Origin of the sequence: Actinoplanes sp. CA-252034 (genome assembly GCF_050956125.1) — a bacterium.
Lineage (GTDB): Bacteria > Actinomycetota > Actinomycetes > Mycobacteriales > Micromonosporaceae > Actinoplanes.
Window position 1 is genome coordinate 1 of record NZ_CP191846.1, and the last position, 57,671, is coordinate 57,671.

Sequence of the window (57,671 nt, forward strand, 5' to 3'; positions counted from 1 at the left end):
GTGGCCGATCAGGTCGACCTGGGCACGTTGTGGCGTGACACGTTGGACGAGTTGTCCGACGAGATCGCGTCACGGCAGCAGCGCGCCTATCTTCAGTTCACCCGTCTGCGCGCCATCGTCGAGGACACCGCTCTGTTGTCGGTTCCGGACACGTACACCCGCGACATCATCGAGTCGCGCCTGCGCCCGGCGATCACCGAGGCTCTGACGAAACGACTGAACCGGCCCATACAGGTGGCGGTCACGGTCCGCCCTCCGGAGGACGGCTCGGGCATGCCCGGGACGGTCTACGGCAAGCCCTCCGAGCAGGCGCCGCCGATCGTGGAGCCGCAGCCACGGCACTATGCCGATCCGGGCGGCCCCTACCAGCCGGAACTGCCCGGATACTCGGGTCCGCAGCGGATGCCCGACCCGCCGTACCAGCAGGCCGCCTTCGGCCCGGCCGAGCACGCGCCCGAGCCGTATCCGACCGGGTCCGCGCAGCACTCGTCGCCGCAGGCGCCGTTCTCTCGGGGTGTGCCGACCGCCCGGGACGGCCAGGAGGCGCTTTTCGCCGACCCGATGCCGCAGCAGATCCCGCAGTCGCCGGTGAACAGGTCACCGGCGACACGCCCGGCTGAGCAGGAAACCCCGAACGACGCGGTCGCACATCGGATGGCAGCCGACGCGTCCCAGTTGCGGGACAACCGCCGGCACCCGGACGATCGCCCGATGCCCGGTCCGGACCGGCGCGACGACATGCCCGTGCGGGCCGGCGACAACGGTCCCGGGCGCCCGCCGGTCGACCTGCGCGGTCCCGGCACGTCGCCCCGGCCCGGTGGCCAGGACGGCAACCGGCTCAACCCGAAGTACATGTTCGAGACGTTCGTCATCGGCTCGTCCAACCGCTTCGCGCACGCGGCGTCGGTGGCGGTCGCCGAGTCCCCGGCGAAGGCGTACAACCCGCTGTTCATCTACGGCAGCTCCGGGCTGGGCAAGACCCACCTCCTGCACGCGATCGGGCACTACGCCACCACCCTCGGGCACGCGCGCTCGGTGCGCTACGTGTCGACCGAGGAGTTCACCAACGATTTCATCAACAGCCTGCGCGACGACAAGACGCAGGCGTTCCAGCGGCGCTACCGCGACGTCGACATCCTGCTGATCGACGACATCCAGTTCCTGGAAAATCGCGAGCGCACGCAGGAGGAGTTCTTCCACACGTTCAACACGCTCCACAACGCCAACAAGCAGATCGTGATCAGCTCGGACCGCTCCCCGCGGCAGCTGGCCACACTCGAAGACCGGATGCGCACCCGCTTCGAGTGGGGGCTGCTGGCCGACATCCAGCCGCCCGACCTCGAGACGCGTATCGCGATCCTCCAGAAGAAGGCCGCACAGGAGCGGATGTACGCCCCCGACGACGTGCTCGAGTTCATCGCGTCCCGGGTGTCGAACTCGATCCGCGAGCTCGAGGGCGCCCTGATCCGGGTCACCGCGTTCGCCAGCCTCACCCGCTCGCCGGTGCAGCTCTCGCTGGCCGAGGAGGTGCTGCGCGACTTCATGCCCGACGGCGCCGGCCCGGAGATCACCGCCGACCAGATCATGGTCTCCACTGCCGACTACTTCGGCGTCAGCCTCGAGGATCTGCGCGGCCATTCCCGCAGCCGGGTGCTGGTCAACGCCCGCCAGGTCGCCATGTACCTCTGCCGTGAGCTCACCGACCTCTCGCTCCCGCGCATCGGACAGGCCTTCGGCGGCCGCGACCACACGACGGTCATGCACGCCGACCGCAAGATCAGGCAACACATGGCCGAGCGGCGGTCCCTCTACAACCAGATCGCCGAGCTCACCAACAGGATCAAACAGAACACCTGAGGGGGTACGGGTGAAGCGCCCCTCAACCGCACCACGGCGCTCTCACCTCGCGTTTTGAACGTGGCTGCGTGGTCCCGGCCGACCGCAGCCGCCGGGCTGTTGCCCACTCACCTGCGATCCCGCCCACAACCGCAGCCCGACGAGACCCACCCCGGTCACGGCGGAAACGACGGCCGCACCCAATACCGGCTCTGAGCACTCCAGCAACCCCGGACCAGGCGGCAACCAAACCCGGATCCCCCACCGGGCACACCAGCCGCCCCCAGCCCTCGCAAAGAGCGCCGAGCCAACCCGAACCCGAATCACCGACCAGTCATGGCGGAAACGACGGCCGCACCCATTGCCAGGTCTGGGCACTCCTGCCAGGCGGTAGTCGAACCCCGTGCCGCCACCGGGCCTACCCGACGCCCCAGCCCTGGCCAAGAGCCCCATGCCCACTCGAACCACCGGCAGGTCACGGCGGCCACACCCCGAACGGGGTCTGGGCACTCTTGTCGCCCCTCTACCAGCGGTAGTCGAAGCCGGTCCCGCCACCGGGCAACCCGGCCGCCCGGCTCCGACACCACCCGCGTCGCCCGGGCCGGCCAAGGAACGCCACGCCAACCCGACACACCGATCGAATGCCCGCCCCGACCGGACGTCGGCACTCGCCACCCTGACCACCCTGTGCCGGCAACCCTTGGCCGCGAAGAACATCCAGCTGCACACCTTTATCGGCACAGCTCTATCGGCACAGCTCGGCGCCGCCAGAGCGAGCCCCCACGATTTGCGAGCCGTTCGCAGGTGGAGAAGGCACAGCAGGTAAAAGGCAGAGAAGGCACGTTCGCGACACGCCGATTCGGCCCAGGACGCCCGCTGACTGATTGTCAGACGGAAACGGCCGCTCGGCGCCACCGCCGCACCCCGGCTCGCGCGGCGCCATGACCACACCTCGGCACCACCGCCGCGCCCTGACCGCTCCTGGCCACCACCGCATCACCACCGCACCCGGCCGCTTCGCGTCACCACACATCAGCACCGCACCCGGCCGCCTCGCGTCACCACACATCAGCACCGCACCCGGGTCGCTTCGCGTCACCGGCAACCCGTTACGACCGCCGCTCCCGAGCGCGATCGGCGCTATCGCCACGGCGAACGGTGACCAACGGCCTCAGCCCGGCGGCCGCGTCGCGGTCGGGAGCGGGCAAGTCGTCGCGCTGACAGCCACGTGAGGTGTGGAAAGGCTCAGCGGGAGCACGCCCGTACCCGATGAGGGGTTGATGTTGCAGAAGCCGGACGGCTGTGGAGACGTGGGCCGGCGGCCTCGATCGCGGTTTTTCCACAATCCACAACGCCCCGGGCACGCGGGGACGGAAATCAGCGGCTGAGCCGACTGTTTCGCGTTTTCCACAGGCCGTCCACGATCGGGTGAAAGCCCCCTGGCCTGCAGAAACTAGCAATTGCGCGAGTTTTCCACCGGTTCTACACGGGGTTTTCCACAAGTTATACCCAGATCATCTTCCCGTGGGCCAAATATCGGAGTCACTCGATGCCTGACTTCAAGGGACCTCAATGGCGATTTGTCAACGCCGCGACGTGACAGTTTCGTGCCAACGTTGTCCACAGCTATCCACAGGCATCCACAGGCTGTATCCCCAGACGGTGGAAATCTCCCGACAGCTTCGTCCACAGATGTGGACCAACCCTGGGGAAATCGATGTGGACAGACACGGAGGGTGACAAAAGATCACACAGCCTGTGGACGCCTGTGGATTACCTGTTGAAGGATCTGGGGACGACGAGCCTGTAGCGTTCCTGCGTCATCCACAGCGCAGGGGATAGAACCGGTGGATTACCGGTGGATAGCCTGTGGACGACGGTGGACAACGCTCGCCGCGTCGGGAACTGTGGACACAGAGGCCTAGTTTTACCCTGGTTACCCACATGTGAATCACCGGTGGATAACCCTCTGACCAGCGGAAACGCGAGTTCTCCACAGTATGCACAGGCCCTACTATGACGACTAGTTATCTCTTCTAAGAAAACAAAAACCAATCATCAGCGTTGTGGAAGGTGTGGATCCGCGCCTCGCGGCTCGCAGTGGGCTGGCCTTCAGGAAGCACCGAGAAGCAGGGTTGGGGTTCTGAGGTCCTGTCGGTGTATGAAGGCGGACCGGGGTCGGGCACGCAGCGGCAGCGCCGGAGCCATAGAGTTCAGGGGGGTCCATGCCCCCTGTATGAGGACGCATCGCGGAGGACAGCATGAAGTTCCGGGTGGAGCGAGACGCGCTCGCCGACGCCGTGGCGTGGACAGCCAAGAGCCTGCCCAGCCGGCCCTCGGTGCCGGTGCTCGCCGGTGTCCTGCTGCGGGTCACCGACGGCCGCCTGCAGGTGTCCGGCTTCGACTACGAGGTCTCCAGCCAGGTCACCGTCGAGGTGCAGGCCGACGCGGACGGCGCGGCTCTGGTCTCCGGCCGCCTGCTCGCCGAGATCACCAAGGCACTGCCGGGCAAGCCGGTGGACATCGCCGCCGTCGGCGCTCATCTCGAGCTGGTGTGCGGCAGCGCCCGTTTCACCCTGCCCACGATGCCGGTGGAGGACTATCCGACCCTGCCGGACATGCCGTCCAGCGCGGGCACGATCGACGCCGCTACGTTCGCCTCAGCGGTTTCCCAGGTCGCGATTGCCGCAGGTCGGGACGAGACGCTGCCGATGATGACGGGTGTGCGCCTCGAGCTGAACGGATCCAACATCGCGCTGCTGGCCACCGACCGGTACCGGTTGGCGATGCGCGAGATCGAGTGGACCCCGGAGGACCCGGAGATCAGCCTGAACGCTCTGGTCCCGGCGAAGACGCTGAACGACACGGCCAAGGCGCTGGGCCCGATCGGCGGGGCTGTGACGCTGGCGCTCGCTCAGGGCAGCGCCGGCGAGGGCATGATCGGTTTCGCGGGTGGCGCCCGCCGGACGACGAGCCGCCTGCTGGACGGCGCGAACTATCCGCCGGTGCGCTCGCTCTTCCCGGCTTCGCACAACGCGGAGGCGCGGGTGGCGGTGTCGGCGCTGGTCGAGGTGGTCCGACGGGTCGCCCTGGTCGCCGAGCGCACGACTCCGGTGTTGTTGAGCTTCAGCGAGGACGGTCTCGTGGTCGAGGCGGGCGGCACCGAGGAGGCGCGCGCCAGCGAGGCGATGGAGGCCGAGTTCACCGGGGAGCCGTTGACGATCGGCTTCAATCCGCAGTATTTGATCGATGGCCTCCAGAACCTGGGCGCTCCGACGGCGATGCTCTCGTTCGTCGACGCGTTCAAGCCCGCTGTGATCTCGCCCGCTGGCGAAAGCGGAGAAATCATCCCGGGTTACCGCTATCTGATCATGCCGATCCGGGTAACTCGCTGATACTGAGCTTGAACCAATCGCTCATCTAGGGAGATCACCATGCAACTCGGCCTGATCGGTCTCGGCCGCATGGGTGGCAACATGCGGGAACGACTGCGTGCAGCGGGGCACGAAGTCGTCGGATACGACCAGAACCTGGAAGTAAGCGACGCTGCCAGCCTGGCCGAGCTGGCCGAGAAACTGGCCGCGCCGCGGGTCGTCTGGACCATGGTGCCGTCCGGCCAGATCACCGAGGACACGATCAATCAGCTCGCCGAGGTCCTCGAGGCCGGCGACATCATCATCGACGGCGGTAACTCGAAGTTCACCGACGACGCCCCCCGGGCCGAGCGCCTGGCCGTCAAGGGCATCCACTACCTCGACGTCGGTGTCTCCGGCGGCGTGTGGGGCATCAAGAACGGCTACGCGTTGATGGTCGGCGGCGAGGCCGCGCAGGTCGAGCACTGCAAGCCGATCTTCGAGGCGCTCAAGCCGGCCGGTGAGTTCGGATTCGCGCACGCCGGCACGCACGGTGCCGGTCACTACGCGAAGATGGTGCACAACGGCATCGAGTACGGGTTGATGCACGCGTATGCCGAGGGCTACGAGATCCTCAAGGCGTCGGAGTACATCCACGACGTGCCCGCCGTGATCAAGAGCTGGCGTGAGGGCAGCGTCGTCAAGTCGTGGCTGCTGGACCTGCTGGACCGGGCTCTCGACGAGGACCCGGAGCTGGAGGCCCTGAAGGGTTACGCCGACGACACCGGTGAGGGCCGCTGGACCGTCGACGAGGCCGTGCGTCTCGCCGTGCCGGCGCATGTCATCGCCGCGTCGCTGTTCGCGCGTTTCCAGTCCCGCCAGGACGACTCGCCCGCCATGAAGGCCGTCGCCGCGCTGCGTCAGCAGTTCGGTGGCCACGCCGTCAAGCGCTGATCCATGCACGTGCGCCGGGTCGAGCTCACCGACTTCCGCTCGTATGAGCGGGTGACGGTCGATCTCGATCCCGGCGTGTCCGTGCTGGTCGGGCAGAACGGCATGGGCAAGACCAACCTGATCGAGGCGCTCGGTTACGTGGCCACTCTGGACAGTCACCGGGTGGCCACCGACGCGCCTCTGGTCAGGTCCGGCGCCGCCTCGGCGGTGATCCGGTGCGCGATCGTCCACGAGGGACGTGAGCTGCTGGTGGAGCTGGAGATCGTGCCCGGCCGGGCGAACCGGGCGAGGCTCAACCGGTCTCCGGTCCGTCGGCCGCGTGAGGTGCTCGGCGCGCTGCGGATGGTGCTGTTCGCCCCGGAGGACCTGGAACTGGTCCGCGGCGACCCGTCGGAGCGCCGGCGCTATCTCGACGATCTGCTGGTCGCCCGGCAGCCGCGGTTCGCCGGGGTGCGCGCCGACTACGACCGGGTCGTGAAGCAGCGCAACGCCCTGCTGCGCAACGCCTACCTGAACCGCAAGGTGGGCGGCACTCGCGGGCAGGACCTGTCGACGCTCGAAGTCTGGGACCACCATCTCGCCCACCACGGCGCCGAGTTGCTGGCCGGGCGCCTGGAGCTGTCGGCCGCGCTGGCCCCGCACCTGACGAAGGCGTATGACGCGGTCGCTCCGGGCCGGGGCACCGCGTCGATCGCGTACGCGTCGCGGCTGGGCGAGGAGCTGCAGACGGACCGGCCGGCGTTGGAGGCGGCGATCCTCGAGCGGCTGCAGGAGCGCCGGTTCGCGGAGATCGAGCGGGGCACGACCCTTGTCGGACCGCATCGTGACGATCTCGCGCTCGGTCTGGGCGACCTGCCGGTGAAGGGGTATGCGAGTCACGGCGAGTGCTGGTCGTTCGCGCTGGCGCTGCGGCTGGCCGCCTACGACCTGCTGCGCTCGGACGGCATCGAGCCGGTGCTGGTCCTCGACGACGTCTTCGCCGAGCTGGACGCGTCGCGCCGGGAACGACTGGCGGCGCTGGTCTCGGACGCGGCACAGTTGCTCGTGACGTGCGCGGTTCCGGAGGATGTGCCGGCGAGCCTGCGGGGTGCGCGCTTCGACGTCGTGACGGGAGCGGTGGACCGTGTTGCCTGACGCTGATCGGGATCGGTCGGCCGGCGGCGAGCCACGTCGGCCGGAGCAGCCACCTGAGCGGCTCGCTGACGCCCTCGGGGATCTGCGGGCGGGGGTGGATGAGGATCGAGAGCTTCGGGGCGCTTCCGGAGGCGCTGAGCGCGTTTCGCGTCCCCCGGGTGGGCCGGGCGCCGACCGTACCCCGCCTCCGGCTTCTCCACAGCCTGTGGAAAACGCGGACCTGGCCGGGCCGGAGCTCGCCCGCGCCGTGCTCGATGCCGCGCTCGCGCGGCGCCGTGAGGCGGCCTCCCGGACGCCGAAACGCCGGACCGGAAGTGGTCAGGGCAGTGGCCGGCGGCTGCGTGGCTATTCCGGGCCCGGGCCCGACCCGCGTGATCCCCAGCTGTTCGGGGCGATGCTGGAGCGCCTGGTCAGGGCGCGTGGCTGGGAGAAGCCGAAGGCCGAGGCCACGGTCTTCGGCGCGTGGGAGAAGGTGGTCGGCCCGGACATCGCGTCGCACAGTCGTCCGGTGCGCCTGGAGGCCGGGGTGCTGACCGTGGAGGCCGAGTCGACGGCATGGGCCACCCAGTTGCGGATGCTCGCGGCCACGCTGATCCGCAAGATCGCCGGTGAGGTCGGAAACAACGTGGTGACCAGGCTCAACATTCACGGTCCGGCGGCGCCGTCGTGGAGTCGGGGGCCGCGGCGGGTGCAGGGGCGCGGGCCTCGGGACACCTACGGCTGAAACCTTCTCGGCCCGGTGCACGTCTGACCGCGCATGACTCTGCTGCTGCGCCGTCTTCTGGTTCTGCTTCTGCTCGTGCTGGCGCCGCTTCCGGTGGCCGCCCGACCAGCCTGGGCGTGTTCGTGCGGCGACAATCCGGATCCGCTGGGGCGGTCCGAGACGGCCTTCGTCGGCGTTGCGGAGGACGTCGACGGCTCGTGGTTCGGCAATGAGGTCGAGGTGCGGTTCGCCGTCGAGTCGGTGCTCAAGGGCGAGACGGGCGGCGCAGTGACACTGGTCACCATGAAGGACTCGGCATCCTGTGGATACGAGTTCGTCGAGGGCGGCCGGTACCGGGTGTTCGAGAGCGCCGGCGAGACGAATCTGTGTGACGGCAACGAGTTGCTGTCCACCGGGCATGCCACGGGTGGCGAGGACCGTACCCGGATCTTCTGGGGTGGCACGGTCCTGGTCCTGCTCCTCGTCGCCGGCGGGGTGACCTGGCTGGTCCGGAAGACCTGAGGCCGGGCCTCAGTAGTCGGCGAAGATCGCGAACCCGCGCTCGGCGCAGCGGCGGTAGAAGCCGGCCAGCACGGCCAGCTCGGTGCGGGCGAAGCTCCAGTGCGGCGAGTTCCCGGCGTCGTCGCGTAGTGCCGCGAGCCGCTGGTCCAGCCAGCGCAGTTGCTGCTCGGCGAGCCGGCCCCCGAGATCGCCGTCCGCAGCACCTCGGTCACGGTGTCGAAGGTGACCAGGTCGCCGAACTTGTCGTGGCCCTCGACGAAGCGCTCCAGGCCGCCGGCGATCCACGCGCAGCCGTCCGGGTCGATGACGGGATCCTCGTCCTCGGCGGCGGCTTCGGTGGCGTAGAGCACACCCTCGAGGCCGAGAAGAAGATCGATCAGCTCGGTGTACGCCGTAGCGCGCACCGTGCCGGTCTTGGCGATGTGCAGCGCGAGCGCACCGGTCGGCGCCGCGATCTCCGGCCGGTCGGCGATCGTTCCGAAGTCGACGAACTCGGCGGGAGCCACCGGGTCGTAATACTGGTTGGTCCGCGGCCAGTGCACCGCGACGTTGTCCAGGCCCTTGTCGTGCGCCATTGGGGCCACCCCTCCTCGACCTGCCCTGCGACCACCCGGCCATCTCCGGCCCGCGCGGGCGAGGTTACGACACAGCCGCGGGACGCTGTCGAGCAGTGTCGCAGTGAGTATGGGCGGGGCACCGCAGGCGCGCCCGACCGCCGCAACTGCCGCAGCGTTTGCCATTGCACGGGGCGGCTGTGCCGTGTAGGGGATTACCTGGGTAGCGCCTCGAATCGCGCTACGGCACTCTCAGGCACCCGGAAGAGGTGCCGGACCCTCGCCGATTCGTTCCGGCGGAGTAGAATCGACAGCGACCGGGAAAACTGTGCTTGACGGCGAAGTTGGCTACTGCGCCGACCCACATCGTCACGCTATGCGGTTTTTCCAGCCGATCACGATCCGCGGGCCATCCGCGGCGACCGGCACGCACGGTTCCACCGGTGGTCCGCTCTTCCCGCGGTGTCATCTCTGGTCTCCCATGCGCGCGCGTGAAGCCGCCGATGGACCCGCCAACCCCGTTGCGGGGCCTCACGGCCCGGCGCGAGAAAGTGGCCGAGGGTGTCAGAAGATCAGCAGGAGTACGGTGCCGGCTCCATCACCGTGCTCGAAGGCCTGGAAGCGGTCCGCAAACGTCCCGGTATGTACATCGGCTCCACCGGTGAGCGCGGTCTGCATCACCTGGTCTGGGAGGTTGTGGACAACGCGGTCGACGAGGCACTGGCCGGTTACTGCGACACCATCGACGTGGTCCTGCTCGCCGACGGCGGCGTCTCGGTCACCGACAACGGCCGTGGTTTCCCGGTCGACCTGCACCCGACGCTGAAGAAGCCGGGTGTCGAGGTCGCGCTGACCGTGCTGCACGCGGGCGGCAAGTTCGACGGCCAGGCCTACAAGGTCTCCGGCGGTCTGCACGGCGTGGGCGTGTCCGTGGTGAACGCGCTCTCGACCAGGATGGCCGTCGAGATCCAGAAGGACGGCTTCTGGTGGCGGCAGAAGTACGACTACTCCATTCCCGGTGAGCTGGTGAAGGGCGAGCCGACCGACAGCCTCGGCTCGACCGTGCAGTTCTGGCCGGACCCGAACATCTTCGAGACCGTCGACTTCGACTACCAGACGATCTACCGGCGTCTCCAGGAGATGGCGTTCCTCAACAAAGCCCTCACCATCAACTACACCGACCAGCGGCCGGATCAGGTCGACGAGAACGGTGAGCCTCGCCGCGTCAGCTTCATGTACGAGGACGGCATCGCCGACTTCGTGCGACACCTCAATGCCACCAAGAGCGCCATCCACAAGACCGTGATCCAGTTCGAGGCCGACGCCCCCGAGGAGGGCATGGCCGTCGAGATCGCGATGCAGTGGAACGAGTCGTACGGCGAGTCGGTCTACACCTTCGCCAACCGCATCAACACGCACGAGGGTGGCACTCACGAGGAGGGCTTCCGCTCCGCGCTGACGACCATCGTCAACAAGTACGGCGTCGAGAAGAAGTTCCTCAAGGCCGACCAGAAGCTGTCCGGTGAGGACATTCGCGAGGGCCTGGCCGCGATCATCTCGGTGACTCTGGCGAACCCGCAGTTCGAGGGTCAGACGAAGACGAAGCTCGGCAACACCGACATGAAGAGCTTCGTTCAGAAAGTCTGCAACGAGCAGCTCGCCGACTGGTTCGACCGTAACCCGGCGGACGCCAAGCTGATCATCACGAAGGCGGACCAGGCGGCCCGCGCCCGGATCGCCGCGCAGCAGGCCCGCAAGCTGGCCCGGCGCAAGTCGCTGCTCGAGTCCGGCTCGATGCCCGGCAAGCTGGCCGACTGCCAGTCCACCGACCCGCGCGAGACCGAGCTGTTCATCGTCGAGGGCGACTCGGCCGGCGGCTCGGCCAAGTCCGGCCGGGAGAGCCGCATCCAGGCGATCCTCCCGATCCGCGGCAAGATCCTCAACGTGGAGAAGGCCCGCATCGACCGGGTGCTGAAGAACAACGAGGTCCAGGCGCTGATCACGGCCATGGGCACCGGCATCCACGACGAGTTCGACATCTCGAAGCTGCGATACCACAAGATCATCTTGATGGCCGACGCCGACGTCGACGGCCAGCACATCCAGACGCTGCTGCTCACCCTGCTGTTCCGCTTCGTGCGGCCGCTGGTCGAGCACGGGCACGTCTACCTGGCGTCGCCGCCGCTCTACAAGCTCAAGTGGAACAAGCGGGGCGACGACGCGCAGTACGCCTACTCCGACCGGGAGCGTGACGGTCTGATCGCCCTGCGCCAGCAGAAGAAGGCCAATGCCAAGCCGGACGACATCCAGCGGTTCAAGGGTCTCGGCGAGATGAACTACGACGAGCTCTGGGACACCACGATGAACCCGGACACCCGCACCCTGCGCCAGGTGACCCTGGACGACGCGGCCGTCGCCGACGAGCTGTTCAGCGTGCTGATGGGTGAGGACGTGGAGGCGCGCCGGTCCTTCATCCAGCGCAACGCCAAGGACGTCAGGTTCCTCGACATTTAAGTCCGGGAAGCCGTATCCACAGCGTGCGGCCACTTTCCACAGTGTTATCCACAGCCTTATGCCAGTTTCGGCAGCATTTGCCCGGCATCACCTTGAGTAAGGGTTAAAAGTGACTGACACTCCCGAGCCCCCCGGCGACGACGAGACCCCCGCCGATACCGGCGGCAGCGTGACGCAGCGCATCGAGCCGGTCGGCCTCGAGGTCGAGATGCAGCGGTCGTACCTCGACTACGCGATGAGCGTCATCGTCGGCCGTGCGCTCCCCGACGTGCGGGACGGCCTCAAGCCGGTGCACCGCAAGATCCTCTACGCGATGTACGACGCCGGCTTCCGTCCCGACCGCGGTTACGTCAAGTGCGCCCGCATCGTCGGCGACGTGATGGGCAACTACCACCCGCACGGCGACTCGTCGATCTACGACGCCCTGGTGCGCATGGGGCAGCGTTGGTCGTTGCGTTACCCGCTGATCGACAGCAACGGCAACTTCGGCTCGCCGGGTAACGACCCGCCCGCGGCCATGCGCTACACCGAGGCGAAGCTGTCCCCGCTGGCGATGGAGATGCTGCGGGACATCGACGAAGACACCGTCGACATGCAGGACAACTACGACGGGCGCACCAAGGAGCCGACGATCCTGCCGGCCCGGTTCCCGAACCTGCTGGTCAACGGCTCCGAGGGCATCGCAGTCGGCATGGCCACCAAGATCCCGCCGCACAACCTGGGCGAGATCGCCAGCGCCGTCCAGTGGCAGCTCGACCACCCCGAGTCGGACGAGGCGACCGCGCTCGAAGCGATGCTCGAGCTCGTCAAGGGCCCGGACTTCCCGACCAAGGGCCTGATCGTCGGCCAGTCGGCGATCAACGACGCGTATCGGACCGGTCGTGGGTCGATCCGGATGCGCGCGGTGGTCGAGGTCGAGGAGGACACCCGGGGCCGGCCGTGCCTCGTGGTGACCGAGCTGCCGTACCAGGTGAACCCGGACAACCTCGCCGAGCGCATCGCCGAGCTGGTCAAGGAAGGCAAGCTCACCGGCATCGCCGACATCCGGGACGAGTCGTCCGGCCGTACCGGCATGCGGCTGATCCTGGTCCTGAAGCGCGACGCAGTCGCCAAGGTGGTGCTGAACAACCTCTACAAGCACACCCAGCTGCAGGAGACGTTCGGCGCCAACATGCTGGCGATCGTCGACGGGGTGCCGCGCACGCTCAACCTGGCGCAGTTCATCCGCTACTACGTCGAGCACCAGATCGAGGTCATCCAACGCCGGACCGCGTACCGGCTGCGCAAGGCCGAGGAGCGTGCCCACATCCTGCGCGGTCTGGCCAAGGCGCTGGACATGCTCGACGAGGTCATCGCCCTGATCCGGCGCTCGACCACGGTCGAGGACTCGCGTCAGGGCCTGATGCAGCTGCTCGACGTCGACGAGATCCAGGCGACCGCGATCCTCGACATGCAGCTGCGCCGCCTCGCGGCTCTGGAGCGGCAGCGGATCGTCGACGAGCTGGCGAAGATCGAGATCGAGATCGCCGACTTCAAGGACATCCTCGCCAAGCCGGAGCGACAGCGGACGATCATCTCCGAGGAGCTGGCCGAGATCGTCGCGAAGTTCGGCGACGAGCGGCGCACCCAGATCATCCCGTTCGACGGCGAGGTCTCCATGGAGGATCTCATCGCCCGGGAAGACGTTGTGGTGACCATCACACGAACGGGATATGCCAAGCGCACCAAGACCGATCTGTACCGGTCACAGAAGCGCGGCGGCAAGGGCGTCAGCGGTGCCACCCTGCGGCAGGACGACATCGTGTCGCACTTCTTCGTCATTTCCACACATGACTGGATGCTGTTCTTCACAAACAAGGGCCGGGTCTACCGGGCGAAGGCGTACGAACTGCCCGAAGCCAGCCGCGTGGCGAAGGGACAGCACGTCGCGAACCTGCTCGCCTTCCAGCCCGACGAGCACATCGCGCAGATCATCCAGATCCCGAATTACCAGGTCGCGCCCTACCTTGTGCTCGCCACTAAGGATGGGCTCGTGAAGAAGACCCGCCTGGAGGAATTTGACTCCAACCGCAGCGGTGGCATTATCGCCATCAACCTGCGGGAGGAAGACGAATTGGTGGGCGCGGCGCTGGCGGCTCCGGAGGACGATCTCCTTCTGGTGTCCAAGAAAGCCCAGGCCATCCGCTTCAATGCCACCGACGAGGCGCTACGGCCCATGGGCCGCGCGACGTCCGGTGTCATCGGCATGCGCTTCGGTGACAACGACGAGCTCCTGGCCATGGAAGTGGTCCGGCCGGACATGGATGTGTTGGTCGCCACCGATGGTGGGTATGCGAAGCGCACGCCCATCGAGGAGTATCCGGTGCAGGGGCGTGGCGGCAAGGGGGTACTGACCGCCAAGATCACTGAGCGTCGTGGTGGACTTGTCGGCGCTCTGGTGATCAGCCCGGAGGATGAACTGTTTGCCATCACCAGCAATGGTGGTGTCATCCGGACTCCCGTGAAGCCTGTACGGCGCACACGGGATCGGAACACAATGGGGGTCAAGCTGATGGACCTCCCAGAAGGTGTAACCATCGTGGCGCTTGCTCGCAATGCCGACGAGCCTGACGAACAGGACTAGTTGATGCCGGAGACACAGGCGAAGTCGGGGGGCCCCGGGACCTCAGCGACTCCGGACGATGCGGCGAAGAAAGACGCTGCCGCACCGGCCGGTCGCGAGACCACAGGGCGTGCCTCTGTCCCCGCCGATGCCCCGTCCCCGCCGAAGTTCACCAGGGCGCCGGGCATGACCCCGCCGCCCGGTGAGCCGGCCGCCGGCAACACCGACGGCGCCGACAAGCGTCCGGGCGTGCAGCCACCGGTGAAGGGCTCGGCATCGGTGCCGGTCGTCACCAAGGGCAAGGGCGCGGCGCCGGGGACGACCTCTGGGCGTCCCCCGGTCGCTGCTCCCTCGACGCCCCCGGGGACGCCGCAGCGGCCCACCACTCCGCCGGCGCCACAAGCGACCGCGCCCGGAGCTGCGAAGCAGCGCACCGGGTCCACGCCGCCGGCCGGCGGCGCGGCAGCGGTGGGTGCGGCGCGTGTCTCCGAGGCCGTGCGATCGGCTCGTTCCACGGTGTCGTCGGCCGCAGCGCGCGGGCCCCGTCGCGCTCGGCTGAACCTCAAGCGCATCGACCCCTGGTCGGTGATGAAGTTCTCGTTCGCCGTGTCGATCGTGCTCTTCATCGTGGTGGTCGTCGCGACGTCGGTGCTCTACCTCGCCCTCGACACGATGGGCGTCTGGAGCTCGGTCAACGGCAACCTGCAGGAGCTGGTCACCGCCAGCGGTGGCACCGAGGGCAGCACCACCACCGCCTTCCGGATCACCGCCTGGGGCGTCATCGGCACGTCGATGCTGATCGGCGCGGTCAATGTGGTGCTGTTCACAGCGCTGGCCACTCTCGGCGCGTTCATTTACAACGTTTGTGCCGATCTGGTCGGCGGCATCGAGCTCACGCTGGCCGAACGCGACTGACGAATCGCAGTCGGGTTGCGGGTACCCCGCTTTGGAGACCCGCAACCCGATGCGGTAACGTTCTGTTCGCAGGTGAGGGGCTATAGCTCAGTCGGTTAGAGCGCAGAGCTGATAACTCTGAGGTCGATGGTTCGATTCCATCTAGCCCCACGAGATGACCAGGTGGCCTCTGTTCGCGGAAATCGCGAGCCGGGGTCACTCGTCATTTTGGCTAACCTGGGGCCGAGCCCCCGGGCCCGCGTCACAGTGATTTCGGTGAGCGTTCCGCGAGCGGTTGCGGCGATCTACTGTTGTCCGGGGTTAGTCTCGTCTGGCCGGATGCTTGAGGGGTGGCGGTTCAGTGTTGAAGAAGCTCCTGATCATTGCTGGTGTCGTTGGTGTGGCGGCTCTGGTCGTCAAGAAGGTCAAGGCCTCCAGCGACGAGCGTGCCCTCTGGCACGAGGCGACCACCGCTCCCGACCTGCGATAGTGCGGGTCGCGGGGCCCTAGCTCAACTGGCAGAGCACCGCCTTTGCAAGGCGGGGGTTAGGGGTTCGAGTCCCCTGGGCTCCACTCCACTACTCGAACGCCGTCCGGATGCCGGGCGGCGTTTCTCGTTCCGGGGGCCTCAGCTCGTCGGTGACGGCCTGGGGCGTACAAAGGCTGCCTGGGGTGTCGGCGCGGGGTTGGCGGCTCCTCTGCGGGCCTGTCGGGCCGCAAAATGCGAAAAATTCCATCGGGCCTGCTCACCGGCTCCGGGACAACGGGTGTCAACCATGACAGGGACGTGACAGACCTTCGATCTTTGATCTACTAGGCAGGTGAAACGCCGTTCGGTCCTGCTTCTCCCGTCGCTTGCCGCCCTCGCCGGGTGTGGATCCCCCGGTGTCGCCGAGCCGCGCCCCTCCCACCCCGCCAAACCGGACTACAGCTGGCCGGACCGGCATCGCGACCTGACGCGCGGGTTCTGCTTCACCCTCGTGCGCGGGCTCACCCCACACCAGATCATCGACAAGGTGGGCGGCGACGAGCTGGAACGCGTGGAGTGGCCCCGGGTGATCGGGCCCGGCGACGGCGAGGCGGGCGTGCGGAGCCGGTTCTTCGGCGGTGTGGCCCGGGCCGGCAGCTGGTCGGTCCTCGTGGAGGACAACGGCTCTCTCGGCGTCACACCGGCGATCGTCCAGCCGCTGTCAGCGCGGCGGTGGGTGTACGGCTACCGCGGTGGCGGCGGCCGTCCGGGGCGTCTCATGGTCTACCGTGACGGAGATCTCGCTCTTGATCTCGACACCTCGGCGCCGGAACGCGCCACCGGCAGCAGAGTGGACGAATTCCGGCCGGATCTCCTGGCAGCGGGCCTGTCCGGCGAAAAGGGGCCGGCCCAGCCGACGTCGGCGGGGCTCAACTTCCTCGCCGTCCGGACCGGTATCAAGCTCACCGAGGAATGGTTGAGCACTTTGTCATACGTGCTGGTCGCCGTTCCGCAGGCATAGATGCGTATTTGACCGTTGCAAGAACGTGCCGGGTTATCCACAGAGGAATGACGGGAGCCTGCGCGGCACAGTTCGTGCGGTTAGCCTGCATGGCGTGGATGAACGAAGACGGGCCGCCGCCGTGATCGTCCGAGACGGCCGTGTGCTGATGGTGCACGAGCGCAGCCGGCGATCCGGTGGCGGAGAGTGGTGGACCCTTCCCGGCGGTGGCCTGCGGCCCGGTGAGACGGCCGAGGAGGCGCTACGACGCGAGGTGTTCGAGGAGACCGGCCTGGTCGTCGGCGACGCCCGTTACGTGCTCGAGATGCCCTACCCCTCGGGCATGACGTCGGTCTTCGCGGTGACCGTGGCGGACGGCGAGCCGCGGGTCGGGCGAGACGACGGGTTCGGGCCGGAGCAGCTCGGCGTCGACTGGCTGCCGGTGCCGGAGCTGCCGATCGAGACCAACGGTGTGCCGGTGCCGCCCCTGATGGTCGTGCTGCCGACGCTTGACGGTCAGATCGACGGTGCCGAGTCCGCCAGCGGATCCCTCGAGTCGACGGCCGAAACCGGAGCCGGGCGGGGTGGGGACGACGTCACGGCGCGACGGCGCTCCATGACGAAGTAGATGCAGGCCGCGATGTAACCGACGGCTAGTAGGGCGCTGACGCTGCGCACCGGCAGGGGTATGAACGGGGTCGCGGCGGTGACGCTTCCCATGAACGCCCAGCAGGCCAGCAGGATGGTGTTGACCGTGTCGGTTCGGTACCAGACAACCTGCGAGCGGCGACGGGCCTGACGCTGGATCTCGACCACGAGAGCGTGCGCCAGCACCAGGGCGAGCAGGCCGAGCAGGAGGACCGCGAAGATCGAATGATGGCCGCCGGAGACGGCGACCACGGCGGTCGCGCCGACCATCAACGCGAGACCACTGACGGTCCCTACGCGCGCTTGTCGACGATCCTTCACAACCCCTGACGGTCGGCATGATCGGGCCAGATCTGAGCGCTTTCGCGGCTTTCCCTGGCTTGGGGCGCGTCAATGAATGTGGAAATGGCTGCGTCTGGTGCTTTTCGGGACTATCGTCCTGTGGGCCCTTCCGTCTCTCTGCCGGAACCGTGGCCACGCAGTTCGCCTGCGTCGATGCAGGCGCCGGCTCGGGACGGCCGATGCTTTGCGGCTTGGGTGAGCACACCGAGCGGGGTACGGGTCTGTTGGCTGTCGGTCTTCGTTCAGGTGAGCGGTTACGGACGCTTGGCCACCCGTGCTTGGCCACTGGTGCCTGGCCACCCGTGCGTGGCCACTCGTGCCTGGTCATCCGTGGTTGGCCACTGGCGCCTGGCCACTCGTGCCGACTGCTCGTGCCGGCCCCTGGTGCTGGCTGCTCGTGCTGGCTTCTCGTGCCGGCCCCTCGTGCCGGCCCTCGTGCCGGCCACGAGAGCTCGGCCGTGAGTGGTTGGCCATGAGTGCCTTGCCGCGCCTGGGTGGCTGCCGGAACGCTCGGTCGAGGCGGGGACTCATCACCCCTCGTGACGTGGCTCCATCCGTACGGCCGAGGGATTTGAGGGTTGCTGTTTCTGCTGGTCGAGGGAGGGTCTCGTGGTTTCCGTGATCGGGGTCGGTGGCCCGGTGTGCCGTGATCGACGGCTTGGGTGAGGATGGCGAGATGATGGGAGTCCTCCAGACCGAACCTGCCCAGTCTCGCCCCGACCTGCTCGCGCCCCCGGTCGCCAAGGCACTGGCGGTCTGGCCGCCCGAGGGCCCGATCGATGCCGATCACGTGCTGGTGGCGCCGATCGACGCGGGGCTGGCGGACACCGCGGCCTTCTGTGAGGCGTACGGCGTGAGTCTCGCCGAGTCCGCCAACTGCGTGATCGTGGCCGGCAGTAGAGGTGGGATCACCAAGTACGCGGCGTGCATCGTCCTCGCGACCACCCGCGCGGACGTGAACGGCGTGGTGCGGCGGCACCTTGATGTGCGCAAGGCGAGCTTCGCGCCGATGGACGAGGCGGTGACGCTGACCGGAATGGAATACGGCGGCATCACCCCTATCGGGCTTCCCGTCGACTGGCCGATCCTCGTCGACGCCCGTGTCGTGGCCGTTCCGCATGTGATCATCGGGTCCGGAGTGCGGCACAGCAAGATCGCCATTGCCGGCCCGGCGCTCGGAGCTCTGCCCGGCGCTGAGGTCATCGAAGGTCTCGCGCGCCCGGCACCCGCGTTAGCGTGACTTTCATCTATGTCGTTTCACGTGAAACATTCATAGACCGGCGCTGGCGCTCTCCCGGCGGGCGATCTCCTCGAAGGCGGACACCAGCGTCGCGGTGTCGTGGGCGCCCGGCAGTGCGTATTTTCCGTCGATCACGAATGTCGGAACGCTGCTGATGCCCAGCGCCCGGGCCTCCTCGATATCGGTGTCGACCGCGATGGTGGCGGCCTCCGAGACGAGGTGAGTCAACGCGGCCGTGGCGTCCAGCCCGATCGAGCCGGCGACGTCAGCGATCGCGGGCAGGGAGCCGATGTCGATGCCATGGGTGAAGTGGGCCCGCTGCAGTGCACCGAGCATGTCGGCCTGACGGTCCTGTGTCGCCGCCCAGGCGATCAGCCGGTGGGCGGCGAACGTGTTGGCGGCGACCGCCCGGTCGAAATCGAGCGTCAGATCCTCGCTCGCGGCCATCGTCGTCACGCGCGCGAACAGCTCGTCGGCGATGCCCGGGTCGCCGAGCCTCTCCGCCATCACCTGCCTGATCGGTAGCGGATCGGGCACCGGTGCGGGATCCAGCTGGTAGGCCCGATAGGTGACCGTCACGTCGCCGCCGAACACCTCGAGCGCTCTCTCGAGGCGGGCCTTGCCGATGTAGCACCACGGGCAGATCACGTCCGACCAGACCTGGAGGTCCACGTCACTCGGCCGGGTGCGGGGCAGTCTGCTCGGCGACCTGACGCTTGAGGCGGCCCAGGATCGCTGTCCCGCCGCGCACCCGCAACGGACTGATCGCCTGCGCGAGACCCATCCGAGAATAAAGATCATCTGGTACGGCCAGCACCTCCGCCGCCGACGCCCCAGCCAGGCCCTCCGCCAGGATGCCGGCGAACGCTCGCGTGGTCGGCGACTCCGGTGGGCAGTCGAAGTGGGACACCACGCTGCCGTCCGGGTTCACGATCGCCTTGAGGAAGAACTGCGTCTGACACTCCGGAACCTGCTCCATGCCCTCATGGCCGACGAACTCCCCGGGCAGCGGAGGCACCGCATCGGAGAACTCCAGCAGCATCTCGAGCACGACATCACGAGGCGCGGTCGCGAACTCATCGACGATCTCGGCCAGCTTCGGCGGCATGTCACTCACACCACCGACCCTACGCGCGACTCTCGGACCGATGGCCGTGCCCTGCCTCACCCCACCGTGGCGGCAAGCCGTCCGTTGACCTCCGCCGCATCGATCGGCGCGGGGTAGGTGGCTGGAAGGCGCGGCCGGTGGGTGGGATCGCGGCGAGCTGTGGAGCGGGAGCCGGTCAGGCGGCGGGCTGCGCCGAGGCCGCGGGATCAGCCGTGCCGGCCGTGGTCGTTGGGCTGCCCCTGGTGGCCGTGCTGCCCGTAGTGGGCGGCCTGCCACCACGGCCAACGCTCGGGCGTCGGCGGGGCTGGGCGTGGGCCTCGGTGCCGGGCGTGGTGGGTTGGGCTGGGCGTCGGCGGGGCCGGGCGTGGGCCGCGGTGCCGGGCGTGATGGGTTGGGCTGGGCATCGGCGGGCCGGGCGTGGGCCGCGGTGTCAGGCGTGATGGGTTGATTTGGGCTGGCGTGGTGGGGCCGGGCTGGGCCCGGCGTGGTGGGGGCGGGCCAGCCGCGGCTTGCGGCGGGCCGTGGGGTCGGGCCAGCGGCGGCTCGCGTCGGGCCGTGGGCGGGGCCGGTTGGGCGGCGGCTCGCGCGGGCCGTGGGTTGGGAGCTGATCAGGCGGCGGCTCGCGGGGCCATGGGCGGGGCTGATCAGGCCGCGGCTCGCGCGAGCCAGTGGGGTTGGGCCGGTCAGCCTGCGGCGCGCGTCGGGCTATGGATCGACCGCACCGCAGCGAGAGGGGAGCCGATCAGGCGGCGGCCGACGATGTCGGGAGGAGCGCTATGTCGCTGAGGCTCAGGATGCCGACCAGTTTGCGGTCGGCATCGCAGACCAGCAGCCGACGAACGCCTCGGCCCCGCATGGCCTGCACCGCCTCCTCGACCGTCGCGCTCTGCTCGATCATCAGCAGCTCGCGGGTGGCGATCGCGCCCAGCGTCGTCGTGGCGGGCGACAGCTTCTCGGCTATCGCCCGGACCACGATGTCCCGGTCGGTGACGATGCCGGCCATGGTCGGGCCCTCGGTGACGACCACGTCGCCGATGCCCTGATCGCTCATCACCTGAGCGGCCTCGTCGAGCGGAGTGTCCTCGGGAAGGTAGATGACCCGCCGGGTCATCGCGTCCGCGACCAACCTGACCATTGCCCTGCTCCTCCGCCGCCGTTGCCTCACCGGTTTACCCGAGCTCCGCCGTGATTACACCAGCCACGTCCACAAGGGGCACTTCCCTTCGATCCTGCGTCCGGCGGTCGCGCACTTCCACATACCCCTCGGAAAGGCGGCGGCCGACCACGACGCACCGGGGGATGCCGATGAGCTCGGCGTCGGTGAACTTCACGCCCGCCGAGACATTGGGACGGTCGTCGACCAGGACGCGCAGCCCGGCCCGGGACAGGGAGCCGGCGAGGGTGAGAGCCGCCTCCACCTGGCCGTCCTTGCCCGCCGCGACGATGTGCACGTCGGCCGGGGCGATGGCTGCCGGCCAGGTGAGCCCGCGATCGTCGTGGTGCTGCTCGGCGACGGCCGCGACCGCGCGGGAAACGCCGATCCCGTAGCAACCCATGGTCGGGCGGGACGGCTTGCCGTCGGCGCCGAGCACGTCGACCTTGAACGCGTCGGTGTAGCGGCGGCCTAGCTGGAAGATGTGCCCGATCTCGATGCCACGGCGCATCGTGAGGCTGCCGTCGCCGCAGGCCGGACAGGCGTCGCCGGGCCGGACCCCGGCAGCCTCCACCGTGCCGTCGGGCGTGAAGTCGCGCCCGCAGACCACGTCGGTGGCGTGCCTGCCGGGCTCATTGGCGCCGGTCAGCCAGGCGGTGCCGGGAGCGACGCGCGGGTCGACCAGGTATCGGATCTTGATGTCCTGGGGCCCGATGTAGCCCTTCACCAGGTCGGGGCGGGTGTCGAAGCCGTCGAAGAGGACCGCGGTCGCCGGCGCGAGCGCGGCGTTGAGTCGCTTGAGATCGACCTCGCGGTCGCCGGGCAGACCGATCGCCAGCAACTCCGGCTCACGGCCGGGATGCTGCACGGTGACCACCACGTTCTTCAACGTATCGGCCGCGGTCCAGTCGGTCCGGCCGCCGAGCGCACGGGCATTGGCCAGGTCGACGAGTGACGCGATGGTCGGGGTCTCGGGAGTGTCGTGCACCGCGAGCGGGGGCGCGGTCACCTCCCGGGCGGGCGGGGCCGGGGTGGTGACTGCCTCCGTGTTCGCCGCGTAGTCACAGGCGGTGCAGCCGACGTAGGTGTCCTCACCGACCTCGGCCGAAGCCAGGAACTCCTCCGACGCCGAGCCGCCCATCGCACCGGACACGGCCGAGACGATCGTGTGCTCCAGGCCGAGCCGCGTGAAGAACCGTTGATAGGCGGCGCGCATCCTGCCGTACGCCTCGATCAGGCCCTCGTCGGTGAGGTCGAAGGAATAGGCGTCCTTCATGAGGAACTCGCGGCCGCGCAGCAGGCCGCCCCGCGGGCGCGCCTCGTCGCGGAACTTGGTCTGGATCTGGAAGAGAATCAGCGGAAAGTCCCGATAGGACCCGGTCATGTCCTGCACGAGAAGGGTGACCATCTCCTCGTGCGTGGGCGCGAGCAGGTGATCGGCACCGCGGCGGTCCTTCAGCGTGAAGATGTCGTCGCCATACTCTGTCCAGCGGCCGCTGGTCTCGTAGGGCTCGCGGGGCAGCAGCGCCGGGAACGAGATCTCCTGCCCGCCGGCCGCGGCCATCTCCTCATGGACGATCGCGACGACCCGGTCGAGCACCAGCTTGCCGAGCGGCAGCCAGGTGTAGCCACCCGGAGCGGCGCGACGGACGAACCCGGCGCGCACGAGGAGGCGGTGACTCGGCACCTCCGCGTCCGCCGGCTCCTCACGCAGGGTCTTGAGCAGCAAGGTGGACATCCGCAGCAACATGTGGCGAGCCTAGGCACCGGGTACGACTAAATCATCCGGTTATCCACAGGCCACCGGCGTTTCGTGGCCGCGCGTTCGGTGGCGGCCACGATCGGGGACCGATTAGCGCTAGCGTGACAGTCATGTCCGTTCCGAACGATCCGGCGCAGGCGCTTCAGGCGTATGCGCACCCTGACAAACTGGTCACCACCGAGTGGCTCGCCGCGAATCTGGACACGCCCGGCCTGGTCGTCGTCGAGTCGGACGAGGATGTGCTGCTCTACGACACCGGCCATATCCCCGGCGCCGTCAAGGTCGACTGGCACCTGGAGCTGAACGACCAGGTCAGCCGGGACTACCTGGACCCGGCGGCGTTCGCGGAGCTGTGTGCCGCCAAGGGCATCGGCCGCGACGACACGATCGTCTTCTACGGCGACAACTTCAACTGGTGGGCGGCGTACGCGCTGTGGGTCTTCAGCCTCTTCGGCCACCGCGACGTGCGGCTGCTCGACGGCGGCCGGCAGAAGTGGGCGGCTGAGGGCCGCACGCTGACCAGGGACAAAACGGTCCGTCCAGCGGCCGACTACCCGGCTCCGGTGCGCAACGACGCCGAGATCCGCGCCTTCCGTGACCAGGTGATGGGTCACATCTCCAGTGGGCGGCCGCTGGTCGACGTGCGCTCCCCTCAGGAGTACACCGGTGAGCTCACTCACATGGAGGCTTATCCACAGGAGGGGGCGCTGCGTGGCGGGCACATCCCGGGCGCGGTGAGCAAGCCGTGGAAGTCCGCGGCGCATGAGGACGGCTCGTTCAAACCGCACGACGAGCTGGTCAAGATCTACCGTGACGAGCTCGGGCTGGAGTCGGCGGACGACATCATCGCCTACTGCCGGATCGGCGAGCGGTCCAGCCATACCTGGTTCGTCCTGCGGTACCTGCTCGGTTATCCACAGGTCCGTAACTACGACGGCTCCTGGACCGAGTGGGGCAACCTGGTCCGCGCCCCGATCGTCAAGGGGACGGAGCCCGGCGGGCTCAGCTGATCCTGCACCGCTACGGCGTCGCCATCCACAGGCGGCGCCGTTTGCGTGAACCGAATCCGGCGTCGTCGGCGATAGTCCAGATGTGCGACGGAGAAGACAGCGACCGATACCCCCGGTCGGCGAGCAGAGCAGCGACGCCGACCTGCTGCACGCCATCGCCGCCGGTCAGACGGCGGCGCTGCGCCTGCTGCACCACCGGCATGCCGGCTGGCTGCGCGCCCGGCTGCGCCGCCGCTGCGCTGACCCCGATGTGGTCGACGCCGCGATTCAGGACACGTTCGTCGCGGTCTGGAAAGACTCCCATCGGTACGAGGAGACGACCGCCGACGCCGCCGCATGGCTCTGGACCATCGCCGTCCGGCGTCTCCTGTCCACGTTGCGCGGGCCGGCTCACCGCTGGCTGAGCGGTCCCGACGAGATCCCCGACATCGCCACCACCGCGTCCGCCGAGGAGCTGGTGCTGCTCGGTGTCGAGCACGGCGCCCTGGGCCCGGCCCTCGACCGGCTCGCCCCCGAGCTGCGCCGGCTCATCGAGGTGACCGCACTCGACGGCCTTTCGGTCCGGGAGGCGGCAAAACTGCTCGGCATCGCCGAGGGCACCGCCAAGACCCGTCTCATGCGCGCCCGGATCCGGCTGAGGGAGTTGCTGACATGACCACCGACTGGCATCTCGACACGAGCCTGCTGGAGCAGTACGAGTCCGGTGCTCTGCAGCCCAGCCGGATCATGGCGGTGGAGGCGCACCTGCTGGCCTGTGCCGGCTGCCGGGCGCTGATCCCGCCCGACGAGGCCTGGCTGGCCGACAGCTGGTCGGCCGTCTACGACGACCTCCACGTGCCCCGGGTGGGCCCGGTTCAGCGGCTGCTGGCCCGTGCCGGCCTGCCCGAGCACCGGTTCCGCCTGCTCACCGCCACCCCCGCCCTGCGATGGTCGTGGTTGCTGGCAACGGCTGCCGTGCTGATGCTGGCGGTTGCCGCAGCATGGTTCAGCGACGACGGCACCCTGTTGATCGGCCAGGCGTTCCTGCTGGCGGCCCCGATCCTTCCGGTGGTCGCCGTCTCGGGAGCCTATGGTCCGCCCGCCGATCCCATGCACGAGATCACCGGCACCACCCCGTCCGCGGGTCCGGCCCTGGTGCTGTGGCGGGCCGTCTCGGTGATCGGGATCGCCGTCCTGACGGCGACCGTCGCCGCGGTCCTGCTGCCCGGTCCAGGTTGGTATGCGGCGGCCTGGCTGCTTCCGGCGCTGCTGCTCTGTACGGGGACGCTGGCGCTGGCCACCGTCGTGTCGCTGCCGGTCGCCGCAACGGTCCTCGGCGGGCTCTGGCTCACCGGTGTGCTGGCCACCGTCGGCGCGACCAGCGAGCGGGGCGTCGCGTCGATGTTCGGTCCCACCGCACAGCTCGCCTATCTGTTGTCCGCGGCTCTCGCTGCCGCTGTTCTCATCCTGCGGCGCCGCCGCTTCGACCTGGGGGAGAGTCGATGACCACCGTCGCCGTCGAAGGCCTCGGCAAACACTATGGCGCGACCATCGCGCTCGACTCCGTCGACCTGGAGATCGGGGTCGGAGTGACCGGTCTGCTCGGGCCGAACGGGGCCGGCAAGAGCACCCTGCTGCGCTGCCTGGCCACGGCGCTCGCCCCGGATTCCGGGACGATACGGGTGGCCGGGCTCGACCCCGCCGTGGCGGCACAACGGACCGAGGTGCGCCGGCGGATCGGCTACCTGCCTCAGAACCCCGGGCTCTATCCGAACTTCACGGCGTACGACCTGCTCGACTACGTCGCCGTGCTGAAGGAGATCACCGACGGCCGGCGGCGTAAGGCCGAGGTGCGCCGCGTGCTGGACGAGGTCGAGCTGACCGATCGGGCGAAGACAAAGGTCCGCAAGCTGTCCGGCGGCATGCGTCAGCGCCTCGGCCTCGCGCAGGCTCTCCTCGGCGACCCGGAGCTGGTGATCCTCGACGAGCCGACGGTGGGGCTCGACCCCGAGCAGCGGATGGTGTTCCGGGCCCTGATCTCGCGACTGGGTGAGCGGCGGACCGTGCTGCTCTCGACCCACCAGACCGAGGATGTCGGCGCCCTGTGCGAGCGGGTCGTGGTGATGAGCGGCGGCCAGGTCGTCTTCGACGGCAGTCCCCGTGAGCTGGCCCTGGTCGCCGAGGGCCAGGTGTGGCTCTCCGAGCAGCCACCGGTGGGCAATGCGGCGTACTGGCGGAATGCGGACGGGCTCTACCGGACGATCGGGCGGCAACCGGACGGCGCCGAGGCGGCCCGGCCGTCCATCGAGGACGGATACCTGCTGTTGCTGGGCAACGCCGTGACCGCCGAGGTGACCCGATGACCGTCACCGTGGAGCGCGCCGCGTCCACGGCACCCACCCCGCGGGCGGCGGTGACGGCTCTGGGCCGGGCCGAGGCCAGGCGGCTGCTGCACAGCCCGTTCTACTGGGGCGGGGCTCTCCTGACGACGGCTCTCGGGGTCGCCTGGTCCTGGACGAGGATGCCCACCTGGGCCACCTTCGCCGAGAACAGCGGCATGAGCTCCCTGGTCCTGACCGTGGGGTTGCTGATCGCCACCCAGTTGGCCGTCGGCCGGGACCGGCGGGCCGGCGCCGAGGAGAGCACCCGGACGATGCCGGCCGGCCGGACCCGCCGAGGGCTCGCCATGCTGGTAGCGGTGCCGATCGCCGTCGTGACCGGCGCGGCGGTGCACCTCACGTCGCTGCTTCTTCTGGCGCCGACCTGGCCGGTCGGTGAGTTCGACCCCTGGGCCTCCGCGGTGGTGCTGGTGATCCCGCCGATCGGTGCGCTCATCGGCGCCCTGGTGGGCCGGGTCCTCCCGGGCGTGGCCGCCGGGCCGCTCACCGCAACCGCGCTCTGTGGCCTGTTGATCGTGTTGCTGACGCTTCCCCGCCAGCCGTCGAACTATGCGGCGGCTCTGTGGCCGGTTCCAGGGCCGTCGTGGGAGATCGGGGCGCCCCGGCCGACCGATTGGCACCTGTTCTACCTGCTCAGCGTGCTTGTCGCGCTGGTCGCGGCGGTCGCCTGGCGGGCCTGGCCCGTGGCGTCGACGACGGTCCTGATCGTGGCCGTGGCCTGTGCTGGTGTGTCGGTGGAGCGGGAGACCGCCGCGAGTCCGGAGGTGATCAGCATGGATCTGGTCAACGAGTACACCGGTCCGGGGGTTCTCTCGTGCCGGGCGCACGAGCAGGTCCGCTACTGCGCGCTGCCGTATTTCGAGGGCTGGATCACGCACTGGCGCGAGGCGGTCGAGCCGGTCGTGACACACCTGCCCGCCAACGCTCCCCGGCCCACGGTCCGGCAGATCGGCAGGTCCTACGACATGCAGCCGATCACCCCCGGGATTCCGGAGATCATCACGACTGAATCGTGGGGACGGACCGGGCGATGGGCGACAGACTCCCGGACGAGGATGACCCGCGACTACGTGGGTGCCGCTGTTGGGCTGTATACGGGCGGGCTTCTCTACAGCGACTGCGACGCCACCGGCCAGCACCGTACGGTCGCCGGATTGTGGCTTCTCGCCCAGAGCTTCCCAGACGGTGTCGCCCAGGTGCGCCGGGGTGAGCTGAGAATGCCCCGGGTGCGGTATGGCCAGGCGGAGCTGGATGCGGCCATCACCCTGTTGGACCGGCCGTATGAGCAGGTCGCCGACTATCTGGCGCAGCATTGGACGGAGTTGCGTGACCCGTCGTCGACCGGCCTGGCCGGGCTTGGGGTGACTCTCGAGCCGCCGGTGCTGCCCACGGCTGAGTCCCAGGGTGACCCACGTGGCGAAGGCGGCGTCTGCCGATGACCGCCAGGCTGCTGATCCCTCACCTGGCGCGGGCGGTGTCGTGGGGCCCCCTCGGCGCGGCGATGCTCCTGGCGGTGGCGGCGCAGGTGTCGGTGCTCGCTGACGAACCGTTGGAGTGGGCGGTGTTGTCCGGGTTGTGGCTGGCCGCGGGAGTCCTCGGCGCCGGGTCGGGGTTCGCGCTTCCGGATCTGATGGGCTCCACAGTGATCACTCCGGTGCCCCGGTGGGTGAGGCAGTGGCTGCGGACCGGGCTGGTGCTGCTGCCGGCGGTGCTGGTCTGGGTGTCGATCTACGTGGGGGTGCGGAGGGTCGTCGGGCCGGCGCTCACCTGGCCTACGGGTTACGTGATCCTCCAGGCGGCGGTGTGCGGTCTGTTGCCGATCGCGGCCGCGGCGGTCGGAGCGCGCTACCGGGATACGACGATCGCCGCGCTGGCCGGGCCGGCGGTTCAAGGGGTGCTGCTGGTGGTGACCCTCTTCTTCACCCAGCAGGCCTCGCCGTGGTCGATGCCGGAGCCCGGGGGCTGGACCGTGGCCCAGCAAGGCTGGCCGGTCGCCCTGGCGCTGGCCTTGGTCACGCTCGTGCTGGCAAACCGTGAGTCAACGAGTCCAGCGGGCGCCTGACCGCCAGCGTCAGCCGCCACCACGGGCGATGAGGCGGCGCGCCCGAGTGACCGGCCCCGTCACCACGGGCGGCCCGTCACCACGGGCGGTGAGGCGGCGCGGGCGGTGAGGCGGCGCGGGCGGTGAGGCGGCGCGCCCGAGTGACCGGGCCGATCGGGGAGTCGCGTTCAACGGACGCGACGGACGGGTGGAGGCGGCTCACCGAGTGATATCGGTCGGATTTTGTCGGTGGCAACCGGTACCGTGCCGCGCGTGAGCAACACGTTCCAGGTCGACCTGCGGGGCATTGTCGACCTGCTCAGCCACCACCTCTACGCGAGCCCCCGCGTCTACGTCCGTGAGCTGCTGCAGAACGCCGTCGATGCGATCACCGCGGTGGGCCCCGAGCACGCCGGTGTGGTCTCCGTCGTCTCGTCCGACGGCACCGGTGACGGCACGCTGCGGATCGACGACAACGGCATCGGCCTGACCGAGGCGCAGGTGCACGAGCTGCTCGCCACCATCGGGCGTAGCTCGAAACGGGACGAGCTGGGGTTCGCCCGGCACGAGTTCCTCGGGCAGTTCGGCATCGGCCTGCTCTCCTGTTTCCTGGTCGCCGACGAGATTCGGGTGCACACCCGCCGCGAGGGCGCCGCCCCGGTGCTCTGGACCGGTTTCTCGGACGGGCGTTACACGGTCCGGGCCGGTGACGAGCGCGAGCCGGGCACCACGGTCACGCTGGCGCCGAGGCGCGGAGCCGAGCACTACCTGACCGGCGAGACGGTGACCGATCTGGCCCGTACCTATGGGTCGTTGTTGCCGGTCACGGTGACGGTCGACGACCGCAAGGTCACCGTCGGCACGGTGCCGTGGGAGCTGCCGACCGAGTCCCGGATGAGCTATGCGGAGCGGACCCTGCGTTTCCGCCCGTTCGACGTGATCGAGCTGAACGTGCCGGCGGCCGGCCTCACCGGCGCCGCGTTCGTGCTGCCGACCCCGGTCAACCCGGCGAGCCGTGGTGGCCACCGGGTCTACCTGAAGCGGATGCTCCTGTCCGAGACCGTCGAGGGACTACTCCCCGAGTGGGCGTTCTTCGCCCGCTGCGTCGTCGACAGCACCGAGTTGCGCCCGACGGCGAGCCGGGAGGCGCTCTACGACGACGACGGCATGCTGGCCGAGACCCGTGAGGCGATCGCCGATCAGCTCCGCGGGTGGCTGGTGCGGTTGTCGGCGACCGATCCGCGCCGGCTCGGCGAGTTCCTGAGCATCCACCACCTGGGCGTCAAGGCGCTGGCCCTGCACGACGACGAGATGTTGCGCCTGGTCGAGCAGTGGTACCCGATGCAGACCAACATGGGCGAGGTCACGCTGGCCGAGTTCCGCGCCCGGCACGGCGTGCTGCGCTATGCGGCCACCGCCGACGAGTTCCGGCAGCTCGCGGGTGTCGCGGCGGCCCAGGACCTGGGTCTGATCAACGGCGGTTACGTCTACGACGCCGAGCTGATCCAGCGGCTCGCGGCGCTCGACCCGGAGGTGCGGGCGGAGCGCCTCGACCCGACCGACCTGACGACCCGCTTCACCACTGTGGACGCCGAGGCCGAGCTGCAGATGCGGCCGTTCCTGGCGGCCGCCCAGCGCCGGCTCGACCGGCTCGGCTGCGAGGTGGTGGTCCGCGCCTTCGACCCGGTGACGACGCCGGCGCTCTACCTGGTCAGCCGGGCCGCGGCGTTCAACGACGAGTTCACGGCGAGCCGCGATCAGGCCGACGACCTGTGGGGCGGGGTGCTGGACGCGCTGTCCCGGACGGTGCCGACGGACCGGCCACAGCTGGTACTGAACCATCGCAATCCACTGATCCGCCGGGTGGCCGTGCTGGGTGACGCCGAACTGTCCGGCCTGGCCGTCGAGTCGCTGTACGGCCAGGCGCTGCTGCTCGGCCACCACCCGATCCGCCCGGCCGATGCCGCGTTGCTGACCACTTCGTTCCTGGGCCTGCTGGACAGGGCGGTCCCCGGCAAGACGACCGGGGAGGAGACCCGATGAAGACCGCTCAGGACCTGTGGGACCTGCTCAACGAGGCGCACCAGCTTCCGTACGGCGCGGCTCAGATCGCCCTGGTCGACCAGGTGCTGCGGCACGTCGACACGACCGACGACGCGGCGTTGAAGTTCTCGGCCCGTCTGTTCGCCACGACCGCGTACATCTACGGCGGCGAGCCGGTTCGGGCATTTCCCACGTTCTCCTGGTGCGTGGCCGATTTCGATCGCAATCCGAGCCCGTATCACGAGCGCTGGATGCACAACCTGTTGTGGCTGTTCAAGAACATGGTCCATTCGATGACCAGGTTCCCGGAGCTGCCGCTCGAGCGGGCGTATGCGGTGCTCGACGACATGGAGCGGCGCTACCGGGAGAGCGGTCACGGCCTGCAGCCGGTCTACAAGCATCGCTACCTGGTGGCACAGCACGTCGGGCTGACCGACGAGGCCGCCGACTGGTTCCGCAAGTGGCAGGCCGCCCCGCGCAACGCGCTGTCCGACTGTGCCGGCTGCGACCCGACGAGCCTCGTCAACCACCTGGCCGGGGAGGGCCGTTTCGAGGAGGCCCTCGAGCTGGCCACGCCGGTGCTCGCCGGTGACCTGTCCTGCACCGAGCAGCCGCAGAGCATTCTGAGCGAGCTGATGGTGGTCTATCTGAAGACGGGCCGTCTGCAGGAGGCGGCGGACGCGCATCGCCGGTCGTATCTGGTCGAGCGCAACAACCTGGCCGATCTGTGGGGCATCGGCGACCACATCGAGTTCTGCGCGCGGACCGGTAACGAGCACCGTGGCCTGGAGATCCTTCAGCGTCACATCGACTGGCTGGACCGTGCGCCCTCCCCGGCCGCGGCGATGAGCTTCGCGGCGAGCGCGGTGCTGTTGCTGCGCCGGGTTACCGCGATCGGTCACGGCGACTCTCCGGTCCGACGGGCGGGCCGGCCGGACACGACAGCTGCCGAGCTGGCCGGGGAGCTGGAGACGTTCGTGACCGATCTGGCGGCACGGTTCGACGCCCGTAACGGCACCGGCCACCAGGGCGAGGTGGTCCGGAGGACGATGTCCGCCGAGCCGTACGGCGTGGGGGTCCCGCTGTCCCCGACGGCTCGGCGGGCTCCGGTGACGATTCCCGTGCCGGCGCCGGTGACCGCCGAAGACCCGGTGGTGGAGATCGACGACACGGCGACACCGGCCGAGCTGATCGACCTGGCGGAGCAGCACTACCGCGAGGACCGGGGCGACGCCCTCCGCGCGGTCCTGGCCGTCTACGAGGCCCGGCATGCCGACCCGGCCGATCCGGCGCTGGCCGGCCGCCTGTGGACATTGCGCGGATTCACCCTGCCCGACGCGGCGGTGGCCGAGACCACGGCGGCGTGGGAGCGGGCGGCCGGTCTGTTCACCGAGGCCGGCGACGTCGCACGAGCGAGCGCGGTGCGGGCTCGGCTGGCGTTGTACCAGGCCAGGGATGGGGAGCCGAGCGCCGAGGCGCTGCGGGTGATCGAAGCGGACGTGGCCGTTCAGGAGGAGCACGGCGATCCGGGCAGCCGGGCGAGCGCGCTGATCCGCCTGTCGCAGGTCTACCGCCTGCTGGACCGGCTGGACGACGCGAACGAGGCGGGCGACCGCGCCGACCGGTTCGCGGCGGAGACCGGTGATCGGCGTCGTCTCGCCTATCACGGGATGGTCCGCGCGCAGAACCGGGCGATGGCGGGCCGCGGCGAGGAAGCGGTCGAGGCGGCCAGGTCGGCGTGGGCGTTCTATCGGGAGCACGGCCCGATCCGGGAGACGGCCGAGGCGGGCATGGTCCTCGGCCAGCTCACCGATGATCCGGAGGAGGCGGTCGCCGCGCTGGGTGTGCCGTTGGAGTTCGGTCTCGAGGGCGCGCAGTTGCCGGCCCGGGTGACCCGCGGCCGGGCGCTGATGCGGCTGGACCGGGCGGCGGAGGCGATCGACGACTTCGTCGAAGCGGTGGCGCTGTGCGCGGAAGCCACGGGATCCCCAGAAAAAGCGGAAGCCCCGGAAACCGCGGGAGCCCCGGAAACCGCGGAAGCCCCGGAAACCGCGGGAGCCCCGGAAACCGCGGAAGCCCCGGAAACCGCGGGAGCTGCGGGAGCCGCGCAGACGGAACGGGTCGAGCCCGGGCTGTTCGCCCGGCAGGAGCTGGCACAGGCCTATCACCAGGCGGGCCGCCCGGTGGAGGCGGCCGAGGTGGCCGAGGAGGCGCTGCTCGGCTTCGACCGGCTGGGTTTCGAGGAGCCGGCCGCGGACACCCGTTTCCTGCTGGCGGCGGTCTACCGGGAGCTGCAGGACACCGACCGGGCGCTGACGATCTACCACGATCTGATCGAGAAGCTGGAGGGCAATCCGGCGGGCCGCGGCCAGGTCGGGGAGCAGGCCGGTCAGTTGCTCTACGACGTGGACCGGGACAGTGAGGCGGCGCTGACCTTCCGGGCGGCGGCCGAGTCGCTGCGTGAGGCCGGTGACCTGGTCGGCGAGTTGCGGCTGCTGCGCCGCCGGCTGATGGCCCTGAACTACGCCGACGAGGTGCCGGAGGCGGAGGAGGTCATCGAGCTGGCCACCCGGCGGTATGCCGAGTTGCCTGCCGAGCTCGCCGCGGAACCCGGGGTGATCTGGGGCCGGTCGGTCTTCGCCTTCGAGGTCGGCAACCTGTTGATGCGTCGTGGCCGCTATGCGGAGGCCCTTCCACACCTGTACGGTGCGCCGGAACGCTTGCGTGAGATCGGGGCGGTCGACGACGCGGACCGGGTCGAGGGCATGCTCGCCGAGGCGCTGCTGCGTTCGGGTTCGCCGAAGGAGGCGGAGCGGATCCTGGGTGCTCTGCTGAAGCGGATGCGACCGGACGCTCCGACTCGTGAGCTGGCGAGTGAGCTTTACGACGAGGTCACCAATCGGCTGAACGACCGTTAAGCATGCCCGTGGTGAAGGGTTACAGTGGCGAGGTGACGACGGTAGATCAGCGGCACCGGACAACCCCGCCGGCGCCGAGGCGGCGTTCGCGCCGCGACGAGATTCTGGAAATCGCCGTGGGCCTGTTCGCGTCCCGCGGCTATCACGGCGTGTCGATGGACGACATCGGCTCGGCTGCCGGCGTCACCGGCCCAGCGCTCTATCACCACTTCGCCGGCAAGGAGGCGATGCTGGTCGCCGCGCTGATCCCGGTCAGCGAGGGCCTGCTGGCGGGTGGCCGGGAGCGTGTCGCCCGCCATCCGGATGACGCGATGGCGGCGCTGGCCGATCTGATCGACTTCCACGTCGACTTCGCGCTGGCAAACCCGGCGGTGATCGCGCTGCACCTGCACGAGCTCGACCGGCTGCCGGAGGACCCGCGCCGGCAGATCCGGCGGCTCCAGCGGCTCTATGTCGAGGAGTGGGTGAGTGTGCTGTCCCGGGTGCGCCCGGAGTTGCCCGCCCCGGAGGCCCGCGTGCTCGCCCATGCCGCGTTCGGCCTGATGAACTCGACACCCTTCCTGGGTGGCGAGGTCGATCGGGTGCGGCGGGCCGCACTGCTGCGCGAGGCGTCGATCCATGCCCTGATCGGTAAGTAAAACGCCCGTAATCAAACAATGGGTAAGCGCCCACAAGGCCAGCGAACCCACTGGAGAGAGCGCTCATGATCGAGTCCCTGCTCATCGCCAACCGCGGCGAGATCGCCCGGCGGATCATCCGCACCGCCAAGCGTCTCGGAATCCGCACGATCGCCGTCCACTCCGATGTGGACGCCGACATGCCGTTCGTCCTGGAAGCGGACGAGGCGGTGTGTGTCGGCCCGGCCAACCCGGCCCAGAGCTACCGCAACACCGAGGCGATTCTCGCCGCCGCCAAGTCGACGGGTGCTCAAGCCGTGCACCCCGGCTATGGCTTCCTGAGTGAAAATGCCGACTTCGCCCGTACCGTCGAAGCGAATGGCCTGGTGTGGGTCGGGCCCGCCGCCGACGCGATCACGGCGATGGGCGACAAGATCAATGCCCGGAATCTGATGGCCGCGGCCGGCGTGCCGGTCGCGCCCGGATCGCCGGATCCGGCCGGCAGCGTCGAGGCCGCCCGCAAGGCGGCGGAGGCGATCGGCTTCCCCGTGATGGTGAAGGCCGCGGCGGGCGGCGGCGGGATGGGCATGGCCGTCGCCGAGACCGACGAGCAGTTGGTCAAGGAGTACGAGAAGGTCCGCACCTTCGCCGAGCGGATGTTCGGCAGCGGCGACGTGCTGATCGAGCGGTATTACCCCCGGGTGCGGCACGTGGAGGTGCAGATCCTCGGCCTGGCCGACGGCCGGGTGATCGCCCTCTCCGAGCGGGAGTGCTCGGTGCAGCGCCGCAATCAGAAGCTGGTCGAGGAGGCGCCGTCCCCGGCGGTGACGCCCGAGCTTCGGGAGCGCATGAAACAGGCCGCCGTCAAAGCGGGCGAAGCGGTCAACTATCGCAACGCGGGCACTGTGGAGTGTCTGCTGGACCCGGTGACCGGCGACTTCTTCTTCCTGGAGATGAACACGCGCCTGCAGGTCGAGCACCCGATCACCGAGCTGATCCACGGCATCGACCTGGTCGAGGCGCAGCTGCGGATCGCGTCGGGCGAGGAGGTCATGGTGGAGACCGGGCAGAGCGGTCACGCGATCGAGCTGCGCATCAACGCCGAGGACCCGAAACGCTTCTTCCCCGGCCCCGGCAAGATCACCACGTGGGTCGAGCCGGCCGGCGACGGGACGCGAGTCGACTCCGGCTACACCGCGGGCAACACGGTCAGCCAGAACTACGACTCCCTGATGGCCAAGCTGATCGTCCACGGCGTCGACCGGGACGACGCGATCGCGAAGGCACGGGCCGCGGTGGCCGGCTTCGAGATCGCCGGCCCGAAGAACAACCTGCCGTTCTTCGCCGAGCTGCTGGAGAACCCGGAGTTCCTCTCCGGCGACTACGACACCGGCATCGTCGGGCGGATGCGATGACGGCCGTGTCGATCCGCGAGGTCGGTCCCCGTGACGGCCTGCAGAACGAGGATCCGGTTCCGGCCGAGGCGAAGGTCCGGCTACTGGACTCCCTGAGCCGTACCGGCGTGGGCCGGATCGAGGCGGTCTCGTTCGTCCACCCCAGGGCGATCCCGCAGATGGCCGACGCCGACGAGGTGTGGGCGAAGGCCTGGCACAACCCGGACGTGCGCTACTCGGCACTGATCCCCAACTCCCGCGGCGCCCAGCGCGCGCTCGCCGCCGGATTCCGGGAGATCGAGGTGGTGGTGTCCGCGAGTGACACCCACAACCGGCGCAATCTCAACCGGTCCACCGACGAGTCGCTCGACGACATCGCCCAGCTCATCCCGCTGGTGCACGAGGCCGGCGCGACGCTCGAAGTGATCGTGGCGACCAGTTTCGGCTGTCCGTTCGAGGGCGACATCGACCCGGACCGGGTGGCCGGCATCGTGGCCCGGGTTCGCGCGGACGGCGCGGATCGCATCGCCTTCGGCGACACCACCGGCATGGCCACCCCGCGGCGGGTCCGCGATCTTCTCGCCGCGGTGCGGCCCGACCTGCTGCACTTCCACAACACGAGGGGTACGGGACTCGCGAACATCCTGACCGCCATGGACCTGGGCGTGACGCAGTTCGACGCGAGCGTGGGCGGTCTGGGCGGTTGTCCGTATGCTCCGGGCGCCTCCGGAAACGTGGCCACCGAGGAGGTCGTGCACATGCTGCACGACATGGGCATCGACACCGGAATAGACCTGGAAGCGCTGCTGGAGGCGGCAGCTCTGGCGGAACGCCTGGTGGGCCGCCCATTGCCGTCCGGTGTTCTCCGCGCCGGTCCGAGAACACGTCTCAGCGCTCTTTAATACAGCCATTTTCCGGATATCGCAGCGTGACTTTCAGCTCGACCCCGTCGTTACCAATACCGAGTGACCAATGCGCGCCGAATCGGTCACCTATCGACGACGAGGGGTAGATCATGACGGACTGGGAGGCTGAGCGCGTCGAGCGTACGGCACACCGGTCCGGGGTGGTTCCCCATGGCGGCTCCCCGCTCATGCCGTCCCACAGCCAGGGGGCGGAGCGGCGGCCGGAGCGCCGCGCCGGACGTACCGGATCCCGGTGGCTCCTGCGTGCACTCGTCGTCGGTGGGCTGGCCGGGGTGGCCTGGCTGCTCACCGGCTCCGCCGCGTTGGCCGCGGATCCGGGCGCGACGTCCTCCGGGGCGGCGCTCGGATCCTTGCCGGACGACGTCGCGGCCTCTGCCGGATATGAACCCGAGGTAAGCGAGCTCCTCGAAGCGGCCGTTCAGTCGCCGGAGCCCGCCTCGGAAGAGTCGCCGCTGGTGACGCTCGACGAAACCGCCGGCGTGCCGCCGCGAATGTCGGTCGCCTCCCCGCAGGCCAGCGGTGGAACGGTGGCCGGCCGGACGCAGGCCGTGCCGTCGGAGCCCGTCACGCAAGGCCGGGATCTGCCCGGTGACGACGGGCTCGCTCTGTGGTGGAAACCCGGAGTGGCCAGTGGTATCCCGGCCGTCAAGCCGGGAGCACATCGGGAGGCCGGCCCGATGGCCGTCCTTCCGGCCCGGGTCGCGAAGGGTGCGGTGGACCGTCATCGGTTCCCGGTCGCGGCCGATGTCGAGGCCGGGCGCAATGACGCCGTGGCGCCGACCGTCTCCCCCGATTGACCGGTGGCGTAGTCCCACCTTTCCCGGGCCAGACGATTCCTCAACCGTTTGCGCACAGGCGGCGAATCGTACGAGTGCCCGATCTCACCTGATCGCAGTTCATCAACGTCCCGGGCATCGCTGTGCCCGAATGCAGATCAATCAACTGAATACGCCAAATCCAATGCCGACCATTTGTGAAAGGCAACCCTTTTCTGATGAAGAAGACTTGGGTCCGTAAGACTCTGAGTGTCGGAATCCTCGCCGCGGGAGCTCTGCTCCTGGCGCCGACCGCCATGGCCCAGGCGGATGTCGACCCGCTCGGTCTCAACCAGCTCAGCCTCGACAACCTCGGCGACCTCGGCAACCTGACCGGTGACCAGTTCGCCCTTCCGATGACGGTGCCGGTGAGCGTGGTCGGCGACGCGCTCGGCGTCCTGGGTACCGCGGACTCCTTCGGTGTCGGCGACCGCCTGCTGGAGAGCGGCCGTCGTGGCGGCACCCGCCAGGCCTCGGTCCCGGTGACCATTCCGGTCACCGTGCCGGGCAGCGCCAACCGGGCGGAGAGCGCCAGGACGATCGAGTCCGGCTTCCTCGGTGGTCTCGTCGGTGGCATCAGCCAGGTCAGCTACGGCAGCTTCGGCACCCTGAACGGCAACTCGGTGGCGATGCCGGGCGCCATTCCGGTCAGCGCCTGCGGCAACTCGCTCGCCCTGCTCGGTGCGGCCAGCTCCTACGGCACGTGCTCGAGCGGCTTCGGTGGCGGCTTCGGTTACGCCAGCCAGGCCGTCGACGTGATCGAGGCTCCGGTCCAGCAGCACTTCGTGCGGTCCGACAACTACTCGAGCTGCTCGGCCTACGTGGCCGCCAGCCCCTGTGGTGGTGGCGGTGCCGCCTACGGGGTCGTCGACAGTGTCGACGTCGTCGACTACGGCTACGACGCTGCCCAGGTGGACTACGGCTACGACGCCGTCCAGGTCGTCGAGCCGGTCGCCATCCCGGTCGACGCGTGTGGCAACTCGCTCGGCGTGCTCGGGTACGCCAGCGCCTACGGCACCTGTGGCAACTACGTCGACACCGGCGTCGTCTACAGCCAGTCGGTCCAGTACGTGGAGCCGGTCCCGGTCGTTCCGGTCTACACCACTCCGGCCTACGTCCTCGGCGGTTCGGACTGCGTCCAGATCTGCGGCAACGCCGGCTACGGCTACGCCCCGAACTACGGCGGTGACACCCGGGTCCTCGCCAACGGCGGCCCCAAGGTCTACAAGGGAAACAAGGGCAACAAGGGCAACAAGCGCCCCAAGGGCGACGTCCGCGGTGACCAGGGCTACGGCGACAAGGCCCCGAAGGGTGACGTGAAGGTCGACGACGCCGGCTACGACCAGGGCAGCGCCCGTGGCGACGAGGCCCCGGCCGACGTGGTGGACACCACCGACGACGCCGGCTACGAGAGCCCGGACCAGTACGGCGTCAAGCCCGGTGGCCGTAGCGAGGAGCGCTTCTCCGCGACCGGCTTCACCCGGGGTTTCGGTGGCATGGGCACCCTGGACCTGCTGGGCGGGCTGCGCTGATCGAGCGCGGGTGACAGACCGGGTTGCGCCGGTCCCGGGCGCGACTCGCATCGGCTCCTTTCGGCGCCGATGAACGCCGGCGCTCCTCCACAGTGCCGGTGACAGTGAAAACGGACGGGAGTCCCCGAGTCTCGGGGACTCCCGTTCGCCATTGCTGCGGTCCACCAGGTGAGATAACCTAACGCTCGTTAAGCAAATCGTCCGCTACGGATGTGGAGACGGTATGGACGGCGAGGCCCTGGCCGGAGCGCGCAAGCGGGTGCTGGCGGGCGGTGCGGAGCGCTATCACGCCGCCAACGCCGAGAAGGGCAAGCTCTTCGCCCGCGAGCGGATCGCTCTGCTGGTCGACGAGGGCTCCTTCGTCGAGGACGGCCTCTTCGCCAACAGTCTCGCCGACGGCCTGCCCGCGGATGGCGTGATCACCGGAGCCGCCCGGATCGACGGGCGCGACGTGTGCGTGATGGCGAACGACTCGACGGTCAAGGCGGGCTCCTGGGGCGCCCGTACCGTTGAGAAGATCATCCGGATCATCGAGCGGGCCTACCAGACCGGCGTGCCGATGGTCTACCTGGTCGACTCGGCCGGCGCGCGGATCACCGACCAGGTCGACCTGTTCCCCGGCCGTCGCGGCGCCGGCAAGATCTTCCACACCCAGGTCAAGGCCTCCGGCGCGATCCCGCAGGTCTGCGCGCTGTTCGGGCCCTCGGCCGCCGGTGGGGCGTACATTCCGGCGTTCTGTGACGTCGTCGCCATGGTCGAGGGCAACGCGAGCATGTATCTCGGCTCCGACCGGATGGTCGAGATGGTGACCGGGGAGAAGACCACGCTCGAGGCGATGGGCGGCGCCCGCGTGCACTGCACCGAGTCCGGTGTCGGCCACTTCCTCTGCAAGACCGAGCGCGAGGCGCTCGACGTGGTGCGTACCTACCTGTCCTACCTCCCCTCCAACTGGACGGCCAAGCCGCCGGCGGCGACGGCCGCCAACCCCGCCAAGGTCGATCTCGCCGGCCTGGTCCCGGTCTCCGAGCGTCAGGCCTTCGACATGCGGAGGTACGTGAAAGGCCTGGTCGACGAGAACTCGTACTTCGAGATCTGGTCGTTGTGGGCCCGTGAGCTGACCGTGGGATTCGCCCGTCTCGACGGCGAGGTGATCGGCGTGGTCGGCAACAACTCGATGTTCAAGGGCGGTGTGCTGTTCGTCGACTCGGCCGACAAGGCGAGCCGGTTCGTGCAGCTCTGTGACGCCTTCAACGTGCCGCTGCTGTTCCTCACCGACGTGCCCGGCTTCATGGTCGGCACCGCGGTGGAGAAACAGGGCATCATCCGGCACGGCGCCAAGATGATCACCGCGATCTCCGAGGCCACGGTGCCGAAGATCTGTGTGGTGGTCCGTAAGGCGTACGGTGCCGGTCTCTATGCGATGGCCGGTCCCGGTTTCGACCCGGACGCGACGATCGCCCTGCCCACCGCCAAGATCGCGGTGATGGGCGCCGAGGCGGCGGTCAACGCCGTCTATGCCAAGAAGATCGCGGCGATCGAGGACCCGGAAGAGCGGGCCGCGTTCGTCGCCGAGCGCCGCGCCGAGTATGAGCGCGACATCGACATCATGCGCCTGGCCAGCGAGCTCGTGGTGGACGCCGTGGTGGAGCCGGCCGACCTGCGGGCCGACTTGGTGCGACGGTTCTCCGCCGCGCAGGGCCGGGACCGCTCGTTCTCACGGCGCCGGCACGGCGTCAATCCTGTGTAGAGAGAGGCTGAGATGGTCGACTTCCGGCTCGACAAGGAGTACGAGGAGTTGCGCGACAGCGTGCGCCAGTTCGCGCGTGAGCAGGTCGCGCCGGTCATCGCCGACCACTACGAGAAGAAGACCTTCCCGTACGAGGTCATCCGCCAGATGGGGAGCATGGGCCTGTTCGGCCTGCCGTTCCCCGAGGAGCACGGCGGGATGGGTGGCGACTACTTCGCGCTCTGCATCGCCCTGGAGGAGCTGGCCAGGGTGGACAGCTCGGTCGCCATCACCCTGGAGGCGGCCGTCTCGCTCGGCGCCATGCCGATCTACCGCTTCGGCACCGATGAGCAGCGCAGACAGTGGCTGCCCCGGCTGACCAGCGGTGAGGCGCTGGCGGCGTTCGGCCTGACCGAGCCGGGCGCCGGATCGGACGCGTCCGGCACACTGACCCGGGCCGTGATCGACGAGAGCACCGGCGAGTGGGTGATCAACGGGACGAAGGCGTTCATCACGAACTCCGGCACCGACATCACCTGCCTGGTCAACGTCATGGCGGTGACCGGCACGAACGCGGACGGCAGCAAGGAACTGTCGACGATCATCGTGCCCTCCGGGACACCCGGTTTCACGGTCGCTCCGGGATACTCCAAGGTCGGCTGGTGCGCGTCCGACACCCACGAGCTGTCCTTCGACGACGTCCGGGTGCCGGTGGCCAACCTGCTCGGCGAGCGAGGCCGGGGGTACGCCCAGTTCCTGCGCATTCTCGACGAGGGCCGGATCGCGATCGCCGCACTGTCGGTCGGCCTGGCCCAGGGCTGCGTCGACGAGTCGGTCACCTACGCCAAGAACCGCACCGCCTTCGGCCACGCGATCAGTGACTACCAGGCGATCAAGTTCCTCATCGCCGACATGGACCTGCGTGCCCACACGGCCCGGCTCGGCTATTACGACGCGGCGGCCCGGATGCTGGCCGGTGACGACTTCAAGCGCTATGCCGCGATCGCCAAGCTGAACGCCAGCAACGCCGCCATGGAGAACAGTCGCTGGGCCACCCAGGTGCACGGCGGCTACGGGTTCATGAACGAGTCGGCGGTCGGACGCTTCTACCGTGACGCGAAGATCCTCGAGGTCGGCGAGGGCACCTCCGAGGTGCAGCGCATGCTCATCGCCCGGGGCCTCGGGCTCTGATCACCTGTCACGCGGGCAGTGCGGTCTCCGCGCTGCCCGCGGTCGCGCACGGGTTGACCGCGTCGCGGATCGTGCGCAGCGAGTCGAGCAACTCCGTGAGCTTCGTCTCCGGAAGCAAGCCGACATACCACCTCTGCACCAGCTCCAGATGCCCCGGCAGCACGTCGGCGAGGCGCTGCATGCCGGTGTCGGTGATCACCGCGTAGGAGCTGCGCCGGTCGCTGGGGCACGCCTCGCGACGGACCAGGCCGGTGCGCTCCATACGGTCGACGACCCGGGTGACGCCGCTGGTGGAGAGGGTGGTCTGGCCGGCCAGGTCGGTCATCCGCAGGCGGTTGCCGGGGGACCGGGCGAGCCGCATGAGCACCTCGAACTCCACCTGGGAGAGGCGGTGCTCCTCGATCTGCGCGGCGAGGCGATTCATCAATCCCGTATACGCCTCGGCGAACAGTCCGACAGCGGTGAGGCGTGGGTCGTCCAGATCCTTGTTCACGTGGTGAACACTACCAGGCACTTGACAGGAGGAATATTGCCGAGCATATAGTTGCTCCGTCAGACAAGCATCCCCACAGAGCTTCGAGAGAAGGCAGTGTCATGACCGTCAGCACCCGTGAGTTCGAAGGCCTCCAGATCCCCGCCGCCGGCACCTACGAGCTGGACGCGGCGCACAAGCGGGTCGGGTTCGTAGTCAAGCACCTCATGGTCAGCAAGGTCCGTGGCCAGTTCGCCGAGGCGACCGCCACGATCGTCGTCGGTGAGAACCCGCTCGACTCCTCGGTGAGCGCCACGATCCAGACCGGCAGCGTCGAGACCGGCCAGGTCGACCGGGACAACCACCTGCGCACCGGCGACTTCTTCGAGGTCGAGAAGTACCCGACCATGGAGTTCCGCAGCACGGGCGTCAAGTCGCACGCCGGCGCCGAGTTCGTGCTCGACGGTGAGCTCACCATCAAGGGCGTGACCCGGCCGGTGGAGCTGGTCGTCGAGTTCGAGGGCGCCACCACCAGCCCGTACGGTCAGCATGTCTTCGGTTTCAGCGCGCACACCGAGATCGACCGTGACGACTGGGGCCTGTCCTGGAACGTCGCCCTGGAGTCCGGTGGCTTCATGGTCAGCAAGAAGGTCAAGATCGAGATCGAGGGCGAGGCCGTCCTGCAGCAGCCGGCCGCCTGACCCTCCACATTCGATGAGCGCCGCCCGGTGTCCGGGCGGCGCTCTCTGAATCTCTGGCGGTCCTCCGCGCGAGATGGCAGGCTAACCGAACGCATGCGTTCGTTCACAGAGCGGTGATCAACGTCCGGTTCGTCCTCAGCCGTCCCCGGGAGGGATCATGGGCAAGGATCTGGTGACCGCCGTCTTCTCGCCGCATGACCGGGTCGTCTTCCGCCGCAAGGTGCGCCGCTGCCTGGACGTGCTGGCCGGCATGCTGGACACCGTGCCGTTCCAGGCCGACGGTCCGACCGCCGGGCTGGAGATCGAGATCAACCTGGTCGACGCGGACGCCGCCCCGGCCATGCGCAACGCCGAGATCCTCGCCGGCCTCGACGACCCGCGATTCCAGCCCGAGCTGGGCCGTTTCAACCTCGAGCTCAACGTGCCACCCCGGCGGCTGTCCGGCGAGGGCCTGGCCATGTTCGAGCAGGACATCCTCGAGGCCATGCGTGACGCGGGCGACTGCGCCCGCAAGGACGAGTGCCGTCTGATGCTGGTCGGCATGCTGCCCACGCTCACCCGTGATCATCTCGTGCCGGCCAACCTCTCCGACAACGAGCGCTTCCGGGCCCTCGACGCCGAGATCGCCGGCGCCCGCGGCGACGACTTCCACATCGACATCCACGGTCCGGAACGCCTCGTGACCAGCAGCGACACCATCGCACTCGAAGCGTCCTGCACCAGCACGCAGTTCCACATCCAGGTCGCGCCGTCCGACTTCGCGCGCTACTGGAACGCTTCGCAGGCGATCGCCGGCGTCCAGCTCGCCCTCGGTGCCAACTCGCCCTACCTCTACGGGCGCCGACTCTGGGCGGAGACCCGGATCCCGCTCTTCGAGCAGTCCACCGACGCGCGGCCGCGCGAGTTCAGCGCGCAGGGCGTACGTCCGCGGGTCTGGTTCGGCGATCACTGGATCGACTCGATCCTCGACCTCTACGAGGAGAATGTCCGATATTTTCCACCCCTGCTGCCGGAGCTCAACGAGGAGGATCCGGTCGCGGTCCGCGATTCCGGCAAAACCCCTCAGCTGTACGAGCTACGCCTGCACAACGGCACCGTCTACCGCTGGAACCGGCCGGTCTACGACGTGTCCGACGGGCGCCCCCACCTACGGGTGGAGAACCGGGTGCTGCCGTCCGGCCCGACCGTCGCCGACCTGGTCGCCAACGCGGCCCTCTACTTCGGACTGGTCCGCGCGCTCGCCGAGGACGGGTCGCCGGTCTGGTCCCGCCAGGGCTTCGCGGCGGCCGAGTCGAACTTCCGAGCCGGCGCCCGTGACGGCATGGAAGCCCGTCTGGCCTGGCCCGGAGTGGGTGAGGTGCCGGTCGCCACGCTGATGCTCGACGTGCTGCTGCCCCAGGCCTACACCGGCCTGGACCTGCTCGGCGTGTGCCCGGCCCAGCGCGACCGGCTCCTCGGCATCATCGAGGGCCGCTGTCGAACCGGGCGTAACGGCGCGACGTGGCAGACCGCGACGGTCCGGGCCGCCGAGGAACGCGGCCTGGGCCGTCCTGCGGCGCTACGCGAGATGACCCAGCACTACGTCGACCACCAGCGCACCAACGAGCCCGTACACACCTGGCCGCTCTGACCCCTACTTGCCGGCCGGCTTGTCGGGGTTGATCCTCGCGACGGTCGGGTTGGCCGGTGGGGGCGTGATCGTCTGCCGCGGCGGTTCGCCGTTGCCGTTCTTCCGCTTCACCGGGGCCCGCCCGCCGGGCCGCGCGGCTGCGGCGATCTCCGAGTCGGCCACCGTTGGTTTAGGCGGAGTCGGTGGAGCCGGTTGTGCCGGAACCGGCTTCGGCGCAGCTGTCGCCTGTTGCGTGGCCGGCGTCACACGGCCGGTCGCCTTGGCCTTCGGCGTCTCGGCCGGCCTCTCCACCGGAGCCGCCGGCAGCGCGGGCGTCTCCTTCCGCTCGAGGCGGTTGCGCCGCCCCTTCGCGAGCCCCACGGTCAGCGCCGAGCCGCCGAGGCCGGCCAGGACGGCATAGGGCGCGATCAGGTACGCCGACTCGATCGGCCCCATCGCCTCGGTCAACAGTGGAGCGAGCGTGAGGAACGAGAACGCCACCAGCAGCGGCCCGACCGCGCCGGAGATCGCCGAACCCAGCCCGAGATCGCCTTTCCACGCGGCGGGAACGGCTGCCACCAGGCCGATGCCGAACGCCGCGATCAGGGTCAGCAGCGCGCTCGGCCAGTAGATCCCGCCATACTGCACGGGGCTGACCGACTCGGCGAACTGCCAGCTGGTCAGGTAGGTGGCGAAGTCGCGCCCGGTGATCAGCTCGGCCACCACCCCGGCGATCGCCAGCGCCCACAGCCACAGCGCCGTCCCGATCAGGTTGGCCGCCACCGGGCCGGACGAGACCGCCCAGAACGCCACCATGAGCCCGGCGACCAGACCGGCTGTCGCGTAGCCCGCGGCCACCGCCTGCGGGGACATGGCGCCGGTGCGGACCGCGGCACGCGCCGGCAGTGCCACCAGGGCGACGATCACCAGCGCGCCCAGCGCAGCCGATGCCGCCAGCGCGAAGCGCCACAGTCCACGCCAGCGATCCGAGCGCTCGGCCCGCAGCCGCCCGGCGATCACCGCTCCGAGAACGGTCGCGCTCGCCGTGATCCAGGCGGCCCAGCCGAGGCTGCCCAGCCAGATGCTGTCCGCCTCGCTCGCTGTCACCGGCCAGGCGATCACACCCAGCCCGTAACCCAGACCCAGTTGTGCGGCCCCGGCGCCGGCCGCGATCCCGGCCGCCGTGGCGGCCTGTGTTGTCCAGCCCTTCTCGGCCATGCCGCGCACTGTACTGCTCCTCGCCGATGTCTGGGAAATGTGCTTTCCGCTGGTGGAAACCGGTCGGACCGAGCAAGATTCGGTACCTTGACGCTGCGATGAGCGCGGATGCACGGAGCGGAAGGGAGCTCGGCGATGTCCGACGAGCGCGATCCGGACCCGACGGCCGATCGTCCCGAGTCAGCCGATCGGGACGGTGAGGTGTGGACCGGTCGGGCCGGGGTCCGGCCGTACGGAGCGGTGCCGCGGGACCCCTACGACCAGGAGGGTGACTGGGCCGACCCGGCACAGACCGAGCCCTCCGGACGGTGGTGGACACCGATCGCCGTCGGCTCCATCTCGCTCGTCCTGCTCGCGCTGCTGGGATTCGGCATCGTGGTGATCATGCAGAGCGTCGGCGACGAGGCGGAGACACCCGATGTCACGCCGTCGGTCGCCCAACTGCCGGCCGGGACGGATGCGGGCGAGGCCACACCCACGGTGGCGTCCACGACGAGCGCCCCGCCGACGACCGATGCGGCCGATCAGGAGGTGAACGTGCCGGCGTTACGCGGCATGCCTCTTGCCGACGCGCAGGCGGCGCTGGAGCGTACCGGCCTGGGATGGCGGGTGCTCCGCCGCGAGAGTGATGCCGAACCGGACACGGTGATCGACTGTGATCCCGCGGAGGGTCAGCAGGTGCCGTCGGACACCCGCGTGACCCTGATCGTCGCGTCCGCGAGGGCGGGCACGCCGAACACATCGGCGCCCGTGAACACCACGCCCTCGAACGGCGCCGGCGATTAGCGGTTGGTGGTACGGATCGTCCGGCTGGGGAGGACCCCCGGACGAGTGGCCGGCTGACGGCCGTTGCGTGCCCGGGGATCGGGCGCCTTTCCGACCGGACGCAGCCCGTTTACCTGTACGAAGATGGAACGACGCTCGACCGCGTCACCGGCCGAGTTGAGCTCGTAGCCGTCCAGCCAGACCCAGCCCTCGTAGGTCGGCCAGTCGTGCACCCGGATGACCCGGAACAACATCGGTGATGCGAACTGGACGCTCGCTGCTCTCGTCACGTGGATGACATCACCGGACCGAGGTAGAACCACGTCATCTCCTGCCCTGAGACTCGTGTGGGATGTGGATGGTGACAAGTGCATCAGTTTGCCGCCTTGATGCACTTTTGCAAGCCTTCGATGGATTTGACCATCGAAGGAGATTGCGGAACGTCACTATCGCCGAACAGCCCCACCCGTGTCGGGGCGGAAGTCCACAACGGACTCCTATGGCTCGGCGCCCCGTGATGGACGTCGTATGGTGCCTTTTGTCGATTTTGACCTTGCCGCTCAAGAACGTTAAGTGACGCTGGCCATACGGAAAGATTGCACCACCAGTCCTGTCGATGCAAGTTGCATGTCACGCTTCCGTGATTCTCTGTGATCATCCACTGTGCTTGAACGATCATGAACGGGTCGGAAGACTGGGCGGGTGAATCGACGCCGCAGTCCCACCCTTCGTCGACGCCGCCTCGGTGTGGAACTGCGCAGACTCCGTGAGGCGGCCGGCGTGACCATCGACGTGGTGGCTGAACGGCTCGGCTGTTCGCCGTCCAAGATATCCCGCATCGAAACCGGACATACCAGTGCTACCACGGCTGACGTAAGTGACATGTTGGCTTTTTATGGTGTGAATCCGGACATAGCGGAGAGTCTAGTAGGAATTGCGCGAGACGCTCGCCAGAGAGGTTGGTGGCATCCCTATTCAACCGTCCTGAACAGCACTTATGTGGGCTTCGAGGCCGAAGCTAGATCAATTAGGACGTACGAGCAGCAGGTGATTCCCGGGCTATTGCAGACCGAGGAGTACGCACTCGCTCTCATTGGATCCGCCCGATGGGATGACACCGACCAGAGAATCGCGCAACGCGTCCGCGTCCGCATGCAACGCCAGTCGTTGTTGATTCAGGACGATCCAATCGACCTCTGGGTGGTGCTGGACGAGGCGGTGGTGAGTCGCCCGGTCGGCGGCGACGAGGTCATGCGCGAGCAGCTGCTGCATCTGCTCGAAGTGACCCGTCTCCCGAACGTGACTCTCCAGATCCTGCCGTTCGCTGTCGGCGCACACGCCGCGATGGACGGCGCGTTCGCGATCCTCGACTTCCCCTCGGACGGTGACCCCGACCTGGTGTTCGCGGAGAACGCGGCCGGTGGGCTCTTCCTGGAGAAGGACGACGAGCTCCGTACGTACCGGGAGGTGTTCGACACCATCCGGGCCGCCGCCCTCGATCCGGAGTCGTCCAGCAAGATGATCAAAGTGCTGGTAGAGGAGCCATTGTGGAAATCGAGGCGAAGGGCCTCCGAGTCGATGTGAACCGCGCTCGGTGGTTCAAGAGCACGCGAAGCGGCCCCAACTGCGACAACTGTGTCGAGGTCGCGTTCGTCGGGGAGGCGATCGCGGTGCGGGACTCGAAGAATCCGTCGGGACCCGCGCTGATCTTCACGACGGCCGAATGGGACGCGTTCGTGGGTGGTGCCAAGGACGGCGAGTTCGACCTCTGAGAACGTAGGCACGGCCGGCCCGGTCAGGGCCGGCCGTTGCTATTTGCCCGATTCGGCGTCGCTGTGTGCGACTCGCCTCGTTGAAAAGGCCGAGCGCGGACCGGACCGCGCTGTGGGCCGGGACACATCACCGGCTGGCTTCAGAGCTCTGTGAGCCAGCCCGAACGAGGCAAGGCAGACAGATGACGATTGGTTCCGACAACCTCAGCAATGGTTCGTCGACGGCACAGGACAGATTCAGCGGCGGGGTGAGCGCATACCGGCAGGGCCGGCGAGAGGCTCTCGGGTCCGACAGCGACGGCGACCTGGTGTCACGCACCGCCGCCGGGTTGCCGACCCGGTCGCCCGGGCGCAACCACGGCGGCATCGAGCCGTCCAGCGCGTTGGACCGGTCCGCACGACTCCCGTCCCTCGACCTTCAGGGCCTGAGCGACCCGGGCCTCTCAGCCGGCTGGGCCGACTCGTCGAGCCAGTCGATGGCCGATCACCCGCTGCTGCGCGGCCTCCTGCTGGAACTTCCGGCCCGTGGCACCCTGCCGCCCTCGGAGTGGCTGGACCGCTGGTTCGAGGCGGCACGCTCCATTCTGGAGCTCCTCTACGTTCAAGAGGCCAAGAAGCATTAGGTACGGCAGAGCCCGCTCCCCGCGGCCGGACGTCGTCTCGTGGCCGCCCCGCAAACCCGGTATGGCCCTCACCACTGTCTAGTCGCCTGTGAGACAGCGGTGAGAGCCATACCGGTTCGTATTGCGGAGTGAGGTCAGGGGGCGCCGACGGGGGTGCGATCGCGGTTGCGGGTCAGCGGCGCCAGCACCAGCGGGGCGAGGCGGCTGTGCCGCAGCGCAGCGCGGATGCCGATCACGGCCACCGCCAGCACGATCGCGATGGCCGCGATGCCGGCCGTCGCGGTGGCCTGCCCGCCCGGCAGTGCCACCAGGCCGGCCGCGATCGGTAGGCCGACCAGCGCGGCGAGACCGGTGATCTGCAGGGGCGCGGCCAGCAGCGGATGCGCGGCCGCAGCCCGCAGGGCCGGCGGCACCGGCGTGCGCGGCGCGGTGGAGAACGCCCCCGCGCCACGCCGGACCCAGCCGAGCCGCCGCACGGTGGCGGTCAGCACGAGCAGAGCCGGAACGGCCGGCAGCAGGGCGGCTGTCGGCGCCGCCGAGACACCCGGTACCAGGCCGGCGACCAGCGGCACCGCGGCGAACATCACAACGCCCGCGCCGACCAGCGCGGAGAGCAGCCCGGCGCGGCGCCGGAGATGGCGCGCGCTGCCGGCGGTGGGCATGCCGTCCGCCAGGAGCCCGGCGGCGAGCCAGACGGCGGCGAGGATGCCGATCAGGATGACGTCCACAGCGGTGTTCACATCGACAGCGTTCACCGTTCGTGAAGGTTGCGAAACCGGGATATGCCCGGACGTGGCACCCCTACGGGTTTCGCATCACGGCGCGTGCGTGCCCGATAGCTCAATGTGGATGACTTCACGGACTATGTAGACGAATGCGGTCACTCCGTGAGTGATCTGTGACACGCTGTCAGAAACAAGATCCAGGCCGTCAGACGGCGAACTCGAGCACCGGCACGGTCGCCGGGGCCGGTGGGGTCGCCTTCCACAGGCCGAGCTTCTGAGCGCCGAGCCGGCTCAGGTAGGCCGGGTTCAGCAGGATGTAACGCTTCCACAGCCGCTTCGGCTCCAGGCCGAGACGCCACAGCCACTCCAGCGCGTACTTCTGCATCCAGGCGGGCGGGTTCTTGAGGAGTCCCGCGTGATAGTCGAACGCCGCCCCGACAGCCAGCAGCGGCATGTCCAGCAGTGGCCGCATCGCGTAGGTGAAGACCTCCTGCCGCGGGCATCCCAGTCCGACCAGCACCACCCGGGCGCCGGACGCCTTGATCCGCTCAGCGATCGCCTCGGGCTCCCCCGGATGCGACTTGCGGAACTTGGAAGCCTCCACACCCGCGATCTTCAGAGCCGGGAACATGCCGAGCAGCGCCGGAACCAGCCGTTCGAGAGTCGGCTCGGTGGACCCGTAAAGGTAAACGGGCAGCCCCTCGGCGGCGGCCTGCTCGACCACCTTCAGAGTGAGGGTCGGCCCGTACACCCGATCGGTGAGCCCGGCCCCGTGCAGCAGGTTGAGCGCCCACCGAACCGGCTGGCCGTCCGGAGTGACGAGGTCGAACGAGTTCAGCCGGGCGTTGTGCGCAGGATCCTCGACCCCGGTCATCACCCCGTGCACGGCGAGCGCCGTGACCGCGAACGGCCGCTGCTCCCGGGCAGCCTCGATGATCCGAGCCGTAGCAGTCGCATAGTCAGTCGCATCCACAAGCACACCGAGAACGTTGCGCTTGTCCTGCCCGACACCAGCACCAGTCGCCGTCACGACCGCACTCCACCCTGAAGACCGAATAAAGCCGCGAGCATAACGCCCTACCTACCGTCACCCTAAAGACGACGAAGCCTCAGACCCAACCGGAAACAAGTAGCCGTACCCCCAAGGGGCCCATCCCGAAGGCCCCCGTGACCGCCCCACCCACCGTGCCCGGCAGCCCGCCGCGCCCACCGCCCGAACCGCGCCCACCGCCCGAACCGCGCCCACCGCCCGAACCGCGACCGGCTCACATGCCGCGCCCACCGCCCGACCCGTTTGAACCGTCACCGGCTCACATGCGACGCCACTGTTTGAACCGTCACCGGCTCACATGCCGCGCCACCGCTTGAACCGTCACCGACCCACCCGCAGCGCCACTGTTTGATCCGTCACCGGCTCACATGCCGCGCCACCGTTTTGAACCGTTACCGACCCACCCGCCGCGCCCACCGTGATGCGGGGTGCCCGGGGGCTCGGCCCCGGGGTAGAAAAGACGAGAGCGACCACAGGTCCGCGCTTTCCGCGGACAGGGGTCGCCCATTCGATCTCGTGGGGATGGGGGGAGTTGAACCCCCACGTCCTTTCGGACACACGGACCTGAACCGTGCGCGTCTGCCATTCCGCCACATCCCCATGTGACTTGCCTCCAAGATCATACATCTGATCTTTTCGGCTGAAGCCGGCCGGTCGGGCCTGCTTCTTGTTACTCGCTGCGACAGACTACGCTGTCGCACGTCACCTAGCGAGTTGATATCGCCCTGGCAACGGAGGAAACACTAGCACGGCGTTCCAGGGCGCCATACGAGGGTCAGAAGTGCCGGCTGCTCTTGGGCTACAGATGCGCAAGCGGTCGCCGGATACCATCATGTCCTCGGAACCCGAGGAGGAGCCGGTGAGCGTGCTGCAGCGCTTTGAGAAGCGATTGGAAGGCCTTGTCGAAGGGGCCTTCGCCAAGGTCTTCAAGGGTGTCGTGCACCCTGTGGAGATTCTGAATGCCATGCAGCGGGAGGCCGAGGCGCACAAGGCCATCCTGGCCGGTGGTCGCACTCTCGTGCCCAACCGCTATGTGATCGATCTGTCGCCCTATGACCACAGTCGGCTGGCGCCCTACGCCGCCGCTCTGGCGCAGGAGCTGGCGCAGTCCCAGGCCGAGTTCATCGGTGAGCAGGCCTGGACGGTGTATGGCGACGTGATCGTCGAGATCGAGCGGGGTGACGGTCTGGACACGGGCATGTTCCGTGTCACCGCGGAGGTGTATACGGGTGGTGAGGTCGCCCCCGTGCAGCAGCCCGCGTATGACGCCGGCCCGCAGTATTCGCCGTATGACCAGCAGGGTGGTGGCTACCAGCAGCATCACCACGGTGGTCCGCGCAGCGTGGGCCTGGTCTCCGGTGACGGGCGGACCTACCCGCTGCAGATGGGCTCCACGGTGATCGGCCGTGGCGACCAGGCAAACCTGCGTCTGCCCGACGTCGGCATCTCGCGCCGGCACGCCCGGCTGGATTACGACGGCAACCAGGTCGTGCTGACCGACCTGGGCTCGACGAACGGCACCATGGTCAACGGCCAGCGGGTGTCCGCCGTCGCGCTCAACCCGGGCGACATGATCCAGCTCGGCACGACGACACTCACCTTCCGAGTGGACGGCTAGCCACCTTGCCCGAATTCGTCCTCACCGTCGCCCGGTTCGGATTTCTCATCCTTCTGTGGATCTTCGTGTTCACGGTTGTCGGGGTGATCCGGCGGGATCTCTTCGCGGGCGGCCGGACCAAGAGCATCGTCGCCAGCCCTCGGGGGGTGGGTGGCGCGGTGCTGCCGGGCCGGCCGGCGAAGGTGAAACGCGGTAAGGCAGCGCGGCAACTGGTCGTGACTGCCGGCAACCTGGCCGGCACGAGGATCACTCTCGGTGAGGCTCCGATCACGATCGGGCGAGCCGAGGATTCGACGCTCGTCATCACCGATGACTTCGCGTCGGCTCGGCACGCCCGCCTGGTGCCTCGTGAGGGCCAGTGGTTCGTCGAGGACCTCGGCTCGACCAACGGCACGTACCTTGATCGCGGTAAGGTCTCCGGACCTACTCCAGTCCCCCTTGGCGTTCCGATCCGGATCGGGCGCACTTCCCTCGAGTTACGGCCATGACCCTGACCCTGCGCTATGCCGCTCAGAGCGACCGCGGTCTGATCCGAGACCTGAACCAGGACTCCGTCTACGCCGGGCCGCGACTTCTCGCTGTCGCGGACGGCATGGGCGGTATGGCCGCTGGTGACGTCGCGTCCAACATCGTCATCGCTGCGATGGCCCACCTCGACGACGACGTCCCCGGGGACGCCATGGTCGATGCCCTGCGGCATGCCGTGGGGACAGCCAATCAGCAGCTTCGGGACACCGTCGACGCCAACCCTCAGCTGGAGGGGATGGGGACCACTCTCACCGCGGTCCTCTTCTCCGGCAGCAAGTTCGGGATGGTGCACATCGGCGACTCCCGGGCCTACCTTCTGCGCAAGGGTGAGTTCGCGCAGATCACCAAGGACGACACGTACGTCCAGATGCTGGTCGACGAGGGCCGGGTCAGTCCGGAGGAGGCGAGCAGCCATCCACAGCGCTCGCTGCTCACCAGGGCGCTGGACGGCCGTGACATCGACCCCGAGTACTCGGTTCGCCAGGTGCTCAAGGGCGACCGCTACCTGATCTGCAGCGACGGGCTCTCCGGCGTGGTCAGCGGCGAGACCATCGGGCAGACCATGCGCGAGCTCGCCGACCCGAAGGCGTGCGCCGAGCGGCTGGTGCAGCTCGCGCTGCGCGGCGGCGGGCCGGACAACATCACGGTCATCATCGCCGACGCCACCGACGCCGACATCATGGAGCAGGCGCCGATCGTCGGTGGCGCCGCGTCACTCGACCGGGGCAACACCACGGTCGCGGACAGCTCCACCTCGGCGGCCCGCGCCGCCGCGCTGAAGCCTCCGCCGCGCCCGGCCCAGCCGGAGCCGGCGAACGGCTACGACCGTGACGCGGAGCCGACGGGGCATCCGGTGCGGACCGCCCTGATGCTCCTGGCGCTGCTCGCTGTGCTCGGTGGTGGCCTGTGGGTCGGCTGGCGATACACGCAGGATCAGTACTACGTCGGGGCCACCGAGCAGGGGCAGCTCGCCATCTTCCAGGGGGTGCCCGGCCAGATCGCCGGTCTGAGCCTGTCGACGGTGAGCGAGACCAGCAATGTTCGGCTGGACGACCTGACCACGGCCGCCCAGGAGCGGGTCGAGGAGGGCATCCACGCCAAGAACGAGGCGGCCGCCCGGACCACTCTGGCCGACCTGACCAGCGAGGACCCGTCCAACTCCAACCTGAAGCCGATCTGCACCGCCGCCGGCACGGCGCCCAACACGGCTGTCTCGCCGAGTGTGGCGCCCAAACCGAGCGGCTCCGCCTCCGCTCCGGCTGCTTCCGAAAGTGCTCCGCCGACGGTCGACCCGGTCGGGTGCCGGACCGTCGACTGAGCACGGCCTACAGTCTGGGGAAGATTCTTGACCGCGTCCGCCGTACCGGCTCCACCGCCCGCTTCCACGGGCGAGATGTCGCGTATCCGGGGATTGAAGACACGCCGCAACGCCGAACTCGGTCTGCTGGTGTTCGCCATGCTGCTCGTCGCCGCGTTCGGGGCGACGGTGGAGGCCAACCAGTTCGACGAGATCCGGCCGAACTTCTGGGTGCCGGCCGGCCTGATCGGCATCCTGTTCTTCGGCCTGCACATGGTGGTGCGGTTCACCGCGCCGTTCGCCGACCCGGTGCTGCTTCCGTCGGTGGCACTGATCAACGGCATCGGCGTGGCGTTCCTGCGCCGCCTCGATCTTGAGAATGCGATCGCCAACAAGCTGGCCATCCCGGGATTCTTCGCCGAGACCAGTGGCCGCCAGTTGGCCTGGACGCTGCTGTCGCTGATCCTGGCGGCGGTGCTGCTCCTGCTGCTGCGCGACCACCGGGTGGTGTCCCGGTACGCGTACACCCTGGGTCTTGTCGGCATCGTGCTGATGATGATCCCGGCGGTCCTGCCCGCCAGCATCTCCGAGGTGAACGGCGCGAAGCTGTGGATCCGCATCGGTTCGGTCTCGATCCAGCCGGGTGAGTTCGCCAAGCTGGCACTGGTGTCGTTCTTCGCCTACTACCTGGTTCGCAAGCGTGAGGTTCTGTCGCTGGCCAGCCACCGGGTTCTCGGCATCGACTTCCCGCGTGGCCGCGACCTCGGCCCGGTTCTGACGGTGTGGCTGTTCAGCCTCCTGGTGTTGGTCTTCGAGAAGGACCTCGGCACCGCACTGCTCTACTTCGGCCTCTTCGTCGTCACGCTCTACGTCGCGACCGAGCGCTCCAGCTGGCTGATCATCGGCCTGATCCTGTTCTTCGGCGGCGTTTACGTCGCCTATCTGCTCGGCGACGTGGTGGGCGGTCCGTTCGCGAACTTCTACGACCGGGCCGAGATCTGGCTCGACCCGTTCTCCCAGCAGAACTACGAGCGGGAGAGCGGGAACAGCTACCAGCTGGTCCAGGGCCTGCTGGGCCTGGGCACCGGCGGCCTGTTCGGCACCGGGCCGGGAGCCGGCTCGCCGTTCAAGGTGCCCGAGGTCCGCACCGACTTCATCTTCGCCGGCCTCGGTGAGGAGATCGGCCTGTTCGGCCTGGCCGCCCTGCTGATCATCTACCTGTTGATCGTGGAGCGCGGCCTGCACGCGGCACTGGCGGTGCGTGACTCGTTCGGCAAGCTCGTCGCCGGCGGTCTCGCCTTCACTCTCGGCCTCCAGGTCTTCGTGATCCTCGGCGGCATCACCGGCCTGATCCCGCTGACCGGCCAGACCACCCCGTTCCTCTCCGCGGGTGGCTCCTCGCTGATGGCGAACTGGTTGCTGATCGCCATGCTGCTACGGATCTCCGACGCGGCACGCCGACCGGCGAACACACCGGCGGAACGAGCCAACGGACCGAAGAAGGCCCCCACCCAGCTGCACGGCGCCATGACGGAGGTGATCAAGCCGTGAACGCCCCTCTCCGACGTGCCGGTGTCGTCATCCTCGTCCTGTTCGCGCTGATCTTCGGCAAGCTGAACTGGGTTCAGGCGTACAAGGCCGACGAGTACCGCAACGACGCCCGCAACAAGCGAGTCCAGATCGCCGAGTACGAACGGCCCCGCGGCGTGATCCAGGCGGCCGGTGGCGAGACCCTGGCCCAGAGCACCGAGACCGACGGTGAGCTCAAGTACCAGCGGGTCTACCCGAAGAAGGAGATCTACGCGCCGGTGCTCGGCTACAAGCCGGTCAACTTGGGCGCGGTCGGTGTCGAGAAGTTCGAGAACGACATCCTCTCCGGCTCCAGCGACAAGCTCTTCGCCGACCGGCTCAGCGACATGTTCACCGGTGACAACACCGGTGGCGGCAACATCGTGCTGTCGCTGATCCCGCGTGCGCAGGAGGTCGCCTGGAAGCAGATGACCGAGAACCAGCGTGGCGTGACCAAGGGCGCGGCGGTCGCGATCGACCCGAACACGGGTGCGATCCAGGCGATGGTCTCGATGCCGAGCTACAACCCGAACCCGTTGTCCAGCCACGACGACAAGGTGGCCGCGGAGGCGTATCGGAAGCTCAACGCCGACAAGGACGAGCCGCTCCTGAACCGGGCGGTCGCGAACACCCTGCCACCCGGTTCGGTCTTCAAGGTCCTCATCTCGGCGGCCGCCCTGGAGAACGGATACAACCTCGGGACCGAGATCCCGGCGGGCAGTGTCTACCAGGAGGGCGGCGCCACGATCCGCAACTCCGAGGACGAGGTCTGCCCCGGCAGTCAGATCACTCTCAAGGACGCGCTGACCACGAGCTGTAACACCGGCTACTCGAAGCTCGGCGTGAAGCTCGGCCGGGATGTGGTAATCGACACAGCCAAGAAGTGGGGCTTCGAGGACGACACCCTTCACGTGGGTGACCTCGAAGCGGCCGACAAGGGCCTGCCGGTGGCGGCCAGTCGGCTCGGCGCGATCGCCAATGAGGACGGCACCGTCGACAAGTCCGCGCTCGCCCAGTCGTCGCTCGGTCAGCGCGACGTCCGGATGACCCCGATGCAGGGTGCGCTGATGGCCGCCACGGTGGCCAACGAGGGCACGCAGATGCGGCCCTACCTGGTGCAACAGCAGCTGGACTCGGACCGGCGGACGATCTACACCGCCGACCCGAAGCCGCTTCGGCAGCCCACCAGCGCGGGTGTCGCCGAGGGCCTCAAAGAGATGATGGTCAGCGTCGTCGAGAACGGCACCGGCAAGAACGCCAGGATCAGTGGCTTCACCGTCGGCGGCAAGACCGGTACCGCGCAGAACGCCGAAGGCGCGGACCCGCACGGGTGGTTCATCGGCTTCGCGTACGACGAGGACGGCAAGGCGGTGTCCGCGGTGTGCGTCATGCTGGAGAACGTGCCCGGCGGCCATGCCAGCGCCGAGGCAGCCCGGATCGCCGGGCTCATCATGAAGGCCGCCGCGGGCCGGGGAGGGGACTGACATGATCCGGCCTGGGGTCATGCTCGGTGGGCGATACCGCTTGGAGGAGCGGATCGCCGGCGGCGGCATGGGTGATGTCTGGCGCGGCATCGACGACGTGCTGGGCCGGACCGTAGCGGTCAAGATCCTTCTGCCCGCGCTGCTCGACGAGCCGGGCTTCGCCGAGCGGTTCCGTGGCGAGGCGCGGACCATGGCCACCATCAACCATCCCGGCGTCGTGGACGTCTACGACTACGGCAGTGACCAGCAGATCGCCTTCCTGGTCATGGAGTATGTCGAGGGTGACGCCCTCTCCCGGACGCTGAGCCGGGTCGGCCGCCTGACGCCGGCGCGGACCATGGCGCTTGTCGCGCAGGCAGCCGACGCGTTGCAGGCCGCGCACGGCAACGGCATCGTTCATCGAGACGTCAAGCCCGGCAATCTTCTGGTACGGCCGAACGGCACCCTGGTCCTCACGGACTTCGGTATCGCCCGTTCCGCCCTGGTCGGGCAGCTGACGGTGGCCGGCGCTGTGCTCGGCACGGCGTCCTACATCTCCCCGGAGCAGGCCGCCGGCGACGTCGCGACGGCTGCGTCCGATGTGTATGCGCTCGGCGTCGTCGCGTACCAATGCCTCTCCGGTCATCGCCCGTTCGACGGGGCCACCCCGATCGAGATCGCGATGAAGCACGTGCGGGAGACCCCGCGCCCGCTTCCCGCCGACATCCCGCCCGCGGTCCGCGCCATCGTGGAACGTGCCATGGCCAAGGACCCGGGCGCCCGCTGGCCGAGCGCCTCGGCGATGGCCGCGGTGGCCCGGCAGGCGGCGTCGTCCCTGACGACCGCGCAGCAGCCGGTCGCCCCGCAGTCTGCTCCGCCGG

Annotated in this window: 50 protein-coding genes, 3 tRNA genes and 1 pseudogene (1 of these 54 running past the window's edge); 42 read left to right on the plus strand and 12 right to left on the minus strand. The window is 68.8% G+C overall.

Annotation, left to right across the window (positions count from 1 at the left end; genetic code table 11):
- From dnaA to ACQPZW_RS00030, 6 genes are all read left to right on the plus strand, one after another.
- Entirely contained in the window at positions 1–1,857 is a 1,857-nt protein-coding gene (dnaA, locus tag ACQPZW_RS00005) for a chromosomal replication initiator protein DnaA (protein WP_433792813.1), read from the plus strand.
- A 2,240-nt stretch (positions 1,858–4,097) separates the two neighbouring features.
- On the plus strand, positions 4,098–5,231 hold the full coding sequence (gene dnaN, locus ACQPZW_RS00010; protein ID WP_433792814.1) for a DNA polymerase III subunit beta: 1,134 nt from the start codon (positions 4,098–4,100) through the stop codon (positions 5,229–5,231).
- Positions 5,232–5,270: 39 nt separating this feature from the next.
- Positions 5,271–6,143, plus strand: a complete 873-nt coding sequence (gnd, locus tag ACQPZW_RS00015) for a phosphogluconate dehydrogenase (NAD(+)-dependent, decarboxylating) (protein WP_433792815.1) — start codon at positions 5,271–5,273, stop codon at positions 6,141–6,143.
- Between the two features lie 3 nt (positions 6,144–6,146).
- Entirely contained in the window at positions 6,147–7,277 is a 1,131-nt protein-coding gene (gene recF / locus ACQPZW_RS00020; protein ID WP_433792816.1) for a DNA replication/repair protein RecF, read from the plus strand.
- Positions 7,278–7,482: 205 nt separating this feature from the next.
- Positions 7,483–8,001: a DUF721 domain-containing protein gene (locus ACQPZW_RS00025; RefSeq protein WP_433792817.1), complete on the plus strand. Its 519-nt coding sequence runs from the start codon at positions 7,483–7,485 to the stop codon at positions 7,999–8,001.
- Positions 8,002–8,034: 33 nt separating this feature from the next.
- Positions 8,035–8,502 (plus strand): hypothetical protein, encoded by a 468-nt coding sequence (locus ACQPZW_RS00030; protein ID WP_433792818.1) that lies wholly within the window; start codon positions 8,035–8,037, stop codon positions 8,500–8,502.
- Between the two features lie 9 nt (positions 8,503–8,511).
- Here ACQPZW_RS00030 and ACQPZW_RS00035 read toward each other — a convergent pair.
- Positions 8,512–9,077 (minus strand): annotated as a pseudogene (locus tag ACQPZW_RS00035) (hypothetical protein).
- Positions 9,078–9,617: 540 nt separating this feature from the next.
- Between ACQPZW_RS00035 and gyrB the strand changes: the two are divergent.
- From gyrB to ACQPZW_RS00075, 8 genes are all read left to right on the plus strand, one after another.
- Positions 9,618–11,570 carry a DNA topoisomerase (ATP-hydrolyzing) subunit B gene (gene gyrB / locus ACQPZW_RS00040; protein ID WP_433792819.1) on the plus strand — a complete coding sequence of 651 codons (1,953 nt, stop codon included), beginning with the start codon at positions 9,618–9,620 and terminating at the stop codon, positions 11,568–11,570.
- Between the two features lie 109 nt (positions 11,571–11,679).
- On the plus strand, positions 11,680–14,193 hold the full coding sequence (gene gyrA / locus ACQPZW_RS00045; RefSeq protein ID WP_433792820.1) for a DNA gyrase subunit A: 2,514 nt from the start codon (positions 11,680–11,682) through the stop codon (positions 14,191–14,193).
- Positions 14,194–14,196: 3 nt separating this feature from the next.
- Positions 14,197–15,087 (plus strand): DUF3566 domain-containing protein, encoded by an 891-nt coding sequence (locus tag ACQPZW_RS00050; protein ID WP_433792821.1) that lies wholly within the window; start codon positions 14,197–14,199, stop codon positions 15,085–15,087.
- 76 nt (positions 15,088–15,163) lie between these two features.
- Positions 15,164–15,237, plus strand: a tRNA-Ile gene (locus ACQPZW_RS00055).
- Between the two features lie 190 nt (positions 15,238–15,427).
- Positions 15,428–15,556: a DLW-39 family protein gene (locus ACQPZW_RS00060; protein WP_211304171.1), complete on the plus strand. Its 129-nt coding sequence runs from the start codon at positions 15,428–15,430 to the stop codon at positions 15,554–15,556.
- 10 nt (positions 15,557–15,566) lie between these two features.
- A tRNA-Ala gene (locus tag ACQPZW_RS00065) sits at positions 15,567–15,639 on the plus strand.
- Between the two features lie 248 nt (positions 15,640–15,887).
- Entirely contained in the window at positions 15,888–16,556 is a 669-nt protein-coding gene (locus tag ACQPZW_RS00070) for a DUF6461 domain-containing protein (RefSeq protein WP_433792822.1), read from the plus strand.
- Positions 16,557–16,650: 94 nt separating this feature from the next.
- The gene (locus ACQPZW_RS00075) at positions 16,651–17,163 is read left to right on the plus strand and encodes an NUDIX domain-containing protein (protein ID WP_433792823.1); all 513 of its coding nucleotides are present in this window, start codon (positions 16,651–16,653) and stop codon (positions 17,161–17,163) included.
- On the opposite strand, the gene ACQPZW_RS00080 is transcribed toward ACQPZW_RS00075, so the two are convergent.
- Entirely contained in the window at positions 17,052–17,453 is a 402-nt protein-coding gene (locus ACQPZW_RS00080; protein WP_433792824.1) for a hypothetical protein, read from the minus strand. The two genes, ACQPZW_RS00075 and ACQPZW_RS00080, sit on opposite strands and share 112 nt — an antisense overlap.
- 751 nt (positions 17,454–18,204) lie before the next feature.
- Between ACQPZW_RS00080 and ACQPZW_RS00085 the strand changes: the two genes are divergently transcribed.
- The gene (locus ACQPZW_RS00085; RefSeq protein ID WP_433797878.1) at positions 18,205–18,765 is read left to right on the plus strand and encodes a YbaK/EbsC family protein; all 561 of its coding nucleotides are present in this window, start codon (positions 18,205–18,207) and stop codon (positions 18,763–18,765) included.
- Positions 18,766–18,795: 30 nt separating this feature from the next.
- On the opposite strand, the gene ACQPZW_RS00090 is transcribed toward ACQPZW_RS00085, so the two are convergent.
- The 4 genes from ACQPZW_RS00090 to ACQPZW_RS00105 all read right to left on the minus strand — a co-directional run bounded on the left by ACQPZW_RS00090 (position 18,796) and on the right by ACQPZW_RS00105 (position 22,776).
- Complete coding sequence (locus ACQPZW_RS00090) at positions 18,796–19,437, minus strand: DsbA family oxidoreductase (protein ID WP_433792825.1); 642 nt, start codon at positions 19,435–19,437, stop codon at positions 18,796–18,798.
- A gap of 1 nt (position 19,438) precedes the next feature.
- The gene (locus tag ACQPZW_RS00095; protein ID WP_433792826.1) at positions 19,439–19,882 is read right to left on the minus strand and encodes a SufE family protein; all 444 of its coding nucleotides are present in this window, start codon (positions 19,880–19,882) and stop codon (positions 19,439–19,441) included.
- Positions 19,883–20,615: 733 nt separating this feature from the next.
- Positions 20,616–21,008 (minus strand): CBS domain-containing protein, encoded by a 393-nt coding sequence (locus tag ACQPZW_RS00100; RefSeq protein ID WP_433792827.1) that lies wholly within the window; start codon positions 21,006–21,008, stop codon positions 20,616–20,618.
- A gap of 34 nt (positions 21,009–21,042) precedes the next feature.
- Complete coding sequence (locus ACQPZW_RS00105) at positions 21,043–22,776, minus strand: proline--tRNA ligase (protein WP_433792828.1); 1,734 nt, start codon at positions 22,774–22,776, stop codon at positions 21,043–21,045.
- A 122-nt stretch (positions 22,777–22,898) separates the two neighbouring features.
- On the opposite strand from ACQPZW_RS00105, the gene ACQPZW_RS00110 reads away from it, so the two are divergent.
- The 15 genes from ACQPZW_RS00110 (at position 22,899) to ACQPZW_RS00180 (ending at position 41,379) form a co-directional block, all read left to right on the plus strand.
- Positions 22,899–23,798 carry a sulfurtransferase gene (locus ACQPZW_RS00110; protein WP_433792829.1) on the plus strand — a complete coding sequence of 300 codons (900 nt, stop codon included), beginning with the start codon at positions 22,899–22,901 and terminating at the stop codon, positions 23,796–23,798.
- An 82-nt stretch (positions 23,799–23,880) separates the two neighbouring features.
- A complete protein-coding gene (locus tag ACQPZW_RS00115) occupies positions 23,881–24,453 on the plus strand; it encodes an RNA polymerase sigma factor (RefSeq protein WP_433792830.1) in 573 nt (190 codons plus the stop codon).
- Positions 24,450–25,283 (plus strand): zf-HC2 domain-containing protein, encoded by an 834-nt coding sequence (locus ACQPZW_RS00120; RefSeq protein WP_433792831.1) that lies wholly within the window; start codon positions 24,450–24,452, stop codon positions 25,281–25,283. The genes ACQPZW_RS00115 and ACQPZW_RS00120 overlap by 4 nt, the downstream gene beginning before the upstream one ends.
- The gene (locus ACQPZW_RS00125) at positions 25,280–26,140 is read left to right on the plus strand and encodes an ABC transporter ATP-binding protein (protein ID WP_433792832.1); all 861 of its coding nucleotides are present in this window, start codon (positions 25,280–25,282) and stop codon (positions 26,138–26,140) included. The genes ACQPZW_RS00120 and ACQPZW_RS00125 overlap by 4 nt, the downstream gene beginning before the upstream one ends.
- On the plus strand, positions 26,137–27,615 hold the full coding sequence (locus ACQPZW_RS00130) for a hypothetical protein (protein ID WP_433792833.1): 1,479 nt from the start codon (positions 26,137–26,139) through the stop codon (positions 27,613–27,615). Before ACQPZW_RS00125 ends, ACQPZW_RS00130 begins: the two co-directional genes overlap by 4 nt.
- Positions 27,612–28,238, plus strand: a complete 627-nt coding sequence (locus tag ACQPZW_RS00135) for a hypothetical protein (RefSeq protein WP_433792834.1) — start codon at positions 27,612–27,614, stop codon at positions 28,236–28,238. Before ACQPZW_RS00130 ends, ACQPZW_RS00135 begins: the two co-directional genes overlap by 4 nt.
- Positions 28,239–28,490: 252 nt before the next feature.
- Positions 28,491–30,260 (plus strand): HSP90 family protein, encoded by a 1,770-nt coding sequence (locus ACQPZW_RS00140; RefSeq protein ID WP_433792835.1) that lies wholly within the window; start codon positions 28,491–28,493, stop codon positions 30,258–30,260.
- Positions 30,257–33,178, plus strand: a complete 2,922-nt coding sequence (locus ACQPZW_RS00145) for a tetratricopeptide repeat protein (RefSeq protein WP_433792836.1) — start codon at positions 30,257–30,259, stop codon at positions 33,176–33,178. Before ACQPZW_RS00140 ends, ACQPZW_RS00145 begins: the two co-directional genes overlap by 4 nt.
- Positions 33,179–33,210: 32 nt before the next feature.
- Positions 33,211–33,816, plus strand: a complete 606-nt coding sequence (locus tag ACQPZW_RS00150; protein ID WP_433792837.1) for a TetR/AcrR family transcriptional regulator — start codon at positions 33,211–33,213, stop codon at positions 33,814–33,816.
- Between the two features lie 65 nt (positions 33,817–33,881).
- On the plus strand, positions 33,882–35,210 hold the full coding sequence (locus ACQPZW_RS00155; protein ID WP_433792838.1) for an acetyl-CoA carboxylase biotin carboxylase subunit: 1,329 nt from the start codon (positions 33,882–33,884) through the stop codon (positions 35,208–35,210).
- Entirely contained in the window at positions 35,207–36,091 is an 885-nt protein-coding gene (locus ACQPZW_RS00160; protein ID WP_433792839.1) for a hydroxymethylglutaryl-CoA lyase, read from the plus strand. Before ACQPZW_RS00155 ends, ACQPZW_RS00160 begins: the two co-directional genes overlap by 4 nt.
- 113 nt (positions 36,092–36,204) lie before the next feature.
- Complete coding sequence (locus tag ACQPZW_RS00165; protein ID WP_433792840.1) at positions 36,205–36,912, plus strand: hypothetical protein; 708 nt, start codon at positions 36,205–36,207, stop codon at positions 36,910–36,912.
- A 197-nt stretch (positions 36,913–37,109) separates the two neighbouring features.
- The gene (locus ACQPZW_RS00170) at positions 37,110–38,462 is read left to right on the plus strand and encodes a chaplin family protein (protein ID WP_433792841.1); all 1,353 of its coding nucleotides are present in this window, start codon (positions 37,110–37,112) and stop codon (positions 38,460–38,462) included.
- Between the two features lie 223 nt (positions 38,463–38,685).
- Entirely contained in the window at positions 38,686–40,209 is a 1,524-nt protein-coding gene (locus ACQPZW_RS00175; protein ID WP_433792842.1) for an acyl-CoA carboxylase subunit beta, read from the plus strand.
- A 12-nt stretch (positions 40,210–40,221) separates the two neighbouring features.
- Positions 40,222–41,379 (plus strand): acyl-CoA dehydrogenase family protein, encoded by a 1,158-nt coding sequence (locus tag ACQPZW_RS00180; RefSeq protein WP_433792843.1) that lies wholly within the window; start codon positions 40,222–40,224, stop codon positions 41,377–41,379.
- A gap of 7 nt (positions 41,380–41,386) precedes the next feature.
- Here ACQPZW_RS00180 and ACQPZW_RS00185 read toward each other — a convergent pair whose 3' ends face one another.
- Positions 41,387–41,872, minus strand: a complete 486-nt coding sequence (locus ACQPZW_RS00185; RefSeq protein WP_433792844.1) for a MarR family winged helix-turn-helix transcriptional regulator — start codon at positions 41,870–41,872, stop codon at positions 41,387–41,389.
- A gap of 101 nt (positions 41,873–41,973) precedes the next feature.
- Here ACQPZW_RS00185 and ACQPZW_RS00190 point away from each other — a divergent pair, with 101 nt between their 5' ends.
- Together ACQPZW_RS00190 and ACQPZW_RS00195 are read left to right on the plus strand one after the other, a co-directional pair.
- Complete coding sequence (locus tag ACQPZW_RS00190; RefSeq protein WP_433792845.1) at positions 41,974–42,552, plus strand: YceI family protein; 579 nt, start codon at positions 41,974–41,976, stop codon at positions 42,550–42,552.
- 157 nt (positions 42,553–42,709) lie between these two features.
- The gene (locus ACQPZW_RS00195) at positions 42,710–44,182 is read left to right on the plus strand and encodes a glutamate-cysteine ligase family protein (protein ID WP_433792846.1); all 1,473 of its coding nucleotides are present in this window, start codon (positions 42,710–42,712) and stop codon (positions 44,180–44,182) included.
- Positions 44,183–44,185: 3 nt separating this feature from the next.
- Here ACQPZW_RS00195 and ACQPZW_RS00200 read toward each other — a convergent pair whose 3' ends face one another.
- Positions 44,186–45,379 (minus strand): Hansenula MRAKII killer toxin-resistant protein 1, encoded by a 1,194-nt coding sequence (locus ACQPZW_RS00200; RefSeq protein WP_433792847.1) that lies wholly within the window; start codon positions 45,377–45,379, stop codon positions 44,186–44,188.
- Positions 45,380–45,514: 135 nt separating this feature from the next.
- Between ACQPZW_RS00200 and ACQPZW_RS00205 the strand changes: the two genes are divergently transcribed.
- Positions 45,515–46,165 (plus strand): PASTA domain-containing protein, encoded by a 651-nt coding sequence (locus ACQPZW_RS00205; RefSeq protein ID WP_433792848.1) that lies wholly within the window; start codon positions 45,515–45,517, stop codon positions 46,163–46,165.
- On the opposite strand, the gene ACQPZW_RS00210 is transcribed toward ACQPZW_RS00205, so the two are convergent.
- Entirely contained in the window at positions 46,162–46,467 is a 306-nt protein-coding gene (locus ACQPZW_RS00210) for a hypothetical protein (protein WP_433792849.1), read from the minus strand. The genes ACQPZW_RS00205 and ACQPZW_RS00210 overlap by 4 nt on opposite strands.
- Before the next feature lie 379 nt (positions 46,468–46,846).
- On the opposite strand from ACQPZW_RS00210, the gene ACQPZW_RS00215 reads away from it, so the two are divergent.
- From ACQPZW_RS00215 to ACQPZW_RS00225, 3 genes are all read left to right on the plus strand, one after another.
- Positions 46,847–47,728: a helix-turn-helix domain-containing protein gene (locus ACQPZW_RS00215; protein WP_433792850.1), complete on the plus strand. Its 882-nt coding sequence runs from the start codon at positions 46,847–46,849 to the stop codon at positions 47,726–47,728.
- Positions 47,698–47,916, plus strand: a complete 219-nt coding sequence (locus tag ACQPZW_RS00220) for a DUF397 domain-containing protein (protein WP_433797879.1) — start codon at positions 47,698–47,700, stop codon at positions 47,914–47,916. The genes ACQPZW_RS00215 and ACQPZW_RS00220 overlap by 31 nt, the downstream gene beginning before the upstream one ends.
- A 182-nt stretch (positions 47,917–48,098) precedes the next feature.
- Positions 48,099–48,539: a hypothetical protein gene (locus ACQPZW_RS00225; RefSeq protein WP_433792851.1), complete on the plus strand. Its 441-nt coding sequence runs from the start codon at positions 48,099–48,101 to the stop codon at positions 48,537–48,539.
- Between the two features lie 134 nt (positions 48,540–48,673).
- Here the strand turns inward: ACQPZW_RS00225 and ACQPZW_RS00230 are convergent, their stop codons facing one another.
- The 3 genes from ACQPZW_RS00230 to ACQPZW_RS00240 all read right to left on the minus strand — a co-directional run bounded on the left by ACQPZW_RS00230 (position 48,674) and on the right by ACQPZW_RS00240 (position 50,915).
- On the minus strand, positions 48,674–49,294 hold the full coding sequence (locus ACQPZW_RS00230; protein WP_433792852.1) for a hypothetical protein: 621 nt from the start codon (positions 49,292–49,294) through the stop codon (positions 48,674–48,676).
- A 175-nt stretch (positions 49,295–49,469) separates the two neighbouring features.
- Positions 49,470–50,294, minus strand: coding sequence for a WecB/TagA/CpsF family glycosyltransferase (locus tag ACQPZW_RS00235; protein ID WP_433792853.1), 825 nt, complete (start codon positions 50,292–50,294; stop codon positions 49,470–49,472).
- A gap of 538 nt (positions 50,295–50,832) precedes the next feature.
- Positions 50,833–50,915 (minus strand) — tRNA-Leu (locus ACQPZW_RS00240).
- A gap of 232 nt (positions 50,916–51,147) precedes the next feature.
- Between ACQPZW_RS00240 and ACQPZW_RS00245 the strand changes: the two genes are divergently transcribed.
- The 6 genes from ACQPZW_RS00245 to ACQPZW_RS00270 all read left to right on the plus strand — a co-directional run.
- Positions 51,148–51,933, plus strand: a complete 786-nt coding sequence (locus ACQPZW_RS00245; protein WP_093620829.1) for an FhaA domain-containing protein — start codon at positions 51,148–51,150, stop codon at positions 51,931–51,933.
- Between the two features lie 5 nt (positions 51,934–51,938).
- On the plus strand, positions 51,939–52,421 hold the full coding sequence (locus ACQPZW_RS00250; RefSeq protein ID WP_433792854.1) for an FHA domain-containing protein FhaB/FipA: 483 nt from the start codon (positions 51,939–51,941) through the stop codon (positions 52,419–52,421).
- Positions 52,418–53,779: a PP2C family protein-serine/threonine phosphatase gene (locus ACQPZW_RS00255; protein ID WP_433792855.1), complete on the plus strand. Its 1,362-nt coding sequence runs from the start codon at positions 52,418–52,420 to the stop codon at positions 53,777–53,779. The genes ACQPZW_RS00250 and ACQPZW_RS00255 overlap by 4 nt, the downstream gene beginning before the upstream one ends.
- Before the next feature lie 75 nt (positions 53,780–53,854).
- A complete protein-coding gene (locus tag ACQPZW_RS00260) occupies positions 53,855–55,309 on the plus strand; it encodes an FtsW/RodA/SpoVE family cell cycle protein (RefSeq protein WP_433792856.1) in 1,455 nt (484 codons plus the stop codon).
- Positions 55,306–56,811: a peptidoglycan D,D-transpeptidase FtsI family protein gene (locus ACQPZW_RS00265; RefSeq protein ID WP_433792857.1), complete on the plus strand. Its 1,506-nt coding sequence runs from the start codon at positions 55,306–55,308 to the stop codon at positions 56,809–56,811. Before ACQPZW_RS00260 ends, ACQPZW_RS00265 begins: the two co-directional genes overlap by 4 nt.
- Position 56,812: 1 nt before the next feature.
- Positions 56,813–57,671: the 5' portion of a protein kinase domain-containing protein gene (locus tag ACQPZW_RS00270; protein ID WP_433792858.1), read on the plus strand. It continues 503 nt past the right edge of the window; 859 of the gene's 1,362 nt are visible here — the first part of the coding sequence; it begins with the start codon at positions 56,813–56,815; the stop codon falls past the right edge of the window.

Excerpts from the sequence above, each read along its gene's own strand:
- dnaN (WP_433792814.1), top strand. The coding sequence starts at position 4,098 with ATGAAGTTCCGGGTGGAGCGAGACGCGCTCGCCGACGCCGTGGCGTGG.
- gnd (WP_433792815.1), top strand. The coding sequence starts at position 5,271 with ATGCAACTCGGCCTGATCGGTCTCGGCCGCATGGGTGGCAACATGCGG.
- recF (WP_433792816.1), top strand. The coding sequence starts at position 6,147 with ATGCACGTGCGCCGGGTCGAGCTCACCGACTTCCGCTCGTATGAGCGG.
- ACQPZW_RS00030 (WP_433792818.1), top strand. The coding sequence starts at position 8,035 with ATGACTCTGCTGCTGCGCCGTCTTCTGGTTCTGCTTCTGCTCGTGCTG.
- ACQPZW_RS00050 (WP_433792821.1), top strand. The coding sequence starts at position 14,197 with ATGCCGGAGACACAGGCGAAGTCGGGGGGCCCCGGGACCTCAGCGACT.
- ACQPZW_RS00080 (WP_433792824.1), bottom strand. The coding sequence starts at position 17,453 with ATGGTCGGCGCGACCGCCGTGGTCGCCGTCTCCGGCGGCCATCATTCG.
- ACQPZW_RS00085 (WP_433797878.1), top strand. The coding sequence starts at position 18,205 with ATGGGAGTCCTCCAGACCGAACCTGCCCAGTCTCGCCCCGACCTGCTC.
- ACQPZW_RS00100 (WP_433792827.1), bottom strand. The coding sequence starts at position 21,008 with ATGGTCAGGTTGGTCGCGGACGCGATGACCCGGCGGGTCATCTACCTT.
- ACQPZW_RS00105 (WP_433792828.1), bottom strand. The coding sequence starts at position 22,776 with ATGTTGCTGCGGATGTCCACCTTGCTGCTCAAGACCCTGCGTGAGGAG.
- ACQPZW_RS00110 (WP_433792829.1), top strand. The coding sequence starts at position 22,899 with ATGTCCGTTCCGAACGATCCGGCGCAGGCGCTTCAGGCGTATGCGCAC.
- ACQPZW_RS00120 (WP_433792831.1), top strand. The coding sequence starts at position 24,450 with ATGACCACCGACTGGCATCTCGACACGAGCCTGCTGGAGCAGTACGAG.
- ACQPZW_RS00125 (WP_433792832.1), top strand. The coding sequence starts at position 25,280 with ATGACCACCGTCGCCGTCGAAGGCCTCGGCAAACACTATGGCGCGACC.
- ACQPZW_RS00130 (WP_433792833.1), top strand. The coding sequence starts at position 26,137 with ATGACCGTCACCGTGGAGCGCGCCGCGTCCACGGCACCCACCCCGCGG.
- ACQPZW_RS00135 (WP_433792834.1), top strand. The coding sequence starts at position 27,612 with ATGACCGCCAGGCTGCTGATCCCTCACCTGGCGCGGGCGGTGTCGTGG.
- ACQPZW_RS00145 (WP_433792836.1), top strand. The coding sequence starts at position 30,257 with ATGAAGACCGCTCAGGACCTGTGGGACCTGCTCAACGAGGCGCACCAG.
- ACQPZW_RS00155 (WP_433792838.1), top strand. The coding sequence starts at position 33,882 with ATGATCGAGTCCCTGCTCATCGCCAACCGCGGCGAGATCGCCCGGCGG.
- ACQPZW_RS00160 (WP_433792839.1), top strand. The coding sequence starts at position 35,207 with ATGACGGCCGTGTCGATCCGCGAGGTCGGTCCCCGTGACGGCCTGCAG.
- ACQPZW_RS00165 (WP_433792840.1), top strand. The coding sequence starts at position 36,205 with ATGACGGACTGGGAGGCTGAGCGCGTCGAGCGTACGGCACACCGGTCC.
- ACQPZW_RS00170 (WP_433792841.1), top strand. The coding sequence starts at position 37,110 with ATGAAGAAGACTTGGGTCCGTAAGACTCTGAGTGTCGGAATCCTCGCC.
- ACQPZW_RS00175 (WP_433792842.1), top strand. The coding sequence starts at position 38,686 with ATGGACGGCGAGGCCCTGGCCGGAGCGCGCAAGCGGGTGCTGGCGGGC.
- ACQPZW_RS00180 (WP_433792843.1), top strand. The coding sequence starts at position 40,222 with ATGGTCGACTTCCGGCTCGACAAGGAGTACGAGGAGTTGCGCGACAGC.
- ACQPZW_RS00190 (WP_433792845.1), top strand. The coding sequence starts at position 41,974 with ATGACCGTCAGCACCCGTGAGTTCGAAGGCCTCCAGATCCCCGCCGCC.
- ACQPZW_RS00195 (WP_433792846.1), top strand. The coding sequence starts at position 42,710 with ATGGGCAAGGATCTGGTGACCGCCGTCTTCTCGCCGCATGACCGGGTC.
- ACQPZW_RS00200 (WP_433792847.1), bottom strand. The coding sequence starts at position 45,379 with ATGGCCGAGAAGGGCTGGACAACACAGGCCGCCACGGCGGCCGGGATC.
- ACQPZW_RS00205 (WP_433792848.1), top strand. The coding sequence starts at position 45,515 with ATGTCCGACGAGCGCGATCCGGACCCGACGGCCGATCGTCCCGAGTCA.
- ACQPZW_RS00225 (WP_433792851.1), top strand. The coding sequence starts at position 48,099 with ATGACGATTGGTTCCGACAACCTCAGCAATGGTTCGTCGACGGCACAG.
- ACQPZW_RS00245 (WP_093620829.1), top strand. The coding sequence starts at position 51,148 with ATGTCCTCGGAACCCGAGGAGGAGCCGGTGAGCGTGCTGCAGCGCTTT.
- ACQPZW_RS00255 (WP_433792855.1), top strand. The coding sequence starts at position 52,418 with ATGACCCTGACCCTGCGCTATGCCGCTCAGAGCGACCGCGGTCTGATC.
- ACQPZW_RS00260 (WP_433792856.1), top strand. The coding sequence starts at position 53,855 with ATGTCGCGTATCCGGGGATTGAAGACACGCCGCAACGCCGAACTCGGT.